The organism is Streptomyces sp. NPDC126503 (assembly GCF_040302405.1).
Taxonomy (GTDB): Bacteria; Actinomycetota; Actinomycetes; order Streptomycetales; family Streptomycetaceae; genus Streptomyces; species Streptomyces gulbargensis.
Window position 1 is genome coordinate 56,246 of record NZ_JBEORS010000008.1, and the last position, 53,574, is coordinate 109,819.

Sequence of the window (53,574 nt, forward strand, 5' to 3'; positions counted from 1 at the left end):
CGCAGCGGCAGGATGTCGAGGGTCGTGTCGGTGAACAGGTCGCAGAAGATGGCCCGGTAGGGCGTGTCGAGTGCCATGGTGGGCCCCCTTACAGGACGTAGGTGGCGGAGACGCGGAGGTGCCGGCCGGCCTGGAGGGCGGCGTTCGGCGTCCAGGTCCGCAGCGTGATCGTTCCGCCGGGGTAGAAGACCGCGCCACCGGAGGCGAAGCCGTCGGTGGCGGCCGCCTCGTACTCGAAGGGCGGCCGCCAGCCCGCCGGGAGGGTGACGAGCGGCTCGTCGTTGATGTTGCCGATGTTGGTGGCGGTGATGTCGGCGCCGTTGCGGGTGACGAGCACCGTCACCGTGGCGATGCCGCGCGACCGGCGGGCCGCGAAGGACAGCAGCGTCCAGCCCGTCAGCGCCGTCGCCCCGGAGGTGATGAACTCCGTCTCCACCGGAGGCTGGTAGTTCACCCAGGAGGTGCCGTTCCAGCGCTGGAGCACACCGTTGTGGTCGCGGAACTGGCCGGGGTAGCCGCCCGTGGAGAGCGCGCCGCTGGGCGCGATGCCGCCGATCTCCTTCGGGTACGCGACCCACGCGGTGCCGTTCCAGCGCTGGAGGTAGTGGGCGTTGTCGTTGTCCTGGTACTGGCCCGGGTAGGCGCCGGCCACGCCCGCGTTGTTGTACACGGGCAGGATGCCGCCGACCCCGACGACGGTGGTGCGCAGGTCGGTCATGGCACCGCCCGTCCAGTCGATGCCGCCGCTGCCCGCCGAGGCCCCGGCCTTCACGTACACCGAGAACAGCGGGAGGGACGCCGGCGGCACCTGCGGGGTCTGGGGCTGCGCCTTCGGCTCGCCCTTGATGACCTCCAGGACGGCCTCGTGCCGGGTCTGCTGGTCGAACTCGTCGTCGTACACGCGCAGGACCACGAGGTCGATGCGCGGGTTGAGCGGATCGCCGTCCCCGAAGGTGACGGTGGTGTCCGCGTCGAGGGTGACGGGGTAGGCGCCCTGGCCGTTCGTCCCCTGCACGACGGCCCGCCCCGCGTACACGGTCGCGCTCATCGGGCCGTTCGAGCTCATCCAGAGGCCGCCGACCCGGTACTTGCCGTCGACGGTGCCGGGCAGGATGCCGGACCGGGAGACGAGCGGGTTGGCCGGGGTGACGGCGCCGTGGGCGGTGAGGCGGGTCGCGGCCCTGGTCTGCCCGTTCGGCGTGAGCCAGCCACTGCGCAGTGCCATGGTTTTCTCCTGTCGGGTGGGGCCGGTCAGTACTGCGGGTGGACCGTGATGAACGTGTTGTCGAAGTTGGCCCTGATCTGGGCGGTGTTGGTGCCGGACTTGAACATGCCGGTGACGGTGTACGTCAGGCCGGGCGTCAGGCCGTAGAAGCGTGTGATGGAAGCCATCGAGGCGGGCGTGGTGCCGGTGTAGAAGACGGCGGTCTCGTCGCTCTCGGTGATCTTGGCGACACCCGCCTGGGAGAGCCGCAGACCCATCACGACGGTGTGGGGCGTGGTGGACGTGGCCCACATCCGGGCGCCGTAGTTGATCAGGATGGCGCCCGAGGGCGGCGCGATGAAGTCGATGTCGAGCGGGGTGCCGCCCGTCTCCAGCAGAGCCGGGGTGTACGTCGTCGAGGTCGTGTACCCGTGGTCGTTGGAGCCGGTGTAGTACGGCCCCGGGTACGCCGGCCGCCACGCCGCACCGTCCCAGCGCTGCAGCACCCCGTTGTGGTCCCGGTACTGGCCCGTGTACGTGGCCGGCGTGGTCCCCGACGCCGAGGACGGGATGATGCCGCCGATCGCCGAGGGGTACGAGACCCACGCGCCGCCGTCCCAGCGCTGGAGGGCGCCGCCCGCGTCCTGGTACTGGCCCGGGTAGGCACCCGGCAGCACCGGGCCCTCGACCGGGATGATGCCGCCGAGGGAGACGACCGGGGTGCGCAGGTCCTTCAGCGCCCGGTCCCAGGGGATGCCGCCGGTGCCCGCGCTGGCGCCGGCCGGGACGGTCACCTCGTACAGGGGCAGGCAGCGCGGCGGGACGGCCGGCGGCTGCGGGTCCTGGCGCGCCTCGCCCTGGATGATCTCGATCTTCGCCTCGTTCTGCTCGACGGTGTCGTAGAGCCGGTCGTAGATCTTGAGGACGAGCAGGTCCTTGCGGCTGTACTGGGCGTGGCCGGGCGCGAAGGTGACGACCTCGGAGGCCGGCAGGGTGACCGGGTAGGCGCCCTGCGAGATCTCGCCCTGGATGACGGCCCGGCCCTCGGACACGGTCGCGGACATGGCGGCGGAGCCGAAGGTCCAGAAGCCGGCGAGCCGGTACCGGCCGTCGTACGAGCCGGGGAAGATGCCGGAGCGGACCTGGACGGGGTTGGCCGGCGTGGTCGCGCCGGTCTGGGTGAGGCGGGTGTCCTCGCGGGTCTGGCCGGTCTCGGTGACCCAGCTGCTGCGCAGGTTCATGGGAGTTCTCCGTTCGACGGGAAGGGGAGGGACGGAAGGAAGGTCAGGACTTGATCCACTCGGCGGAGAGGTTGCAGGCGTAACCGGAGCCGCCGAGGGTGCGGACCGCCGCGGTGTGCGTCTGGTAGCCGGACAGCGTGACCGTGTTGCCGGCGGTGAGCTTGATCAGGGCCTGGCCGCCGACGACCACCGCGCCGTTGCCGGCGGGGGTGAGCCAGGTGGCGCGCGGGACGCCGACGCCGTTGACCGCGATGCGGGCCCCGCGCATGCCGGTCTGCGCGTCGTTGGCCCACACGGCGTGGCAGGAGACGCGCCACCAGCCGGTGCGCGGCACGGTGTACGTGGTGGAGCCGTTCCAGCCGGGGCCGTCGTCGATGTCGGCGCCCTGCAGGGTGAGGGTCGTCCACGCGTTGGCGGGGACGCTCTGCGACACGGTCTGCGAGGCGCTGAAGAGGATCTTCGACTTGCCTTCGGCGTACTGCCAGGCCGTACCGTCCCAGCGCTGGAGCGCGCCCGCGTTGTCGCGGTACTGCCCGGTGTACGAGCCGGTGGCCAGGGCGCCGCTGGGCGCGATGCCGCCGATGGCCTTCGGGTACGAGACCCAGGTCGTGCCGTCCCAGCGCTGGAGCAGGCTCGCCGCGTCCCGGTACTGGCCGGTGTAGGCGCCCTTGTAGCCGCTGGTCGGCATGATGCCGCCGAGCGCGACGGCCGGCCAGTGCTGGGTGGTGACGGCGCCGGTCTTCCACGCGATGCCGCCGGTGCCGGCCGAGATGCCCTTGGGGACCCGGATCGTGTAGAGCGGCAGCGTGCTGCCGGCCGGGCTCTGCGGGACGGTGGGGGTGGCGTCGGGGGCGCCCTTGACCAGGCGCACCACCGCCTCGGTCGTACCGGTGCGGTCGTAGGCGTCGTCGACGACCGCCAGCTCGATCAGGTCGATGCGGTCGTACTGCGGGTCGCCGTCCTCGATCGTGAACGTCTCCGGCGCGGTGACGGCGACGAGGTAGGCGCCCTGGGCGGTGTCCTTGCCCTGCACGATGGCGCGGCCGGTGCCGATCGTGCACTGCATGGGCGAGGTGTCGGTCAGGACGAAGCCGCCGGGCACGATGCCGGCGCGGGAGCGCAGCGGGGTCTCGTCCGGGCTCTGGCCGCTGGGGGTGAGGAGGGCGGCGAGGGTGAGGCGGGTGTCCTCGCGGGTCTGGCCGGTGGGCTGGAGCCAGGCGGCTCGTACGGTCATGGGATCACCTCTCCGAAACGGTTCGGGATGGTCGGTGGGACGCGGCGGCCCGGCGCCGCAAGGAGACTGACGGGCAGTCACCGAGCGGGCGCCGGGCCGGGGCACCGGGGCGGGGTGAGGGGGTGAGGGGTGCGGAGCGGCGCGCGGGCCGGGTCACGGGTGTGCGGCGCGCGCGGGAGGGCGCCGTTTCACCGGCGTACTCCAGGGGCCCGAGTCGTACGGGTCACCACTCGGCGCTGCGCCACCGCACGGTCATCAGTGCCTGCTCCGTCCCGTCCTCGGGCCGGAAGGACAGGTCGGTGCGGCCCGGCTCCAGGACGAACAGCTCCTCCGGGGTGGAGTCGGCCATGGCCGTGTGCAGCCGGGACGCGGAGTTGTTCAGCATGACCGTGCCCGCACGGGTGTCGACGGTCAGTTCGTCTCCGGCGGCCAGGTCGATCGCGTACCGCAGCCGGCGCCGGCTGATCCGCTCGGTGACGGACGGCATGGAGCACGGGCCGCGGAAGACGATCACCGGGTGGGTCGGGGCCGAACCGGTGTTCTCGACCGCCGCGTCACCGGTGCTCTTGGCCTCGCCCCACTTCAGCGGCCAGGTCAGCGGCCAGACCAGGCCCGACTCCGGCTGCGGGGGAGTGGTGCTGGAGATCTGCTCGTTCACCGCGTACCGGCGCGGGTCGGAGGCCAGCCACTGCACCGACATGCGCGAGCTGCCCTGGGTGGCGAAGCCCTGGTCGGCCGGGACCACGCGCTGCGCGATGCGGGCGCGGACGGTGAGCAGCTCGCCGTGCAGCCGGACGGTCAGCCAGCGCTCCTCGTCCAGCAGGGCGAGCGCCTGGCGCAGGGCGCGGACGGCCTCGGTCGTGCCGCCCTGCTCCGGCATGAGCACGATCGTGCCGCCGATCTTGCGCGGCTTGGCGAAGCGCGCGCCCGGCCAGGCGCCGTGCGAGGTCGGCCGGTCGGCGTCGGAGGAGTCGTACTCCGGCAGGTCCTCCCAGCCCGCCAGGCCGGACTTGTCGACGGTGAAGGGAGTGCCGGGCCCGATGAGGAGCCCGGCCCACTGCACCTGCCCGTCCTGGGTGATGAGCGAGCCGGGTGCGAGGTCGGCGGTGTAGGAGTTTCCGGCGTACGGGGTAGTGGTCTCGGCCATGGGGCCGTCACCTCACTTCGGATGGGGTCAGCGGTGGGCGGGTCGTTCCCCGTGGGGGGCGCGGCGGCGGGACGCTCAGGAGGCCCAGCGGAGGGCGGCGGCCCGCTCCCGGGTGTTCACCCGCTGGTGGGCGGTCATGAGGAACAGGAGGTCCTCGGCGGTCGCCCGCGGGCCGGCCCCCTCCACCTCGCGGAACTCCCGCACGCGGTGCGGTGGCGGCGGCGGCTCGGTGAGGGCCGGGACCCGCCGGTTCTCCAGCTGCGACAGGGAATCGATGCGGTAGTCGTCCGGGGTGCCGGGCGAGACGATGCCGCCCTCGGCCAGCATCGGCAGCTTGTCGAGCTCGACGCCGAACTTCTTGCCGGTGAGCGGGATTTCGAAGCTGAGCTCGTTGAGCCCGTCGATGATCCAGTTGGCGAAGGCGATCAGACCGTTGATCGGGCCCTTCACGACGCCGAGCACGGTGTTCATCGCGCCCTCGATCAGGTCACCGATCCCGGTCAGGGACCTGCTCACCGCGTCCTTGGCGGTGCGGAAGAACCCGGGGATCTTGTCGGTGATCCAGGAGACGACCGGCCTGACGGCGTTCTTGATGCCGTCGAACGCGCGGGAGGCGATCCCGCGCAGCGCGTTCGAGGCCGACCGGACGGCGGAGCCGATCCGGGAGATCCCGCCGATGGCCGAGCCGACGACCCTGAGCGCCCCCTTGAAGACCGTCTGGACGGCCTTGAAGTACGTGCTCACCGCCTTGCCGATGGCCTTGACGACCGGCTGCAGGAACGTCCAGACCGCCTGGAATCCCTTGAGCGCCTGCTGGAACACCTGCCGGATGATCCGCTGACCCGTCTCGGAGTTCACGGCCAGCTCGATCAGGTACGCCGCGACGGGCACGATCAGGCCGACGAGGAAGCCGAGCGGGTTGGCCCGCATGGCGACGTTGACGCCCGTCATGGCGACCGAGGCGACGGTCATCACGGTGCCGAAGGTGCCCATCATCCGACTGATGACGTCGGTGACGGGCAGCAGCGGCAGCAGGATGCCGGCGACGACCCCGGCCCCGGTCCCGATCCTGCGGGCCGCGGTCCGGGCCTTGCCGGCGGCGGTGCCGATCCGCTTGACGCCCGCGGGGGCGGTGGACCGGCGGATCTTCGTGACGGCGGTGGCGGCGCCGGCGGCGTTCCGGCCGAGGGTGCGGAGGGTGGAACCGGCGGTACGGGCGGCGGTGGCGAAGGCGCCGACACCGCCGGCGGCCCGCTGGACGTCCTGGGTGAAGCGGCGGAGTGAGTTGCCCGCGTCGGTGAGCCCCCGTTTGAGGGAGTTCATCGTCGGGGCCGCTCCCCGGAAGGGGTTCGGTATGCCGGGCCCCAGGGCTATGGCACTCATGCGCGTGCTCCACGCGCCTTCACGAGGTACATGAGCGCGGCGGCGGTGGTGTGCGGGTCACTGTTGCGGGCCGCGTGGTAGTGCTCGATGTGCAGACCGCCGCCGGCGCCGGCGGCCGCCTGGCCCTGGGCCGCGCGGGCCCGGCGGGCGGTGAGGGCGAGCAGCCGGTCCAGCTTGGAGAGCGGGAGGACGGCCTCGGCCTCGCCGGCCTCGGCGAGGATCGCCGGGACACCGCCGGTACGGGGCAGGACGACGCCACCGGTGGCGAGCATGGGGATGGTCGGCAGGTTGACGCCGAAGGTCTTGCCGCCGACGATCGGGACCCAGCCCGGGACGCTGACCTTGACGCGGTTCAGGGCGCCGATCATCCGGTTGATCAGGGAGATGACCGCGTTGATCGGTGTCTTGACGCCGCTCTTGATGCCGTTGAACGCCCGGGACGCGATGTCCTTGAGGCCGTTCCAGATGGACGACATCTTGTCCTTGACGGCGCTGAACGCCTTCGGGATCGCGCTCTTGATCCAGTTGACCACCGGAGTGATGACGCGCTTGATGCCGTTCCAGACGGTGCTGATGACGCTCTTGATCGCCTTCATGACCGTGGTGATGACGGTCTTCCAGACCTTCACGTAGGTCTTGATGACGGTCGCCACGGCCTTGACGACGGTGGAGACGGCCTTCTTGATGCCGTTCCACACCGACTTGATCAGCGATCCGGCCTTCTTCATGATCGGCCCGACGGCCTTCATGACCGAGCTGATCACGCTCTTGATGGCGCTGAACGCCTTCTTCAGGACCGTCTGCATCGTCTTCGAGCGCAGCGCCATGTCGACGATCGCCTCGATGAGCGGCATGAAGAGTTCGAGCAGACGGACCAGGAAGTTGCCCTTCATGGACCTGTTGAGCTTGTCCTGGCCCTTGGCCGCCTTGCCGGCACCGGACTCGTACCTGGCAAGCTTGCCGCCGGCCGTCTGAGCGGTGTTGCCGGCCTTCTTCATGGCGCGCTCGGCCTGGTCCGAGGCGGTCTTCAGGTTCTTGAGCTGGGTGCTGGAGCCCTGGGCGCTGCTCTTGAGGTTCTTGAGCTGCCCGTTGGCCGTACGGCCGGCGTCACCGACCTTCTTGACGGACGTACCGGCGCCGGACGCCTGCGTCTTGAGGGTGCGCAGGGAGTCGGACGCCTTCTTCATGGAACTGACGAGAGACATGGGTTACCTCCTTTCTGGGTGTGGGGGATCAGGTGGCCGCGATGACGCGCTCGGCCCCCTGGGCCGCGGCCTTGAGGTTGTCGAAGGCCAGCTTCACGGCGTCGCCCGCCTTCGCGAGCCGCTCGGCCTCGGTCGCCGCGTTCGCCAGGCCGCGGGCCTTGGGCAGCTTCCGCGGGTTGAAGTTCTCCTGGGACGAGGCGAGCTTGCCGATGGCCGTGGCGAGGGTCTCGATGTCCGTGGGCTTCGCGGCGTCGGTCGCCTTGGTCACCGCCTCGACGCCGGTCGCCAGCTTGTCGAGCTGCGCCTTGCTCTTCATCTTGGCGACGGCCTTGTTGAAGTTGATGATCCGGCGGTTGATGTCTCCGAGGGCCTGCTTGAGCGCGTCGAAGGTGGTCGGGTCCGGCGGGTTGGTGAGAGTCACGCCCGCTCCGACGGCTGCCTCCCGGTCCGTGACTTCCTGGGTCGGCTGGAGCTTGGGGAACCGGCTGTCGGGCTCCATCGCGAAGATCTTGTCGCGGAGGTAGGGGCCGAGCCTGGGGATCCAGCCGAGTATCCAGTTGAAGAGAACCTTCTGCAGAAAGCGCTGGAACAGCTTGAAGTTCGTCAGGAACATCAAGGCGAGCACGGCGCCCAGCATGGGAATGAAGATGCCGGTGATGGCTGAGAGGAGCCAGTCTTTCCAGGCGCTCTCTCCCTCCTGCTTCTTCTCGTACGCGGCGGCGAACCCGTCGAGACCCATGGCCTCCAGGTACTCCGTCCACGGTTCCTTCTGGAGCTCCTCGTACATGGTCTTGAACCGTTCGGTGAAGTTGAACGGCAGCATGTTCTCTGTGACGATCTTGGGGTCGACCGCGATGAGGGCCCTCTTCAGGTCGGACAGATGGGTCGTGACGCTTCTGCCCTTTTTTTCCGCGTCCGTCTTCCCCTCGTGATCACCCTGGTAGGTGAACGTTTCCTTTTTCTCCTCGGTGTTCTTCTCAAGGAGCGCCTTCTTCAGGGCGGCGATGTCCTTGATGAGGTCTTTGATCTCGTCGCTCATGGTTGCTCCGCTTCCGGCCCGTACGGGCCAAGCGCCGAAAAGCCCCCGCCGGTGAAACCTCGGCAGGGGCTCGTTCGTCTGGGGCAGCGCGGCGGCTACGCGTCCTCGTCCTGGCGGGCGCCGCGCCGCGCGGTCGTCGCGAGGGCGTCGTTCCAGCCGGCGGCGTACGCGAGGGTCTCGTAACGGGAGACCTCGGCGTACAGCGTGCCGAGCAACGCTCTCTTGTCGAGGGCGACGGGTCCGTCGAGGAGCTGGCGGAGGCGGTCCTGGAGCGGGATGTGCGGTCGCGATGCCCCTGCCTGAGTCATGGACGCCTGCCTTCCGTTGCTTGCCCGTGCGTGTGTGGCGGCGCCGCGGAGTGAGGAGCGGGGGCACCACGTGTTCGAACTACTGTGCGAACAGAGTGTGGAACACCTGTTCGGTGTTTGTCGAGCGGGAAACGTCTGACGGCGTGTCTTCTGGCTGGTTGTCCGCAGGTGTTGGCACCCGATCGGAGCTTCTGTTCGACGGGGTACCCTGGACGGCGCGTTCCCTTGACCTGACACAGTCAGGGGGCGAGGGGCGCGAGGGGCGCGTGGGGACCCCAGGGGGCTGGAAGGCAGCATCGACGCATGGACACGGAGCCGGGAGCGAACCGGCGGGAGCGAGTCATCGACTGGCTGGCGTCCCACCCCGACCTGCCCCACCTCTTCGCACGCCTCTCCGAGCTCGTGCACGTCCATGGATACGACCCCGAGGACCTCGTCGTCCTGCCCCGGTCCGAGATCGACCGGCGTGAGACCACCGCCTTCACCTCCGGCTGGGCCGAGGCCGTGTCCGACGAACTCCCGCGTATCCGAAGGGAGTACGAGAAACGCGTCGCCGACGCCTACGCGCAGGGTCAGGGTGACGCGCGTGGAATCCGCCGGCCGCCGCGCCGCGCCGGCGAGAGCGGACAGGACGGCGCCCGGATCATCGCGCTGCCCTTCGCCCGCCTCCTCGAACCGCCGGCCGCCGTCGTCGAGGCCGAGGAGCGCGTCCGCAGGGAGCGCGAGATGTTCGAACGGAGAAGCGAACGGATCGAGCCGTCGACGCCTTCCGAGCCGTCCGATCGAACGGAACCAGCAGATTGGCCGGAAAACGTCGGTCCGGCCGAGCAGGCCGATCAAGCCGATCAAGCCGGCCGAACGGACAGTTCCGAGCGCCCGGTCCGGCCCGACCGGAGGCCCGACCGGCCCGAGCCCGAACCCGAGCACGCCACCGGGCCCGAACACGACGCCGAACCGGACGTCCTGCTGACCGCCCAGGAGAGCCGGGCCCGCAGGAACGTTCAGCCGGTCCGCAGGGTCGCCCGCCGCAAGGGCGGCCGACCGATCGTCCCGCCGCTCGCCGGGGTGCCCGGACAGACGGGCTCCGCCGGCGAGCGCCGTGCTTCCGAGCCGGGTGACCCGGAGGGACGCGGCGGCAAGGGGCGGCGGCTGTCGGACCGGGCCAGGGCCCTGGAGGAGGACCTGGCCGCCGGGCGAGCACAGGAAGCGCCCCCGGAGTCCGCTCCCTGACGGGAACGGCCTCCGGGGGCCGTGGGGGGCTGTCAGCCGAAGAACCGGGCGAGCTGATGCGGCGAGACCTCGGGGGCCTCGCCCGACGACGCGTCGCCGTCCTGTCCTTCGGTTTCCTCGTCCTCGTCGTCGACGCCCGGACGGGGCACCGGTTTCGGGGGATCGGGCTGGTCGCCGTCCTCGGCGCCGTTGACGCACTGGAACATCCAGTTGGCGACGGCCAGGTGATCCACCGCCGCGGCGAGGAGGTGATCGGTGATCGACCACTCCGCCGACTCCCCGTGCAGCTCGCGGTGGAGCGCGCTCTCCCGCGGCAGGGCCTTGATCAGCACCAGGAGCCGGCGGCTCGAGAGCTCACCGCGGTGCCAGTCGAGGAGGTCGGTGGCGTAGTAGCGGAGGAGATCCGCCTCGAGGGCCTCGGCGTGTTCGTCGACGAACTCGACGAGGCTCAGTCTTCCCCCAGGCCGAGCCCGGTCTCCTTGCCGTAGGCCTCCAGGATGGCGGCGATGTCCTGCATCGTGACGTCGTGCTGCTCGAAGCGGTTGAACTGCTCCTCACCCATCAGGAGTGCGAGCAGGCCGTCCACGTCGTTGTCGTCGAGCTTGCGCAGCGCCTTCGCGGTGGCGCGGCTCAGCTCGGTGGGAAGGGTGTAGGTCTCGCCGTCCAGCTCGAAGGACCACTTGCGGCCGTGGGCCTCCTGGCGCTGGGCGCGGGCTGCGTTGACGTCGAAACGGGCCATGGTGATGCGTACTCCTTGTTCGCGTGGTTCGCGTGGATGAATGAGGAGAGGGGTGGGGCGGGACGGCGGGGTGCCGTCCCGCCCCGGTGGAGCCGGATCAGACGGCCGCGCCGTACTGGCTGTCCTTCATGAGGAAGGTGGCCAGCGGCTTGCCCGTGCCGGCGGACATGGCGGAGAAGGTGATGCCCAGGGTGGACGCCGCCTTCCGGGCCAGCTTGATGTCGTCCGAGGCGGTGACCTGGCCGCGCGGGATCACGAAGCGGTACGTGACCGCGGTGCCGCCGGCCTTGGTGTCGGTGAACTCCAGGCCGAGGGCGCGCACGTCCGCGAACGGACGCTCGGCGATCTCGTACTTGAAGACCTCCGTCGACGTGGCCGGCTCGGGCGCGACCTTGCCGCCGCCCATGAAGAACGGGAGCGTGTCCTCGTTGAACTGGAGCATGGCGAACTTCAGCGAGAGGTCACGGGCCGAGTAGATGTAGTGGACCGGGGAGACCGACTGCCAGGCGTCGATGGCCTCCAGCTTGTCCTTCTTGGAGAAGGTGACACCGTCACCGGTGGTGTAACCGAGGTCGGTCCAGTCCTTCCAGTCGGTCGCGGAGTCGGTGCCGAAGCTCGGGACGGCGGTGTCGGCCTTGGCGACGAAGAGCTTGCCGACGCCGGCGACGCGGATCTCGGCCGAGTTGTTTCCTGCCATGGTGGGTTTCTCCTTGGTGAGAGGGTGTGGGAGAGCACCGCCCCGGGCGTCCTGCCCGGGTACGGCAAAGGCCCCGCCGGACGGCGAGGCCTGGTCTGTGGGGGAGCGCCCGAGGGGCTAGAAGACGCTCACGGAGAGGCGGATCACGCAGAGGTAGCGGTTGGCGCCCCGGTAGACGTAGTCGGGCAGCCAGCGCGGCCCGTCCTGCTCCTCGACGTCGCTGATGAAGTTCACGCCGACCTTCTTGCCGATGGTGGCGAGCAGCGCCCGGCGGGCGGCGTTGGCGAGGACGTGGGCCGCGTTCTTGGTCGGCCCGTACACCTCGAACTCGATCAGTGGCATGTCGACGTGCTGGTCACCGATCCAGGCGCCGCCGCGGCGGTTCACCAGGACGGCGCTCTGCGTGCCGTCGAAGCCGGCCGGCGCCTGGACCGCGATGGTCGCGCCGGCCAGGGCCGGGTCGGCCTTGAGGACGTCGACGACCAGCTTCTCGACGTCTGGGAAAGCACTCGGGGGAGTGGTCATGACGGTTCTCCTCGGGAGGGGGAGGGCGGACGGGGTGAGGCGTGGTGCGCGGTGGTGCGAAGGGCCGTTCGCGCCCCGTCCCCCCGCACCCGGTGGGCGGGGCGGGGGAGGAGTGCGGTGCGGCGGCCGCCGTCCGGGGCGCTCCGGCGGGAAGGGGGAGGGCGCGGACGCGCTCCCGGACGGCCAGCGGCGGAGCCGCGGCCCGTCTCGCGGGCACAGCTCCGCCGCTGCACCAACTGTGACAGAGAGCGTGCGCGCACGCAACTAGTTCGGTGAGGGTCCGCGAACCCGCACGTCAGCGGCTCGATAGGTTGGCCGCCACTCGACCGAGGGAGCCCCCATGACCGCCGATCCGCCCCCTTCCGGCCCCGCACCGGCCCCCGCCGCACGGCCCGCTCCGGCCGGAAGGCCCGCGCCCGCGCCCGGCCCCACCTCCGCCTCCGGCGCGGGACCCGCCCCCGCGCCCGGCCCCACCTCCGCCTCCGGCGCGGGACCCGCCCCCGCACACCGCCTCCCCGCGGCCGCCCCCTCGCGCCGCCCCCGCCTCCTCTACGTCACGGACCTCGCCTATCCCGCCCGCGGCCGCCGCTACGGAGACGAGGACGTCGACCTCACCGCCCGCCTGCGCCGCGCCGGCTTCGACCTGGCCCTCTGCCACCCGCTCGACGCCGCCGCCCTCATGGACTCCTTCGACGCGGTCGTCGTCCGCAACAGCGGCCCCGTCCTCCCCTACCAGCGGGAGTACGAGGCCTTCCGCGAGCGCGCCGCCGCCCTCGGCACCCGCGTCTACAACCCGCTCCACGGCCGCGGCGACATGGCGGGCAAGCAGTACCTCCTGGACCTCACCGCCGCCGGGTACCCCGTCATCCCCACCGTCGACCGCCCCGAGGACCTGCACCTCCTCCCCGCCGCCGGGCAGTACGTGGTCAAGCCGAAGGCCGGCGCCGACTCCCTGGGGCTGCGCTTCGTCCCGCACGAGGAACTCCCCGCCCTCGCCGCCGCCGGGGACCTCCTCGTCCAGCCGCGCGTCGACTTCCGCCACGAGGTGTCCTTCTACTTCGTCGACGACCGGTTCCAGTACGCGCTGTACGCCCCGGACCCCGAGCACCGCTGGGTCCTGGAGCCGTACGAGCCCACCGCGGCCGACCTCGCCTTCGCCCGCCGCTTCATCGACTGGAACACCCTCCGCCACGGCGTCCAGCGGGTCGACGCCTGCCGCACCCGCGAGGGCGAACTGCTCCTGGTCGAGCTGGAGGACCTCAACCCCTACCTGTCCCTCGACCGCGTCACCGAGCCGGTCCGCGCCCGCTTCGCCGAGACCCTGGCCCGTTCGCTCCACGCCTTCCTCGCGGCATGACGAAGCGCCCCGTCCCTCCGGAAGGGAGGGACGGGGCGCGCCGGGGACAGCGGGGTGCGGGCGGTGGTCAGGCGGTACGGCTCCGGCGGCGGGCCGCCCGCTCCGCCGCGAACACGTCCTCCAGGCGGAACAGCTGCGCCCGGCCGGCCTTGCCCGCGGCCCGCAGGTGGCCCAGCTGCACCCACTTGCGGATCGTCGCGGGGGCGACCCCCGCCTCCTCGGCGGCGAGCGGGCCCGGGATCAGCGCGGGCAGGGCGGGCAGGTGGGGCGAGCTCAGCATGAGGTCTCCTTCGTGTCGTCCATCGCCGCCGCGATCTCCTCGGGGCGGGCGCCCGAGGCCTCGGCGAGCTCCTGCCACTGCTCCTCCGGCCACAGGTGCCGGTACGCCGGGTCGTCCTGGCAGCCGCAGGCCGCGTCCGTGCACACGCACGCCGGGTTGACGCACAGCACCGCCCGCCGGTCCGGGAAGGCCCGCAGCGAGACCGAGTCGCACCAGGGGCAGCGGCCCCGGACCCGGACGATCGTCTCCGCGTCGCCGAGCGTCCGGGCGCAGCGGCGGGCCATCCGCCGGATCTCGTCCCGGACGTGCCGGGCGAGCACCGGATGGGCGGCGATCTCGTCGAGCAGCCCCACGATCCGGCGCAGCCGTTCGATCACCCCGGCCCGGCGCGGGCGGGGGAGGGTGAGGCGGGCGCAGACCGCCTCCTCCAGCTCCACCACGCCGTCGGTGATGTCACGGATGGCGTCGGAGACGTGCAGGCGGATGGGGGCGGCGCCGTGGCCGGGGACGACGAGCCCGTGCCGCTGTTCGAGGAGCAGCGCCTCGCGCCGCTCCTCGCGGATCTGTTCGTCGCGCCCGGGGCGCGGCGCGTGCTGCGGCGCGCCGCCGGGGCCCGGGCGGCCGGGCGCGAGCTCCTCGGTGAGCTCGGGGAACTGCCGTACGAGCGAGGCGGTCCACAGCGTGATGTCCCGCAGGACACCCTCGGCGGCGGGCCCGTCCGCCGCGCCGGAACGGGGAGCGGGGGCCTCGCCGGAACGGGGAGCGGTGGCCGGGGCGGCGGGGTCGAAGCGGTCAGCCACGGCGGCCGCCCCCGGGGAGGGCGAGCGCGACCGCCTTCGCCACGCGGTGCGCGTCCGCCGGGCGCCCGTTGCGCCAGAGGCGGCCGGCGCAGACGCCGTCGAAGTAACTCTCGGCCGGGGCGACCGCGGCCTCGCACTCACGGCGGACGGGGCAGCCGGCACAGGCGCGCAGGGCGGGGGCCGCCTCCTTGGCGCGGCGGGCGAAGACGACGGACGGGGAGAGGCCGGCGCACGCGGCGGAGGCCTGCCAGGGGGTTGGGTCGGGCTGGAACAAGACGGTTCTCCACGGTCCGAGGCCCACCGGAGTGTCCAGCGGGCCGGGGCGGCCCCAGGTCTCGGGGGGCCGACAAGTGCGGCGGCGAGCCAGCGTGACATGTTGCGTGCGAGCTCGCAACTAGCTCTGTGGAGAGCCCTCCATCGAATTGCCACGATTGCGTGCCCGAAAGCACGTAATTCCGTGCGCGCAAGCACGCTAAAGTAAGGGGCCCGGAGGGTGGGGAGTGAGGGAGCGGTAAAACATGAGCACTCAAGGGCTCGACGAATTCGCAGGCTGGGTCGAAGGCCTGATGAGACAGCGCGGCTACGACATCGACAGCCCGCGCGGTGGCGGCAAGTCCCGGATCGCGGACGAGGCGGGGGTGCACCGCGCCGCCGTGACCCGTCTGCTGCAGCGCCAGAGCATGCCCGACCTGGAGACCATGCGGCGCATCGCGCCGCTGCTCGGCGTCTCCGTGCGCGACATGCTGATCCGGTCCGGGCGCGTCACGCCCGAGGAGCTGCCGCTCGCCGCGGACCTCCTGCCGCCGAACGACTGGCAGCCGACCATGGAGGACTTCGCCCGCTGGCTGGGCGTGCCCGACGAGCGCCTCGGCGTCTTCGTCAAGGTCGTCAACCAGTTCCTGGAACCCGAGCCCGACGACGCGGAGGAGACCGCCGCCACGGAAGCGCGGCGTACCGCACGCGACTGACTCCGGCCCGGACCGGCCCCGGGGCCGGTCCGCACGGACCACCCCCGGGGCCGTTCCCGCGCCTCCCGCATCCCGTCCGCCGGACCCGCGGCCCCGCGCCGCCGACGGGCAACTCCGCCCGCACGCCGCCGGGTTGGCCGAGCGGCCCGGCGGGGCGCCGGCGTACCCGGGCCCGCGGGCGGAGGAGGGCCCGGCCGGGCGCCGGTGGCCGCGCCGTACCGGGTGCCGGGGGACTCCTCCGTACGTGTGAGGGCGGAGGGGACGGTACGGCCGGGGGACCGGCCGCCGGCGGGGTGGGCCCGCGGGCGGCCGGGCCTGGTGCATTTGTTTTGACCGGAGTCCGTGCGATAGGTACGCTCATGCCTTGTGCCTGGGGTGTGCCTGGGCTCGTGTGCGTGTCCTCAGCCGCACGGCGAGTCCGCGACAGGGCCACCGCGATCCGCGCCTTTTCCGCCCCTGGCGGAGGTCCGCGCGATCCGACACACCCGACCGCGTGGGTCGGTGACTGTTCCAGGTTAGTTTTACTTACGGCACACAGAAACCGGAGAAGTAGTGCCTACGATCCAGCAGCTGGTCCGCAAGGGCCGGCAGGACAAGGTCGAGAAGAACAAGACGCCCGCACTCGAGGGTTCCCCTCAGCGCCGCGGCGTCTGCACGCGTGTGTTCACGACCACCCCGAAGAAGCCGAACTCGGCGCTGCGGAAGGTCGCGCGTGTGCGTCTGACCTCCGGCATCGAGGTCACGGCCTACATCCCGGGTGAGGGACACAACCTGCAGGAGCACTCGATCGTGCTCGTGCGTGGTGGCCGTGTGAAGGACCTGCCGGGTGTTCGCTACAAGATCATCCGCGGCTCCCTTGACACCCAGGGCGTCAAGAACCGCAAGCAGGCCCGCAGCCGCTACGGCGCCAAGAAGGAGAAGTAAGAATGCCTCGTAAGGGCCCCGCCCCGAAGCGCCCGGTCATCATCGACCCGGTCTACAGCTCTCCTCTTGTCACCTCCCTGATCAACAAGATCCTGCTGGACGGCAAGCGCTCCACCGCCGAGCGCATCGTCTACGGCGCCATGGAGGGCCTCCGCGAGAAGACCGGCCAGGACCCGGTCATCACGCTGAAGCGCGCTCTTGAGAACGTCAAGCCGGCTCTCGAGGTCAAGTCCCGCCGTGTCGGTGGTGCCACCTACCAGGTGCCGATCGAGGTCAAGCCCGGTCGCGCCTCCACGCTCGCGCTGCGCTGGCTCGTCGGGTACTCCCGCGCCCGCCGCGAGAAGACCATGACCGAGCGCCTCATGAACGAGCTGCTGGACGCCTCGAACGGCCTCGGCGCTTCGGTCAAGAAGCGTGAGGACACGCACAAGATGGCCGAGTCCAACAAGGCCTTCGCGCACTACCGCTGGTAGTCGCAACCCACATCGAGACCGAGAGAAGACTGAAGCCTTATGGCTACCACTTCGCTTGACCTGGCCAAGGTGCGCAACATCGGCATCATGGCCCACATCGACGCGGGCAAGACGACCACCACCGAGCGGATCCTGTTCTACACCGGCGTTTCGTACAAGATCGGTGAGGTCCACGACGGCGCTGCCACGATGGACTGGATGGAGCAGGAGCAGGAGCGTGGCATCACGATCACGTCCGCTGCCACCACCTGCCACTGGCCGCTCGAGAACGTCGACCACACGATCAACATCATCGACACGCCGGGCCACGTCGACTTCACCGTCGAGGTGGAGCGTTCGCTGCGCGTGCTCGACGGTGCGGTCACCGTGTTCGACGGTGTGGCCGGTGTCGAGCCCCAGTCCGAGACCGTCTGGCGTCAGGCGGACCGTTACGGCGTTCCGCGCATCTGCTTCGTCAACAAGCTCGACCGGACCGGTGCCGAGTTCTTCCGCTGCGTCGACATGATCGTGGACCGCCTCGGCGCGACCCCGATCGTCATGCAGCTCCCGATCGGTGCCGAGGCCGACTTCCAGGGCGTCGTCGACCTCGTCCGCATGAAGGCTCTTGTCTGGTCCGCCGAGGCCACCAAGGGTGAGATGTACGACGTCGTCGACATCCCGGCCACGCACACCGAGCTGGCCGAGGAGTGGCGCGGCAAGCTCGTCGAGGCCGTCGCCGAGAACGACGAAGAGGTCATGGAGCTCTTCCTCGAGGGCCAGGAGCCCACCGAGGAGCAGCTCTACGCCGCGATCCGTCGCATCACCATCGCCTCCGGCAAGGGCGGCGAGACCACGGTCACCCCGGTGTTCTGTGGCACCGCGTTCAAGAACAAGGGTGTCCAGCCCCTGCTCGACGCGGTCGTGCGCTACCTCCCCTCCCCCCTGGACGTCGAGGCCATCGAGGGCCACGACGTGAAGGACCCGGAGGAGGTCGTCCGCCGCAAGCCGTCCGACGAGGAGCCGCTGGCCGCCCTCGCGTTCAAGATCGCGAGCGACCCGCACCTCGGCAAGCTCACCTTCATCCGGGTCTACTCGGGTCGCCTGGACGCCGGCACCGCGGTGCTGAACTCCGTCAAGGGCAAGAAGGAGCGCATCGGCAAGATCTACCGCATGCACGCGAACAAGCGTGAGGAGATCGACTCGGTGGGCGCCGGTGACATCGTCGCCGTCATGGGCCTGAAGCAGACCACCACCGGTGAGACGCTGTGCGACGAGAAGGCCCCGGTCATCCTGGAGTCCATGGACTTCCCGGCCCCGGTCATCCAGGTCGCCATCGAGCCCAAGTCCAAGGGTGACCAGGAGAAGCTGGGTGTCGCCATCCAGCGTCTCGCGGAGGAGGACCCCTCCTTCCAGGTCCACTCGGACGAGGAGACCGGCCAGACCATCATCGGTGGTATGGGCGAGCTTCACCTCGACGTCCTCGTCGACCGCATGCGTCGCGAGTTCAAGGTCGAGGCGAACGTCGGTAAGCCGCAGGTCGCCTACCGTGAGACGATCCGCAAGGCCGTCGAGCGCGTCGACTTCACGCACAAGAAGCAGACCGGTGGTACGGGTCAGTTCGCCAAGGTCCAGATCGGCATCGAGCCGATCACCGAGGGCGACGCCTCGTACGAGTTCGTCAACAAGGTCACCGGTGGCCGCATCCCCAAGGAGTACATCCCCTCGGTGGACGCGGGTGCGCAGGAGGCCATGCAGTTCGGCATCCTCGCCGGTTACGAGATGACCGGTGTGCGTGTGATCCTGCACGACGGTGCGTACCACGAGGTCGACTCCTCCGAGCTCGCCTTCAAGATCGCCGGCTCGCAGGCCTTCAAGGAGGCCGCGCGCAAGGCTTCGCCCGTCATCCTTGAGCCGATGATGGCCGTCGAGGTCGTCACGCCCGAGGACTACATGGGCGAAGTCATCGGTGACATCAACTCCCGCCGTGGCCAGATCCAGGCCATGGAGGAGCGCAGCGGCGCTCGCGTCGTGAAGGGCCTCGTGCCCCTCTCGGAGATGTTCGGCTACGTCGGAGACCTCCGCAGCAAGACCTCGGGTCGCGCAAGCTACTCGATGCAGTTCGACTCCTACGCCGAGGTTCCCCGGAACGTCGCCGAGGAGATCATCGCGAAGGCCAAGGGCGAGTAACTCTCCCGAGTACACGCTTTAGGCTTGACCCAGTCGCCGGGGCTCCAACCCCGTAACCCGAGGAACCGGGCCCCGGCTACTGGCTTCCCAGCAAAGATCACCTGGCGCCGATGAAGCAAGGCGTTCAGAACCACTCCAGGAGGACCCCCGTGGCGAAGGCGAAGTTCGAGCGGACTAAGCCGCACGTCAACATCGGCACCATCGGTCACATCGACCACGGTAAGACGACCCTCACGGCCGCCATTACCAAGGTGCTGCACGACGCGTACCCGGACCTGAACGAGGCCTCGGCCTTCGACCAGATCGACAAGGCTCCCGAGGAGCGCCAGCGCGGTATCACGATCTCGATCGCGCACGTCGAGTACCAGACCGAGTCGCGTCACTACGCCCACGTCGACTGCCCCGGTCACGCGGACTACATCAAGAACATGATCACGGGTGCGGCGCAGATGGACGGCGCCATCCTCGTGGTCGCGGCCACCGACGGCCCGATGCCGCAGACCAAGGAGCACGTGCTCCTGGCCCGCCAGGTCGGCGTTCCGTACATCGTCGTCGCCCTGAACAAGGCCGACATGGTGGACGACGAGGAGATCCTGGAGCTCGTCGAGCTCGAGGTCCGTGAGCTCCTCACCGAGTACGAGTTCCCGGGCGACGACCTGCCGGTCGTCCGCGTCTCGGCGCTGAAGGCGCTCGAGGGCGACAAGGAGTGGGGCGAGAAGCTCCTCGGCCTCATGAAGGCCGTGGACGAGGCCATCCCGCAGCCCGAGCGTGACGTCGACAAGCCGTTCCTGATGCCGATCGAGGACGTCTTCACGATCACCGGTCGTGGCACCGTCGTCACCGGTCGTATCGAGCGTGGTGTCCTCAAGGTCAACGAGACCGTCGACATCATCGGCATCAAGACCGAGAAGACCACCACCACGGTCACCGGCATCGAGATGTTCCGCAAGCTGCTCGACGAGGGCCAGGCCGGTGAGAACGTCGGTCTGCTCCTCCGTGGCATCAAGCGCGAGGACGTCGAGCGCGGCCAGGTCATCATCAAGCCCGGTTCGGTCACGCCGCACACCGAGTTCGAGGCCCAGGCCTACATCCTGTCGAAGGACGAGGGTGGCCGTCACACCCCGTTCTTCAACAACTACCGCCCGCAGTTCTACTTCCGTACCACGGACGTGACCGGCGTCGTGACCCTCCCCGAGGGCACCGAGATGGTCATGCCGGGCGACAACACCTCCATGACCGTCGAGCTGATCCAGCCCGTCGCCATGGAGGAGGGCCTCAAGTTCGCCATCCGTGAGGGTGGCCGGACCGTCGGCGCCGGCCAGGTCACCAAGATCAACAAGTAATTGTCGATCTGACCTGGTAGCTCCCCGGAGCTGCTGAGCAGTGGAGAAGGCCCCGCACCGAAAGGTGCGGGGCCTTCTCGCATGTCCGGTCCGGCCCGGCCGGGGCCCGTACGGGCCGGGACCTCACACCCCCCAAGGAGTCCAGGACCAGGGACGGCCGTCCGCGCCCAGCCCCACCACTGTCAGTCCCCGCGCCCCGGCGTGCGCCGTCGCCGCCAGGGCCGCCGGCCGCTCCGTGCGCACCCCGTACCGGTCCCCGGCCCGTACGGCCGTCCGGCCCTCCAGGTCCGTGCCGAGCAGCACCGTCCCCAGCGCCGGTGACCGCACCGCCGCCACCGGCCCGTACCCGTCCAGACCCGCGTCGCCGCCCGGCCCGAGCAGCGTCCCCGACGCCGGCGGCCGGTGGAACAGCTCACCGGCCGCGCTCGCCACCGTCGCCCCGGACAACGGCAGCCGGCCCGCCGCCTCCCGGCCGTCCACCCAGTGACGTACGGACTCCCGCCCCGCCGCGTACACATGCGTCCGGCCCGCCGCGTCCACCGACACCGCGAAACCGTCCTGCACCTCCGCGCCGCCCGGCAGCACCCGCCACGGCCCCCAGGCCCCACCGGGCTCCCGCACGCGCGTGGAGACGCCCTTGTCCGCGTTCCGTACGAAGAGGTGGACCCGGCCGTCGGGGGCCGTCACCGCCACGGGGGCGCCGATCCGCCGGCCCCGGTCGTCCCCCCGCTCCGGATTGCCGAGCCCCCGCCACGCGAGGAACGGACCGCCGGGGGAGCGCTGCTCCAGGAGCACCACCTCACGCCGGTCCGGCCGGCCCCGGCCCTCCAGGGCGGCGAACCGCACCGCGAACAGCAGCAGCCGGCCGTCACCGAGCACGGCCGCCCCCGGGGCCGGAGCCAGCGGCCCGCCGCCCAGGTCCTCCGGGCCGCCCCACACCCCGGGCGCCGACTCCCGCCACCGGACCGCGCGCAGTCCGAGGACCCCGTACGCCTCCAGCCGGCCGCCCGGGCCCTCCGCGACCACCGGCCCGCGCAGCGGCCAGCGGTGGTGGGTGGAGCGCACCCAGCCCTTCCGGTTGGTCAGCGGACGGTCGCCGCCCACCCCATAGTCGCCGCAGCCCGACGGGTTCCCGCACCGCCAGGACGGGTCCCCGCCGTACGGCACGAGCCGCGCGGCCTTCTCCGCCAGCACCGAGGGCGGCAGGTTCTTCGGCCAGTGCCGGTTGTAGTAGCCGCGGAACGCGGTCACCGCGAACGCCGGGACCGGCTCCCCGTCCCGTACCGCCTCCGCCACCCACCGGCACAGCGCCGCCCAGGTGAAGCAGGCCACCGCCGTGTGGTCGCCGTGGTCCGAGTAGCCCGGCTGCTCGCTGTCCCGCTTCCGGGTCGCCTCGTCGCTGTGCTGCGTGTCCGGATCCGGGTCCAGGGTGTGCACCACCGTCGGCCGGTGGCGGCGCAGAAGGTCCACGAGCACGCCGGTCAGCTGCTCGTGGTCGTACGTGTCCACCCGGGTCACCGGCGACCCCGCCGACAGGTGCGTCCGCAGCTCCAGCGCCCGGTCCTCCCAGAGCGCGGGCACCGCCATGTACCGGCGGGAGGTGTGCATCGGCAGGTTCAGGAAGACCAGCTCCACCCGGCGTCCGCCGTGCGCCAGGACGTCCACCTCGGCCCGCCGCCCGCCGGCGAGCGTCAGCACCCGGCGCCGCCAGGGCGTGAAGCGGGGCAGACCGAGCGCCTCCGCGTACGCCTGCCGCAGTCCCTGGTGCCGGGACGAGGAGTAAGCGGCCCGGTCCGGAGGGGTCTCCGGCATGCCCGCGATCCGGTTCACGCCGGTGTGCTCGCCCGCCGTCACGTACACCGAAACCAGCGGCACGCCCGCGTCGAGCAGCCGCTGAGCGTCCGGATTCATGAAGTACAGGTCGTCGTCGGGATGCGCGGCGAACTGCATGAGCAGCGCCCGGCCCGGCCCGGCCCGGTCGACCGGCTTCCCCGGAGCCGGATCGGCGGTCGGCACGGTCCTGCGCGGCTGGGGGACGGAGCACCCGGCGAGCGTCGCCGCGGTCCCCGCGCCGGCCGCCAGGGCGGCGGCCAGAACCGTCCGCCGGCGGGCTGATATGTGCACTCCACGCCCCTTCGCTCGTCCGTTCCCCTGCAAGACGGCTGTGCGGGGGAGGGGGTTGTGCGACCGGGGCCGCTGCGCGCAGGATCACAGCACCAGGAAAAAGATCTTGAGAAAGTTTCCGGGAAACCCGCGAGCGGATGTCGAGACGCCGGAGCCGGCTCCGACCGAAGGGTGACAGCGCGCCACAGGGGCGGGCGGAACGGGGAGGATCCCACCATGAAGTACGTCGCGATGATCTACGGCAACCAGGCCAAGTGGGACGCGTTCCCGGCCGAGGCCTGGCCCGAGGCGATCGCCCGCCAGGAGGCCTTCAACCGGAAGTACCGCGAGAGCGGCGAACTGATCGGCGCCTACGGGCTCGCCGACGCCGCGGCCGCGCAGCTCGTCCGCCGCGAGGGCGGGGCCCCGGCCGTCACCGACGGGCCCTACCTGGAGACCAAGGAGTACCTGGCCAGCTTCTACCTGCTGGACTGCGACAGCCTGGAGCGGGCGCAGCAGATCGCCGCGGACATGCCCTTCGCGGACGTCGACCCGGTCGAGCTGTGGCCCGTCCTGCACGAGTCGTCGGCGGACGTGTGACCGGGGGCCCGCTCCACGTCGAGGACCTGCTGCGCGATCTCGCGCCGCAGGTCCTCGGCCGGCTCGTCCGCCGGTACGGCACCTTCGACACCTGCGAGGACGCCGTCCAGGAGGCCCTGGTCGCCGCCGCCCTGCAGTGGCCCGCCGAGGGGGTGCCGGACAACCCGCGCGGCTGGCTCGTGACCGTGGCCTCCCGCAAGCTCGTCGACCAGGTACGCAGCGAGGCGGCCCGGCGCCGGCGCGAGGACGCCCTGGCGCTGGCCACCCCGGCCGCCGAACTCCTCGCGCCCGCGGCCGACGACGATCCGGTCGCGGACCGGGACGACTCCCTGGCCCTGCTGTTCCTCTGCTGTCACCGCGACCTGTCGCCGCCCAGCAGGATCGCGCTCACCCTGCGCGCGGTCGGCGGCCTCACGACGGCGCAGATCGCCGCCGCGTTCCTGGTGCCCGAGGCGACCATGGCGCAGCGGATCAGCCGTGCCAAGCAGACGATCAGGGCCGCGGGGAACCCGTTCGCCCTGCCGGAGGGCGAGGACCGCACGGAGCGGCTCGCCGAGGTCCGGCACGTGCTGTACCTCGTCTTCAACGAGGGGTACACGAGCAGCGGCGGCGAGGAGCTGACCGCGCCCGGGCTGTCCACGGAGGCGATCCGGCTCACCCGGCTGCTGCACCGGCTGGTGCCCGACGACGCGGAGACGGCCGGCCTGCTGGCCCTGATGCTCCTCACGGACGCGCGCCGGCCGGCCCGGACGGGCCCGCACGGCGAACTGGTGCCGCTCGCGGAACAGGACCGGGGCGCGTGGGACGCGGGGCTCGTCGCCGAGGGCGTGGAGCTGATCAGCCGCACGCTGCCGCAGGGCCGGGTCGGCCCGTACCAGCTCCAGGCGGCGATCGCGGCCGTCCACGACGAGGCGCCCACCGCCGAGGAGACGGACTGGCCGCAGATCCTCGCCCTCTACGAGCTCCTGGAGCGGACCGGCCAGGGCCCCGTGGTCACGCTCAACCGGGCGGTCGCGGTCGCCATGGTCGACGGCCCCGAGGCGGGCCTCGCCCTCCTGGACACCCTCGCCGCGGACAAGCGCCTGGCCCACCACCACCGCCTGCAGGCCACCCGCGCCCACCTGCTGGAACTCCTCGGCGACCGGGAAGCCGCGGCCACCGCCTACCGCGAGGCCGCCCGCCACACCCTCAGCGCCCCGGAACGCCGCCACCTCACGCAGAGGGCGCGGCGGCTGGCGTGAGTGCCCCCTCGCGCGACCCTGCGTGTAGCCGTACGTGACGTGGGGTACAGTCTTGGGCCCCGATTGGCGGCGGGACGGCCGCGTGTGGCAGACTGTCGGGGTTGCTCGGTTGAGTGCCGATGCTGCGCGCCTCCCGCCGGGAGGACCGGAAGCGAGTCCCACAGTACTCGTCGTCCCTTGTCAGGGGCGGACGTACGGGAATCTTCCGGGAAGCGTCAGCGGGGCGCCGACCAGGCACCCGGTGGGTGTTCCGCCCCCGGCTTCGCGGGTTTTTGGGCCCGCACCCCCTTGGTTGGGAAATCCTTCGGGACTTCTTCGTAGAGGGAGTGCGACACGCCCGACCGCGTGGGTCGGAGGAGGGGTCTTCAGATCCCCCGGGTTCCAGAGCGTTACGAGACAAAGGACTACTGAGTAGCCATGGCGGGACAGAAGATCCGCATCCGGCTCAAGGCCTACGACCACGAGGTCATCGACTCCTCGGCGAAGAAGATCGTCGAGACGGTGACGCGCACTGGTGCGTCGGTCGCGGGCCCGGTGCCGCTGCCCACTGAGAAGAACGTGTACTGCGTCATCAAGTCGCCGCACAAGTACAAGGACTCGCGCGAGCACTTCGAGATGCGCACGCACAAGCGCCTCATCGACATCCTCGACCCCACGCCGAAGACCGTCGACTCGCTCATGCGTCTCGACCTGCCGGCTGGCGTCGACATCGAGATCAAGCTCTGAGGTGACGCGCGAGATGGCTAAGAACATCAAGGGCATCCTGGGCGAGAAGCTCGGCATGACGCAGGTCTGGGACGAGAACAACCGGGTCGTCCCGGTGACCGTCGTCAAGGCCGGCCCGAATGTCGTGACCCAGGTGCGTACGAACGACACCGACGGCTACGAGTCGGTCCAGATCGCCTTCGGCGAGATCGACCCGCGCAAGGTGAACAAGCCCCTCAAGGGCCACTTCGCCAAGGCGGACGTCACCCCGCGCCGTCACCTCGTCGAGATCCGTACCGCTGACGCCAGCGAGTACACCCTCGGCCAGGAGATCACCGCCGAGGTCTTCGAGGCGGGCATCAAGGTCGACGTGACCGGCAAGAGCAAGGGCAAGGGCTTCGCCGGTGCCATGAAGCGGCACAACTTCCGCGGTGGCAAGGCCTCCCACGGTGCCCACCGAGTGCACCGCAAGCCCGGTTCGATCGGTGGCTGCGCCACCCCGGGCCGTGTCTTCAAGGGCATGCGCATGGCCGGCCGCATGGGCAACGAGCGCGTGACCACCCAGAACCTGACCGTTCACGCCGTTGACGCGGAGAAGGGCCTGCTGCTCATCAAGGGCGCGGTTCCTGGTCCGAACGGCGGCCTCGTCCTGGTCCGCACCGCGGCCAAGGGGGCCTGAGGATATGAGCACCATTGACATTCTGTCGCCCTCCGGCGACAAGACCGGGACCGTCGAGCTCCCGGCCGAGATCTTCGAGGCCAAGGTCAGCATCCCGCTGATCCACCAGGTCGTCGTCGCGCAGCTGGCCGCCGCCCGTCAGGGCACGCACAAGGTCAAGACGCGTGGCGAGGTCCGTGGTGGTGGCAAGAAGCCGTACCGCCAGAAGGGCACCGGCCGCGCCCGTCAGGGTTCGACCCGCGCCCCGCAGTTCGCCGGTGGTGGCGTCGTGCACGGGCCCGTGCCGCGTGACTACTCGCAGCGGACCCCCAAGAAGATGAAGGCCGCCGCCCTCCGCGGTGCCCTCTCCGACCGGGCGAACCACTCCCGCATCCACGTCGTCTCCGGCGTGGTCGAGGGTGACGTCTCCACCAAGGCCGCCAAGACGCTGTTCGGCAAGATCTCGGAGCGCAAGAACCTGCTCCTGGTCGCCGAGCGCTCCGACGAGGCCGCGTGGCTGTCCGCCCGCAACCTGCCCCAGGTCCACATCCTGGAGCCGGGCCAGCTGAACACGTACGACGTGATGCGATCCGACGACGTGGTCTTCACCCAGGCCGCCCTCGAGTCCTTCGTGTCTGGCGCCCCGAAGTCGCAGGCTGCTGACACCGAAGGGAGCGAGGCCTGATGTCCGAGGCCACGATCACCAGCAAGACCTTCACGGACCCGCGTGACGTCCTCGTCAAGCCGGTTGTCTCCGAGAAGAGCTACGCGCTGCTCGACGAGAACAAGTACACGTTCATCGTCGCGCCCGGCGCCAACAAGACCCAGATCAAGCAGGCCGTCGAGGCGGTCTTCTCGGTCAAGGTCACCTCGGTCAACACGATCAACCGTCAGGGCAAGCGCAAGCGCACCCGCACCGGTTTCGGCAAGCGCGCCAACACCAAGCGCGCCATCGTGACCCTTGCCGAGGGCAACCGTATCGACATCTTCGGCGGCCCGACCGCCTGACGGCGGTCGAGTCGTCCGGAATCGGACGAGGACTGAGAAATGGGAATCCGCAAGTACAAGCCGACTACGCCGGGCCGCCGTGGCTCCTCCGTAGCCGACTTCGTCGAGATCACGCGGTCCACGCCGGAGAAGTCGCTGGTCCGCCCCCTGCACAGCAAGGGCGGCCGTAACAACACCGGTCGTGTGACCGTCCGTCACCAGGGCGGTGGCCACAAGCGCGCCTACCGCGTGATCGACTTCCGTCGTCACGACAAGGACGGCGTGCCGGCCAAGGTCGCTCACATCGAGTACGACCCCAACCGCACCGCGCGCATCGCTCTGCTGCACTACGCGGACGGCGAGAAGCGCTACATCATCGCCCCGCGTGGCCTCGCGCAGGGTGACCGGGTGGAGAACGGCCCTGGCGCCGACATCAAGCCCGGCAACAACCTGGCCCTCCGTAACATCCCGGTCGGTACCACGATCCACGCGATCGAGCTCCGTCCCGGCGGTGGCGCCAAGTTCGCCCGCTCCGCGGGTGCCTCCGTGCAGCTGCTGGCGAAGGAGGGCACCATGGCCCACCTCCGCATGCCCTCCGGTGAGATCCGTCTCGTCGACGCCCGCTGCCGCGCCACCATCGGCGAGGTCGGCAACGCCGAGCAGTCGAACATCAACTGGGGCAAGGCCGGCCGCAAGCGCTGGCTGGGCGTTCGCCCGACCGTTCGCGGTGTGGCGATGAACCCGGTCGACCACCCGCACGGTGGTGGTGAGGGCAAGACCTCCGGTGGTCGCCACCCGGTCTCCCCGTGGGGTCAGAAGGAGGGTCGTACTCGTTCGCCGAAGAAGGCTTCGAACAAGTACATCGTCCGCCGCCGCAAGACGAACAAGAAGCGCTAGGAGCGGGTTTAGATGCCGCGCAGTCTCAAGAAGGGACCCTTCGTCGACGACCACCTCATCAAGAAGGTGGACGCTCAGAACGAAGCCGGAACCAAGAACGTCATCAAGACCTGGTCCCGTCGCTCCATGATCGTGCCGGCCATGCTGGGCCACACGCTCGCGGTGCACAACGGCAAGACCCACATCCCGGTGTTCGTCACCGAGTCGATGGTCGGCCACAAGCTCGGCGAGTTCTCGCCGACGCGCACCTTCCGGGGCCACGTCAAGGAAGACCGGAAGTCGAAGCGCCGCTAGTAGCGGATCGCATTCAGACACGTAAGTAACTGAAGGGACAACCATGGAAGCCAGGGCCCAGGCGCGGTACATCCGCGTCACGCCCATGAAGGCCCGCCGCGTGGTGGACCTCATCCGTGGCATGGACGCCACGGAGGCCCAGGCGGTCCTGCGATTCGCTCCGCAGGCCGCCTCCGTGCCGGTCGGCAAGGTGCTCGACAGCGCCATTGCCAACGCCGCGCACAACTACGACCACACGGACGCCTCTTCGCTGTTCATCAGCGAGGCGTACGTCGACGAGGGCCCGACCCTGAAGCGGTTCCGTCCGCGTGCTCAGGGCCGTGCCTACCGGATCCGCAAGCGGACCAGCCACATCACCGTGGTCGTCAGCAGCAAGGAAGGAACCCGGTAATGGGCCAGAAGGTTAACCCGCATGGGTTCCGGCTCGGCATCACCACGGACTTCAAGTCCCGCTGGTACGCCGACAAGCTGTACAAGGACTACGTCAAGGAAGACGTCGCCATCCGTCGGATGATGACGTCCGGCATGGAGCGCGCCGGCATCTCGAAGGTGGAGATCGAGCGCACCCGTGACCGCGTCCGCGTGGACATCCACACCGCCCGTCCGGGCATCGTGATCGGCCGCCGTGGCGCCGAGGCCGACCGCATCCGCGGTGACCTCGAGAAGCTCACGGGCAAGCAGGTCCAGCTGAACATCCTCGAGGTCAAGAACCCCGAGGTCGACGCTCAGCTCGTGGCCCAGGCCGTGGCCGAGCAGCTGTCCTCCCGCGTCTCCTTCCGTCGGGCCATGCGCAAGAGCATGCAGTCCGCCATGAAGGCCGGCGCCAAGGGCATCAAGATCCAGTGCGGTGGCCGTCTCGGCGGCGCCGAGATGTCCCGCTCGGAGTTCTACCGCGAGGGCCGTGTGCCGCTGCACACGCTCCGCGCGAACGTCGAGTACGGCTTCTTCGAGGCCAAGACGACCTTCGGCCGCATCGGCGTGAAGGTCTGGATCTACAAGGGCGACGTCAAGAACATCGCCGAGGTCCGCGCCGAGAACGCCGCTGCCCGCGCCGGCAACCGCCCGGCCCGTGGTGGCGCTGACCGCCCGGCCGGCCGTGGTGGCCGCGGTGGCGAGCGTGGCGGTCGCGGTCGCAAGCCGCAGCAGGCTGCTGCTGCCGAGGCCCCCAAGGCCGAGGCCGCCGCCGCCGCTCCGGCTGAGAGCACCGGAACGGAGGCCTGACCGAAATGCTGATCCCCCGTAGGGTCAAGCACCGCAAGCAGCACCACCCGAAGCGCAGCGGTATGTCCAAGGGTGGTACGCAGGTTGCGTTCGGCGAGTACGGCATTCAGGCCCTCACTCCGGCGTACGTGACCAACCGCCAGATCGAGGCGGCTCGTATCGCGATGACCCGCCACATCAAGCGTGGCGGCAAGGTCTGGATCAACATCTACCCGGACCGCCCGCTCACGAAGAAGCCTGCCGAGACCCGCATGGGTTCCGGTAAGGGTTCGCCGGAGTGGTGGATCGCGAACGTCAAGCCCGGTCGGGTGATGTTCGAGCTGTCGTACCCGAACGAGAAGATCGCGCGCGAGGCCCTGACCCGTGCGGCCCACAAGCTGCCGATGAAGTGCAAGATCGTTAAGCGCGAGGCAGGTGAGCTGTGATGTCGGCCGGTACCAAGGCGTCCGAGCTGCGCGAGCTGGGCAACGAGGAGCTTGTTGCCAAGCTTCGCGAGGCCAAGGAAGAGCTGTTCAACCTCCGCTTCCAGGCGGCGACCGGGCAGCTCGAGAACCACGGTCGGCTCAAGTCCGTCCGTAAGGACATCGCCCGGATCTACACCCTGATGCGCGAGCGCGAGCTGGGCATCGAGACGGTGGAGAACGCCTGATGAGCGAGAACAACGTGACTGAGACTGACAACAAGAGCGGCTCGCGCAACGCCCGCAAGGTGCGTGAGGGCCTCGTCGTCAGCGACAAGATGGACAAGACCGTCGTCGTCGCTGTCGAGGACCGCGTCAAGCACGCGCTGTACGGCAAGGTCATCCGCCGTACGAACAAGCTCAAGGCTCACGACGAGCAGAACCAGGCCGGCATCGGCGACCGCGTCCTCCTCATGGAGACCCGGAAGCTGTCTGCCACGAAGCACTGGCGCGTCGTCGAGATCCTCGAGAAGGCCAAGTAATCCCTCCTAGGGGGATTCCCTAGGAATCGTTCCGCCAGGCTCGGCAGGGGCACGACCTCCCCGGAGGCTGCCCCTGCCGGGAACCGGCAGACAATCAGGAGATAGACGTGATCCAGCAGGAGTCGCGACTTCGCGTCGCCGACAACACTGGTGCCAAGGAGATCCTTTGCATCCGTGTTCTCGGTGGCTCGGGTCGCCGCTACGCGGGCATCGGTGACGTCATTGTCGCCACCGTCAAGGACGCGATCCCCGGTGGCAACGTGAAGAAGGGTGACGTCGTCAAGGCGGTCATCGTTCGCACCGTCAAGGAGCGCCGCCGCCAGGACGGCTCGTACATCCGCTTCGACGAGAACGCCGCCGTCATTCTGAAGAACGACGGCGACCCTCGCGGCACCCGTATCTTCGGCCCCGTCGGCCGTGAGCTGCGCGAGAAGAAGTTCATGAAGATCATCTCGCTCGCGCCGGAGGTGCTGTAAGCATGAAGATCAAGAAGGGCGACCTGGTCCAGGTCATCACCGGTAAGGACAAGGGCAAGCAGGGCAAGGTCATCGCGGCCTTCCCCGCCGAGTCCCGCGTCCTCGTCGAGGGTGTCAACCGGGTCAAGAAGCACACCAAGGCCGGCCCGAACCAGGCCGGCGGCATCGTGACGACCGAGGCTCCGGTCCACGTCTCCAACGTCCAGCTGGTCGTGGAGAAGGACGGCAAGAAGGTCGTCACGCGTGTCGGTTACCGCTTCGACGACGAGGGCAACAAGATCCGCGTTGCCAAGCGGACGGGTGAGGACATCTGATGGCTACCACCACTCCGCGTCTCAAGACGAAGTACCGCGAGGAGATCGCGGGCAAGCTGCGTGAGGAGTTCTCGTACGAGAACGTCATGCAGATTCCCGGCCTCGTGAAGATCGTGGTCAACATGGGTGTCGGCGACGCCGCCCGTGACTCGAAGCTGATCGAGGGCGCCATCCGCGACCTCACCACGATCACCGGTCAGAAGCCGGCCGTCACCAAGGCCCGCAAGTCCATCGCGCAGTTCAAGCTGCGCGAGGGTCAGCCGATCGGTGCGCACGTCACCCTCCGTGGCGACCGCATGTGGGAGTTCCTGGACCGCACCCTGTCGCTCGCGCTTCCGCGCATCCGCGACTTCCGTGGTCTGTCCCCCAAGCAGTTCGACGGCCGGGGCAACTACACCTTCGGTCTCACGGAGCAGGTCATGTTCCACGAGATCGACCAGGACAAGATCGACCGTGTCCGGGGTATGGACATCACCGTGGTCACCACGGCGACCAATGACGACGAGGGCCGTGCCCTTCTGCGTCACCTCGGCTTCCCGTTCAAGGAGGCGTAAGCGAGATGGCGAAGAAGGCTCTCATCGCGAAGGCTGCCCGCAAGCCCAAGTTCGGTGTGCGTGCGTACACCCGCTGCCAGCGCTGCGGTCGTCCCCACTCCGTGTACCGCAAGTTCGGCCTGTGCCGCGTCTGCCTTCGTGAGATGGCTCACCGTGGCGAGCTGCCGGGCGTGACCAAGAGCTCCTGGTAATCCCCTACTTGGGATAACCGGAGTCTCTCGGTAAGGATTGGGTCGGCGGAGGCCCACCCCCTGATGGCTTAGGCTTGTGGGGTTGGGCGTCCGCCGCCCGTACGACTTACTACGCCGTAGGTCCCCGCGCCGCACCCGTCCCGCCCCTGTGTGGGGAGAGGGATGGCGCACTGGAAACCCCGGCGAGAGAGGCCGAAGGCCAATTCATGACCATGACTGATCCGATCGCAGACATGCTCACGCGTCTGCGTAACGCGAACTCGGCGTACCACGACTCCGTGACGATGCCGCACAGCAAGATCAAGTCTCACATCGCGGAAATCCTCCAGCAGGAGGGCTTCATCACGGGCTGGAAGGTCGAGGACGCCGAGGTCGGCAAGAACCTCGTTCTCGAGCTCAAGTTCGGTCCGAACCGTGAGCGCTCCATCGCGGGCATCAAGCGGATCTCGAAGCCGGGCCTCCGGGTTTACGCGAAGTCCACCAACCTGCCGAAGGTCCTCGGCGGCCTGGGCGTGGCGATCATCTCCACGTCCCACGGTCTCCTGACCGGCCAGCAGGCTCAGAAGAAGGGCGTGGGTGGGGAAGTCCTCGCCTACGTCTGGTAGTCGGGAACGGAGGAAAAGCCAATGTCGCGTATCGGCAAGCTCCCCATCACGGTTCCCGCCGGCGTGGACGTCACCATCGAGGGCCGCACGGTCACGGTCAAGGGTTCCAAGGGCACCCTGACCCACACCGTCGCCGCGCCGATCGAGATCGTGAAGGGTGAGGACGGCGTTCTCAACGTCACCCGCCCCAACGACGAGCGTCAGAACAAGGCCCTGCACGGCCTGTCCCGCACGCTGGTGGCCAACATGATCACCGGTGTGACCCAGGGGTACACGAAGGCGCTCGAGATCAGCGGTGTCGGTTACCGCGTCGCCGCGAAGGGCTCCAACCTGGAGTTCCAGCTCGGTTACAGCCACCCGATCCTGGTGGAGGCCCCCGAGGGCATCTCCTTCAAGGTCGAGTCGCCGACCAAGTTCTCGGTCGAGGGCATCGACAAGCAGAAGGTCGGCGAGGTCGCCGCGAACATCCGCAAGCTTCGTAAGCCCGACCCGTACAAGGCCAAGGGCGTGAAGTACGCGGGCGAGGTCATCCGCCGCAAGGTCGGAAAGGCTGGTAAGTAAGCCATGGCATACGGCGTGAAGATTGCCAAGGGCAAGGCCTACAAGGGCGCTGCTCTGAAGCGTCGCCACATCCGCATCCGCAAGAAGGTCTCGGGAACGGCAGAGCGTCCGCGCCTCGTCGTCACCCGGTCCAACCGCGGCATCACCGCTCAGGTCATCGACGACCTCAAGGGTCACACCCTGGCGTCGGCGTCCACCCTGGACGCGTCCATCCGCGGCGGCGAAGGCGACAAGTCGGCGAAGGCGAAGCAGGTCGGCCAGCTCGTGGCCGAGCGTGCCAAGGCCGCCGGCGTCGAGGCTGTCGTGTTCGACCGTGGCGGCAACCAGTACGCCGGGCGCATCGCCGCCCTGGCGGACGCCGCCCGCGAAGCCGGCCTGAAGTTCTGAGCCGGTTCCGTAGCTCAGCGGAAAACGAAGAGAGGTAATTCCAATGGCTGGACCCCAGCGCCGCGGAAGCGGTGCCGGTGGCGGCGAGCGGCGGGACCGGAAGGGCCGTGACGGCGGCGCAGCTGCCGCCGAGAAGACCGCTTATGTTGAGCGCGTTGTCGCGATCAACCGTGTCGCCAAGGTTGTGAAGGGTGGTCGTCGCTTCAGCTTCACCGCGCTGGTCGTGGTGGGCGACGGTGACGGCACCGTGGGTGTCGGTTACGGCAAGGCCAAGGAGGTGCCGGCCGCCATCGCCAAGGGTGTGGAGGAGGCCAAGAAGCACTTCTTCAAGGTCCCCCGTATCCAGGGCACCATCCCGCACCCCATCCAGGGTGAGAAGGCCGCGGGCGTCGTCCTGCTGAAGCCTGCTTCCCCCGGTACCGGTGTGATCGCCGGTGGCCCGGTGCGCGCCGTCCTGGAGTGCGCCGGCGTTCACGACATCCTGTCGAAGTCGCTCGGCTCCGACAACGCGATCAACATCGTGCACGCGACCGTGGCGGCCCTGAAGGGCCTGCAGCGCCCCGAGGAGATCGCGGCCCGCCGTGGTCTGCCGCTCGAGGACGTCGCCCCCGCGGCTCTGCTTCGTGCGCGTGCTGGGGCGGGTGCGTAATGGCCCGCCTCAAGATCACGCAGACGAAGTCGTACATCGGCAGCAAGCAGAACCACCGCGACACCCTGCGTTCCCTTGGTCTCAAGGGCATCAACACGCAGGTCGTCAAGGAGGACCGCCCCGAGTTCCGCGGAATGGTGCACACCGTCCGCCACCTCGTGACGGTCGAGGAGGTCGACTGACATGGCGGAGAACAACCCGCTGAAGGTCCACAACCTCCGTCCCGCCCCGGGCGCCAAGACCGCCAAGACCCGTGTGGGTCGTGGTGAGGCGTCGAAGGGTAAGACGGCCGGTCGTGGTACGAAGGGCACGAAGGCCCGCTACCAGGTTCCGGAGCGCTTCGAGGGTGGCCAGATGCCCCTCCACATGCGTCTCCCGAAGCTGAAGGGCTTCAAGAACCCCTTCCGCACCGAGTACCAGGTCGTGAACCTGGACAAGCTGGCTTCGCTCTACCCGCAGGGTGGCGAGGTCACGGTGGCCGACCTGGTCGCCAAGGGTGCCGTGCGCAAGAACCAGCTCGTCAAGGTCCTGGGCCAGGGCGAGGTCTCCGTGGCGCTGCAGGTGACGGTTGACGCCGTCTCCGGCTCCGCCAAGGAGAAGATCACCGCCGCCGGCGGCACCGTCACCGAGCTCGTCTGAGACGACTCGATGGCCTGATCGAACAAAAGCCTGGCCGCTACCCCTCCGGGGGTGGCGGCCAGGCTTTTTGTTTCCCGGGCCCGGTGCGAATCAGGCGGCGGAGGAGACGGGCCCCGCGCCACGAGGGACCCTCCCACCGGGGTGGAGCCGCCTCCGCCGGTGTACGCCGGTGGTGCTCGGGCCAGGGAGACGCCAAGGGGGGCCGCTCACGCGGACGTGGGCGGCGCCTGCCCGCAGCGGGAAGCGGCCGGCGCGGCGGGGTCCCTCGCGTCAGCAGGCGCCGCTGGTCCGACGGTCTTCCCGGGCCGATGAGGGAGGTCGTCCCGTCCGCTCACCGGCCGCGCACCGGACGAAAGTGGGGACCGCCCCGGTACGCAGCACACCCCGGCGGGGCTCTGCGACCTGATGGAGACATTTCCGCTGGCCTCGGCAGCCGGGTATGGTATCCGCTGTTAGCGTTCCGGGCAGTCTGTGGTAGGTGCACAGAACTGCCTTCTTGTGTACCTGCTCATCATCCATAACTGACCGTTGCCCTCACGCGCGCTACGCGGGGGTCGCAGGAGGCACCGTGCTCACCGCGTTCGCCCGGGCGTTCAAGACGCCCGACCTGCGCAAGAAGCTGCTCTTCACGCTCGGCATCATCGTCCTGTACCGCCTCGGGGCCCACATTCCGGTGCCCGGCGTCAGCTACGAGGCCGTCCAGCAGTGCGTCAAGCAGGCCAGCGAGGGCGACAGCAGCCTGTTCGGCCTGATGCAGATGTTCAGCGGCGGCGCGCTGCTGCAGATCACCATCTTCGCGCTCGGCATCATGCCGTACATCACGGCGAGCATCATTCTGCAGCTGCTGACCGTCGTCATCCCGCGGCTCGAGGCCCTCAAGAAGGAGGGGCAGTCCGGCACGGCCAAGATCACGCAGTACACGCGGTACCTGACGATCGCCCTGGCCGTCCTTCAGGGCACCGGCCTCGTCGCCACCGCCAAGAGCGGTGCGCTGTTCAGCGGCTGCGCCGTGGCCGACCAGGTCGTGCCGAACCCCTCGATCTTCACCATCACCACCATGGTCATCACCATGACCGCCGGTACCGCTCTCGTCATGTGGCTCGGTGAGCTGATCACCGACCGGGGCGTCGGCAACGGCATGTCGATCCTGATGTTCATCTCGATCGCCGCCGGCTTCCCCGGGGCCCTGTGGGCCATCAAGGAGAGCGGCGACATGGCCAACGGCTGGATCGAGTTCGGCATCGTGATCCTCGTGGGCTTCGTGATGGTGGCCCTCGTGGTCTTCGTCGAGCAGGCCCAGCGGCGCATCCCGGTCCAGTACGCGAAGCGCATGATCGGCCGGCGCTCCTACGGCGGTACGTCCACGTACATCCCGCTGAAGGTGAACCAGGCCGGTGTGATTCCTGTCATCTTCGCTTCGTCGCTGCTCTACATCCCGGCCTTGATCGCGCAGTTCTCCAACTCCACCGCGGGCTGGAAGACCTGGATCGAAGCCCACTTCGTCAAGGGTGACCACCCCTACTACATCGCCACGTACTTCCTCCTGATCGTGTTCTTCGCCTTCTTCTACGTGGCGATCTCGTTCAACCCCGAGGAAGTCGCCGACAACATGAAGAAGTATGGTGGCTTCATCCCGGGTATCCGGGCTGGTCGACCTACTGCCGAGTACCTGAGCTACGTGCTCAACCGGATCACTTGGCCGGGCTCGCTGTACTTGGGTCTGATCGCTCTTGTGCCGACGATGGCGTTGGCAGGCTTCGGTGGCGCCAATGCCAACTTCCCCTTCGGCGGGACGAGCATCCTCATCATCGTGGGTGTGGGGCTGGAGACCGTGAAGCAGATCGAGAGCCAGCTCCAGCAGCGCAATTACGAAGGGTTCCTCCGCTGATGCGAATCGTCCTCGTCGGACCGCCCGGGGCCGGCAAGGGTACGCAGGCCGCGTTCCTTGCCAGGAACCTGGACATCCCGCACATCTCCACGGGTGACCTGTTCCGAGCCAACATCTCTCAGGGCACGGAGCTGGGTCTGAAGGCCAAGGCGTTCATGGACGCCGGCGACCTGGTGCCCGACGAGGTGACCATCGGGATGGCCAAGGACCGCATGGAGCAGGCCGACGCCGCCAACGGCTTCCTGCTCGACGGCTTCCCCCGGAACGTGGCCCAGGCCGAGGCTCTGGACGCGGTCCTCAAGGCCGAGGACATGCAGCTGGACGCGGTCCTGGACCTGGAGGTCCCCGAGGACGAGGTCGTGAAGCGGATCGCGGGCCGCCGCATCTGCCGCAACGACTCCTCGCACGTCTTCCACGTGACGTACAACGCCCCGAAGACCGAGGGTGTCTGCGACGTCTGTGGTGGCGAGCTGTTCCAGCGCGACGACGACTCCGAGGAGACCGTCCGCCGGCGCCTGGAGGTCTACCACACGCAGACCGAGCCGATCATCGACTACTACCGGGCGCAGAACCTGGTCGTGACGATCTCGGCGCTCGGCAAGGTGGACGAGGTCACGGCGCGTGCGATGGGCGCGCTGAAGAAGTAACCCACGGTTCGTCCGGTACGGCCGCGGTGCCCCTCGGGGGCGCCGCGGCCGTATCGTTGTTCTGTTACCCCTCAATCGACGGAAAGGCCGCGGCCACGATGGTGCAGATCAAGACCCCCGAGCAGATCGCGAAGATGCGCGAGGCGGGGCTGGTCGTCGCGGCCATCCACGCGGCGACGCGCGAGGCGGCCGTGCCCGGCGCCACCACCCGGGACCTGGACGAGGTCGCGCGGAAGGTGATCGCCGACCACGGGGCGAAGTCGAACTTCCTCGGGTACGGCGGGTTCCCCGCGACGATCTGCACCTCGGTGAACGAGGTCGTCGTCCACGGCATCCCCGACGAGAAGACCGTCCTGAAGGACGGCGACATCATCTCCATCGACTGCGGCGCCATCGTCGACGGCTGGCACGGCGACGCGGCGTACACCGCCTTCGTCGGCACCGGCCACGCCCCGGAGCTGATCGAGCTGTCGCGGGTGACGGAGGAGTCGATGTGGGCCGGCATCGCGGCCATGAAGCCCGGCAACCGGCTGGTCGACATCTCGAAGGCGATCGAGACGTACATCAAGCGCCAGCCGCGCCCCGCGGTCGGTGACCACAGCCTCGGCCGGTACGGGATCATCGAGGACTACGGCGGCCACGGCATCGGCACCGAGATGCACATGGATCCGCACCTGCTGAACTACGTCTCGCGCAAGCGCGGCAAGGGCCCGAAGCTGGTCCCCGGCTTCTGCCTGGCGATCGAGCCGATGGTCTCCCTGGGCACCCCGCGCACGGAGGTCCTGGAGGACGACTGGACGGTCATCACGACCGACGGCACCTGGTCCTCGCACTGGGAGCACAGCGTCGCCCTCACCGAGGAGGGCCCCCTGGTCCTCACCGCGGTCGACGGCGGCAAGGCCAAGCTGGCCGAGCTCGGCGTGACGGCGGCGCCGGACCCCCTCGGATAGCCGTCCCGGATCCGGCGCGGCTTCTTGCGTAAGGATCTTCCGGGGTGGGCAAACTTCCCGGATTCGTCTTTTCCGAAGCGCTGACGTAGACTGATGCGTCGGCTCTCGTGTACCCGTGTGTCCGCACCGGGGATCGGGAGTCGATCAAGGTAGCCGATTCGAAAGGCGAAGCGTGGCCAAGAAGCAAGGTGCCATCGAGATCGAGGGCACCGTGATCGAGTCCCTGCCGAACGCGATGTTCAAGGTGGAGCTCCAGAACGGTCACAAGGTCCTCGCGCACATCTCCGGCAAGATGCGTATGCACTACATCCGTATCCTGCCGGACGACCGGGTCGTCGTGGAGCTGTCTCCCTACGACCTGACGCGTGGCCGGATCGTCTACCGCTACAAGTAGATCTTGCCCGCACCCCGCCTCCGGCGCGGGTGGTGGCACTGACCCGGAGAACCTCACATCCCATGAAGGTCAAGCCGAGCGTCAAGAAGATCTGCGACAAGTGCAAGGTGATCCGCCGTCACGGCCGGGTCATGGTCATCTGCGACAACCTGCGCCACAAGCAGCGCCAGGGCTGACGCACGCCGACCGACCTGCCTTCCGCAGTTCTTCGCGCGACGCGAGCAATACGTACATACGCAGAGCCCGTCCGGCCGTGCACCACGGCTGACGGCACCTCCGGCGGGGGCCGGGGACCCGACCTGTACCTCATACGGCAGTCGGGACCGGTTCTGCGGCAGACCCCCGAGAACACAGGAGCCATTGAATGGCACGCGTTTCCGGTGTTGACATCCCGCGCGAAAAGCGTGTGGTGGTCGCACTCACCTACGTCTTCGGTATCGGGCGCACCCGGTCCGAGGAGATCCTCGCCGCCACTGGCGTGAACCCGTCCACCCGTGTCCGCGACCTTGCCGAGGAAGACCTCGTCAAGATCCGCGAGTACGTGGACGCCAACCTCCAGACCGAGGGTGACCTCCGCCGCGAGATCGCGGCCGACATCCGCCGCAAGGTCGAGATCGGCTGCTACCAGGGTCTGCGCCACCGTCGTGGCCTGCCCGTCCGCGGTCAGCGCACCAGCACGAACGCTCGTACCCGCAAGGGCCCGCGTCGCGCCATCGCCGGCAAGAAGAAGCCGGGCAAGAAGTAGTCCTCAGCGGACTTGACCACGGTCTTCGCTGTAGGACCGACCACCTCCCGTAGGAGTTATAGATGCCCCCCAAGGGTCGTCAGGGCGCTGCCAAGAAGGTGCGCCGCAAGGAAAAGAAGAACGTCGCTCACGGCCACGCGCACATCAAGAGCACGTTCAACAACACGATCGTCTCCATCACGGACCCCTCGGGCAACGTGATCTCCTGGGCCTCCGCCGGCCACGTCGGCTTCAAGGGCTCGCGCAAGTCCACCCCCTTCGCCGCGCAGATGGCCGCCGAGTCGGCCGCCCGCCGCGCGCAGGAGCACGGCATGCGCAAGGTCGACGTCTTCGTCAAGGGTCCCGGCTCCGGCCGTGAGACCGCGATCCGCTCCCTCCAGGCCACCGGCCTCGAGGTCGGCTCGATCCAGGACGTCACCCCCACGCCGCACAACGGCTGCCGTCCCCCCAAGCGCCGCCGCGTCTGACGCGCCGCCTGCTTGACCTGGGTTTTCCGGGCGGTGCGCCCCCTCGCGGGGCGTGCCGCCCGTACCCTTGCAGTACGCAGTACGCAGCGCCGCGGCAGTACCTGCCGCACCCCGTCGGGCGTCAAATAGTGGGCGTCCACGACTGAAGGAACACACATGCTTATCGCTCAGCGTCCGTCGCTGACCGAAGAGGTCGTCGACGAGTTCCGCTCCCGGTTCGTGATCGAGCCGCTGGAGCCGGGCTTCGGATACACCCTCGGCAACAGCCTCCGCCGTACCCTCCTCTCCTCGATCCCGGGTGCCGCTGTCACCAGCATCCGCATCGACGGTGTCCTGCACGAGTTCACCACCGTGCCGGGCGTCAAGGAGGACGTCACCGACCTCATCCTCAACATCAAGCAGCTGGTCGTCTCCTCGGAGCACGACGAGCCGGTCGTGATGTACCTGCGCAAGCAGGGCCCGGGCCTGGTCACCGCCGCCGACATCGCGCCCCCGGCCGGTGTCGAGGTGCACAACCCCGACCTCGTCCTCGCCACGCTCAACGGCAAGGGCAAGCTGGAGATGGAGCTGACCGTCGAGCGCGGTCGCGGCTACGTCTCCGCCGTCCAGAACAAGCAGGTGGGCCAGGAGATCGGCCGTATCCCGGTCGACTCCATCTACTCGCCCGTCCTCAAGGTCACCTACAAGGTCGAGGCGACCCGAGTCGAGCAGCGCACCGACTTCGACAAGCTCATCGTCGACGTCGAGACCAAGCAGGCCATGCGCCCGCGCGACGCCATGGCGTCCGCCGGCAAGACCCTGGTCGAGCTGTTCGGTCTCGCCCGCGAGCTGAACATCGACGCCGAGGGCATCGACATGGGCCCGTCCCCGACGGACGCCGCCCTCGCCGCCGACCTGGCGCTGCCGATCGAGGAGCTGGAGCTCACGGTCCGCTCCTACAACTGCCTCAAGCGTGAGGGCATCCACTCCGTGGGTGAGCTCGTGGCGCGCTCCGAGGCCGACCTGCTCGACATCCGCAACTTCGGTGCGAAGTCGATCGACGAGGTCAAGGCGAAGCTGGCCGGCATGGGCCTGGCCCTCAAGGACAGCCCGCCCGGATTCGACCCGACCGCCGCCGCCGACGCCTTCGGCGCCGACGACGACGCGGACGCGGGCTTCGTCGAGACCGAGCAGTACTAAGGGCTCGGGCCTTCGGGTCCGTACTCGGGTGCGGGCGGGTTGTGCTCGACCGCGCAGTTCCCCGCACCCTTCCCGGGGCGCACGCCCCGGTCTCCGACAGGTAACCGCCTGCTCGGATACTGACACCGGTACCTCATACGGCCGGTGCAGATCACAAGGAGAAACACCATGCCGCGTCCCGCCAAGGGTGCCCGTCTCGGCGGCTCCGCCGCGCACGAGAAGCTGCTCCTCGCCAACCTGGCGAAGTCGCTCTTCGAGCACGGCCGCATCACGACGACCGAGGCCAAGGCCCGCCGCCTGCGTCCGGTCGCCGAGCGCCTGATCACCAAGGCGAAGAAGGGCGACATCCACAACCGTCGCCTGGTGCTGCAGACGATCACCGACAAGGGCATCGTCCACACCCTCTTCACCGAGATCGCGCCGCGCTACGCGGAGCGTCCGGGTGGCTACACCCGCATCACCAAGATCGGCAACCGTCGTGGCGACAACGCCCCGATGGCCGTGATCGAGCTGGTCGAGGGCGAGATCGCCAAGAAGGCCACCGTCGCCGAGGCCGAGGCCGCCACCAAGCGCGCCGTCAAGGAGGCCGACGAGGCCCCCAAGGCCGAGGAGACCAAGGCCGACGACGCCGCCGAGGCGCCGGCCGAGGAGTCGAAGGACGCCTGAGCGTTCTGAGAGCCTTCGCGAGCGGGCCCGTACCCCTGAGGGGTGCGGGCCCGCTCCGTCGCGTCTGAGAGGATTCACGACGTGAGTGATGACGTGCAGCCCGGGTTCGTACGGGTACGGCTGGACCTTTCGTACGACGGTCGGGAGTTCTCCGGCTGGGCCAAGCAGGCCCGCGGGCAGCGGACCGTGCAGGGCGAGATCGAGGACGCCCTGCGGACGGTGACCCGGGCCAAGGAGACGTACGAGCTGACGGTGGCCGGCCGGACCGACGCGGGGGTGCACGCCCGTGGGCAGGTCGCCCACGTCGACCTCCCCGTCGAGCTGTGGGAGGAGCACCGGGAGAAGCTGCTGCGGCGGCTCGCCGGGCGCCTCTCGCACGATGTGCGGATCTGGTCCGTGGCCGAGGCCCCGGAGGGCTTCAACGCCCGGTTCTCCGCGATCTGGCGCCGCTACGCCTACCGCGTCACCGACAACCCCGGCGGCGTCGACCCGCTGCTGCGCGGACACGTCCTGTGGCACGACTGGGCCCTCGACATGGACGCCATGAACGAGGCGGCCACCGCCCTCGTCGGCGAGCACGACTTCGCCGCGTACTGCAAGAAGCGCGAGGGCGCCACCACCATCCGCACCCTGCAGGAGCTGCGCTGGGAGCGGCGCCCCGACGGCATCCTCGAAGCGACCGTGAAGGCCGACGCCTTCTGCCACAACATGGTCCGCTCGCTCGTCGGCGCGCTCCTCTTCGTCGGCGACGGGCACCGGCCGGTGGAATGGCCCGGCAAGGTGCTGGCCGCCGGCGTGCGGGACTCGGCCGTGCACGTCGTCCGGCCGCACGGCCTCACCCTCGAAGAGGTCGGCTATCCGGCGGACGACCAGCTCGCCGCCCGGAACCGGGAGGCCCGCAACAAGCGGTCACTCCCCGGGGGCGCCGGCTGCTGCTGAGGCCTGCGCCCGGCCGCGGGCGTAGATCTGGTTGAAGGCGAAGGTGCCCAGGTCGGTGCTGACCCGGTAGATCGGCTGGTCGGCCGTGGTGACCTTCTTGCCGTTCGTGAAGCCGGCCTGGGTGAAGTACGCGTAGCGGCCCAAGGAGTTCGAGCGGCGCAGGCACACCGTGGCGCGGCAGAACTCCTTCACGCCCGCGCCCGCCAGCGGGGCGACGCCGCCCTTGGCCTGCTTCACCTTGAGGGCCGCGGCCTCCGAGGGGAGGACGGCCACGCCGACGGTGACCGCCACGCCGTCCTGGACGTAGGTGGCGCGCAGGACGCGCAGGCAGCCGTTGTCCTTGAGGACGGCGGCGAGCGCGCCCTGGGCGACCGCCGCGCAGTTCGTGGTCGAGGAGGTCGCGCCCTTGGTGTACGGGCGGCCGTTCATGGTGAGCTTCTTGCCCGGGAAGAGGCCTTCGGCGCTGATCGGGGCCGTGTCCTTCTTCGGGTCGGTGATGTAGTCCTTCGGGTTCGGCGGGGGCGGCGGCGCCACGGAGGAGAAGGTCGGCTCGGGCGTCGGGGAGCCGGTGGGGGGCACGGAGACGGTCGGGACCCCGCCGTTCTTGGCCTCGTCGTTCTTCTTGTTCGTGGTGACGACGGCGGTGGCGACGATCGCTCCGACCGCCAGCGTGGCCACGATCCCGCCGCCGATCATCAGCCGCCGCCTGCGCCGGCCACGGGCGGCCGAGGCCTCGGCGAGCGCGCTCCAGTCGGGGGCGTCACCGCCCTGCGCGCCCAGGGGGTTCGGCGGCTGCTGCCGCTGTTCCCAGGGCGGCGGCTGCTGCCCGTAACCGCCCTGCTGCCCGTACCCCTGCGCCGGCGGCTGCCCGTACCCCTGCTGACCCGGTTGCGGCGGCTGCTGACCCGGCTGCTGCGGCTCGTGCGGCCACTGCGGTCCCCCAAAGCTCATGCCGCGCATCCTAAACCGGTTGGGGAAGGCGGCGGCGGGCGGCGACAATGCACCTCATGGGACATGTCGAGGCCGCACATCTTGAGTACTACCTTCCGGACGGGAGGGTGCTGCTCGGGGACGCCTCCTTCCGCGTCGGCGAGGGCGCCGTCGTCGCCCTCGTCGGGGCCAACGGCGCCGGCAAGACGACCCTGCTCCGGATGATCTCCGGGGAGCTGAAGCCGCACGGCGGCACCGTCACCGTGAGCGGCGGCCTCGGCGTGATGCCGCAGTTCGTCGGCTCCGTCCGGGACGAGACCACCGTCCGTGACCTGCTGGTCTCCGTGGCGGACCCGCGCATCCGGGAGGCCGCGAAGGCCGTGGACGAGGCCGAGCACCTGATCATGACCGTCGACGACGAGGCCGCGCAGATGCGGTACGCGCAGGCGCTCAGCGACTGGGCCGAGGTCCAGGGGTACGAGGCGGAGACCCACTGGGACGTCTGCACCATGGCGGCGCTCGGCGTGCCGTACGAGAAGGCGCAGTTCCGGCAGGTACGGACGCTCAGCGGCGGCGAGCAGAAGCGGCTGGTCCTGGAGTCGCTGCTGCGCGGCCCCGACGAGGTGCTGCTCCTGGACGAGCCGGACAACTACCTGGACGTCCCCGGCAAGCGGTGGCTGGAGGAGCGCCTGCGGGAGACCCGCAAGACCGTGCTGTTCATCTCTCACGACCGGGAGCTGCTGTCCCGGGCCGCGCAGAAGATCGTCGCGGTCGAGCCCGGCCCGGCCGGTTCGGACGTGTGGGTGCACGGCGGCGGTTTCGACACCTTCCACGAGGCGCGCCGCGAGCGGTTCGCGCGCTTCGAGGAGCTGAAGCGGCGCTGGGAGGAGAAGCACGCCCAGCTGAAGAAGCTGGTCGTCACCCTGCGGCAGGCGGCGGCCGTCAGCCACGAGATGGCCTCCCGGTACGCGGCGGCGCAGACCCGGCTGCGGAAGTTCGAGGAGGCCGGCCCGCCGCCGGAGCCGCCGCGCGAGCAGGACATCCGGATGCGCCTGCGCGGCGGCCGGACCGGGGTACGCGCCGTGACCTGCGAGAACCTTGAGCTGACCGGGCTGATGAAGCCGTTCTCGCTGGAGGTGTTCTACGGGGAGCGGGTCGCCGTCCTCGGCTCGAACGGCTCGGGCAAGTCGCACTTCCTGCGGCTGCTCGCGGGAGACCCGACGGTGGCGCACACGGGTACGTGGAAGCTGGGCGCCCGGGTGGTGCCGGGGCACTTCGCGCAGACCCACGCCCACCCGGAGCTGGAGGGCCGCTCGCTGGTCGACATCCTGTGGACGGAGCACGCCAAGGACCGGGGCGGCGCGATGTCGGTGCTGCGCCGGTACGAGCTGGAGCGGCAGGGCGACCAGCCCTTCGACAAGCTCTCCGGCGGGCAGCAGGCCCGGTTCCAGATCCTGCTCCTGGAGCTGGCCGGCACCACGGCGCTGCTCCTGGACGAGCCGACGGACAACCTGGACCTGGAGTCGGCCGAGGCCCTCCAGGACGGCCTGGAGGCGTACGAGGGGACGGTCCTCGCCGTCACCCACGACCGCTGGTTCGCGCGCTCCTTCGACCGCTACCTGGTCTTCGGCTCGGACGGGGTCGTCCGGGAGACGCCGGAGCCCGTGTGGGACGAGCGGCGGGTGCAGCGGGCGCGGTGACGGTGCCCCGGCGGCGCCCCGGGCATTTTGACCCGCCGGGGGTGGCGCGGGTACCGTAGCGGTTTGTTATGCGTATCGGCTTCGTCGTTCTCACGCGAAGGGGCCCTACGCAGGTTCCCTGGAGCAGTTACCAGTGGCTCGCATACGGGCGGTGTCCCGGCAGTGTGGGCCCCAGCTGCATGATCGCTTCAGGTGTGTCTGGACTCCATCCACTGAAGAAGCGAAGGCTACGAAGTGCGTACGTACAGCCCCAAGCCTGGCGATGTGTCTCGCCAGTGGCACATCATCGACGCGCAGGACGTCGTCCTGGGCCGTCTGGCCACGACGGCTGCGAACCTCCTGCGAGGCAAGCACAAGCCCGTCTACGCGCCGCACATGGACATGGGCGACTTCGTCATCATCATCAACGCTGACAAGGTCCACCTGTCCGGCAACAAGAAGACCCAGAAGATGGCCTACCGTCACTCCGGCTACCCGGGTGGTCTGCGCTCCGTCCGTTACGACGAGCTGCTGGCCAAGAACCCCGAGAAGGCCGTCGAGAAGGCCATCAAGGGCATGATCCCCAAGAACACCCTGGGCCGTCAGATGCTCTCGAAGCTGAAGGTCTACGCGGGCGAGAACCACCCGCACGCTGCTCAGCAGCCGGTCCCGTTCGAGATCACCCAGGTCGCGCAGTAGTTCCGGCCACCCCCTAAGAACGAAAGAAATCTGAGGAGCATCGTGGCCGAGACCACCCCCGAGACCCCCGTCGACGAGTTCGAGGGCGTCGAGGAGTACACCACCGAGACCGAGAACGTCGAGGGCGACTACACGTCCGAGTCCCTCGCGTCGCGCTTCGGCGACCCGCAGCCGGCCGCCGGCCTGGGCCGTCGCAAGAACGCCATCGCCCGCGTCCGGATCGTTCCGGGCACCGGCAAGTGGAAGATCAACGGTCGCACCCTTGAGGACTACTTCCCCAACAAGGTGCACCAGCAGGAAGTCAACGAGCCCTTCAAGGTGCTCGAGCTCGACAACCGCTACGACGTGGTCGCCCGCATCGCGGGTGGCGGCGTCTCCGGCCAGGCCGGCGCCCTGCGCCTCGGCGTGGCCCGCGCCCTCAACGAGGCCGACGTCGAGAACAACCGCCCGGCGCTGAAGAAGGCCGGCTTCCTCTCCCGTGACGACCGTGCGGTCGAGCGGAAGAAGGCCGGTCTCAAGAAGGCCCGTAAGGCTCCGCAGTACAGCAAGCGTTAATCGCCTGCTCGGTCTGCTCGTAAGGTACGCCCCGGCGGCACATTCTGTGCCGCCGGGGCGCGCCCCTTTCAGGGGCCAGTTCCGGGCGTCGCTGGGGACGTCCGTGGATCGCAATGGAGGACAGCTGTGGGACGACTCTTCGGCACGGACGGCGTGCGCGGTGTCGCCAACGCCGATCTGACGGCGGAGCTGGCGCTCGGCCTGTCGGTCGCCGCCGCGCACGTGCTCGCCGAGGCGGGGACCTTCGAGGGCCATCGGCCGACCGCCGTGGTCGGACGGGACCCGCGCGCGTCGGGAGAGTTCCTGGAGGCGGCCGTCGTGGCCGGCCTCGCCAGTGCCGGAGTCGACGTGCTGCGCGTCGGTGTGCTGCCGACCCCGGCCGTGGCGTACCTGACCGGCGTCCTCGGCGCCGACCTCGGCGTGATGCTGTCCGCCTCCCACAACGCCATGCCCGACAACGGCATCAAGTTCTTCGCCCGTGGCGGCCACAAGCTCGCCGACGAGCTGGAGGACCGCATCGAGGCCGTGTACGAGGAGCACCGCACCGGCGCCCCCTGGGACCGCCCGACCGGTGCCGGCGTCGGCCGCGTCCGCGACTACGACGAGGGCTTCGACAAGTACGTCGCCCACCTGATCGGCGTCCTGCCCAACCGCCTCGACGGGCTGAAGATCGTCCTGGACGAGGCCCACGGCGCCGCCTCCCGCGTGTCGCCCGAGGCCTTCTCCCGGGCCGGCGCCGAGGTGATCACCATCGGTGCCGAGCCGGACGGCCTCAACATCAACGACGGCTGCGGCTCCACGCACCTGGAGATGCTCAAGGCCGCCGTCGTCGAGCACGGCGCCGACCTCGGCATCGCCCACGACGGCGACGCCGACCGCTGCCTCGCGGTCGACCACACGGGCGCCGAGGTCGACGGCGACCAGATCCTCGCCGTCCTCGCCCTCGCCATGCGCGAGGCGGGCACCCTGCGCGGCGAGACCGTCGTCGCCACCGTCATGTCCAACCTGGGCTTCAAGCTCGCCATGGAGCGCGAGGGCCTGACCCTCGTCCAGACCGCGGTCGGCGACCGCTACGTCCTGGAGTCCATGAAGGAGAACGGCTTCGCGCTCGGCGGCGAGCAGTCCGGGCACGTCATCGTGCTCGACCACGCCACCACCGGCGACGGCACCCTCACCGGCCTGATGCTCGCCGCCCGGGTCGCGGCCACCGGCAAGTCCCTCGCCGAGCTGGCCGCCGTCATGGAGCGGCTCCCGCAGATCCTCATCAACGTCAAGGACGTCGACAAGTCCCGGGTCTCCACCTCCGGCGAGCTGGCCGCCGCCGTCACCGACGCCGAGCGCGAGCTGGGCTCCACCGGCCGCGTCCTGCTGCGCTCCTCCGGTACGGAGCCGCTGGTCCGCGTCATGGTCGAGGCCGCCGACATCGAGCAGGCCCGGTCGGTCGCGCAGCGCCTGGCGGACGTCGTGAAGTCGGCGCTGGGCTAGGAGTCCGAGCCCGGTACCGCGCGTACGCGGAGGGCCCCGTCGCACAGAGTGCGGCGGGGCCCTCGCGCGTACGGCGCCGGGGTGTCAGGGGCGGGCCTTCGGGCCGACTTTCGCGCCCGGCCGCCCGCGCCGGGTCCACCGGCCGCGCTGCGTCCGCCACAGCAGCTTCTGCGCGTACAGGGTCAGCGTCCCGGCCAGCATGATGCCGAGGAGGTTGAGCAGCAGCTGCTCCACCGAGCCCCACATCTGGCCGAGCTCGCCGTAGCCGAGGGCCACCGCCGCGTTCGCCGCCGCCGGGACGGTCGTCACCGAGATCGCCACGCCCACCAGGGCGCCCGACTTCGCCGAGGTCAGCGACAGGGTGCCGGCCGCGCCCGCGAGCAGCGCCACCACGAAGGAGAACGGGTCCGGCTGCCAGATGAAGCTGGTGTTGGGCCGGGTCCCGTCCAGCTGCTCCCTGCTGAACAGACCGGCCGCGTCCATGCCCAGGCTGAACAGGGTCGTCACCGCGATCGCCGCCGCGAAACCGGCCAGCAGCGCGATCAGCGAACGCGCCGCGAGCCTCGGGGCGCGCCGTACCACCGCCGTACAGACCCCCGCCAGCGGGCCGAACTCGGGGCCGACCGCCATCGCGCCCACGATCAGGATCGCGTTGTCGAGGACGACACCGCAGGCGGCGATCATCGTCGCCAGGATCATGAACGCGGCGTACGTGACGGAGAGCGTCGACTCCTCGTGGGTCGCGTCGGTGAGCTGTTCCCAGATCACCGCGTCGGCGGACTCGCCGGGGGCTTCCTCCTCGGCCGCGTCCGCCCGCTTCGACAGCGACAGGCCGACGTCGTCGACGGAGATCGCCCCGTCCTCGTCGATCCGCAGCCCCCGCAGCCCGGTGAGCAGCTCGTCGCAGGCTTCCCGGGCCACGTCGCACATCACCACGTCCCCGGAGGGGTCGCGCGCGGCGCCCGGCAGCACCACCAGATGGGTGGTGCCGACGGTCGACTCGATCAGCTTGACGGCGTCCGGCGTCCGGCCGGGCGGCACGATCATCCGCAGGTGCAGCATGGGCCGAGCTTACGGACGTCACAGCTTGCGCAGGCTCAGACGCTGCACCTTGTGGTCCGCCCCCTTGCGGACGACGAGGGTCGCCCGGCCGCGCGTCGGGGCCACGTTCTCCAGGAGGTTGACCTTGTTGATGGTCCGCCACATCGTGCGCGCGTAGTCCAGGGCCTCCTCCTCGGAGACCTGCGTGTAGCGCTGGAAGTACGAGTCCGGGTTCTGGAAGGCCGTCTCGCGCAGTTTGCGGAAACGATTCAGGTACCAGCCCTCGATGTCCTCGGCCCGCGCGTCCACGTACACCGAGAAGTCGAAGTAGTCCGCCAGGCCCACCCGGGTCCGGCCGTCCTTGCCGGGCAGCGCCGGCTGGAGGACGTTCAGCCCCTCCACGATCAGGATGTCCGGCCGGCGCACCACCAGCCGCTCGCCCGGCACGATGTCGTAGATCAGGTGCGAGTAGACCGGGGCGGTGACCTCCTCCTTGCCCGCCTTCACGTCCGCCACGAACCGGGTGAGGGCCCGCCGGTCGTACGACTCGGGGAAACCCTTCCGGGACATCAGGCCGCGCGCCCGGAGCTCCGCCATCGGGTAGAGGAAGCCGTCGGTGGTGATCCGCTCCACCCGCGGGTGCTCCGGCCAGCGGGCCAGCAAAGCCTCCAGGAGCCGGGCGACGGTCGACTTGCCGACCGCGACGGAGCCGGCGACCCCTATGACGAACGGGGTGCCGCGCTGCTCCGCGTTCTCCCCGAGAAACGTGTTCAGCGCCCCCCGCAGCCCGCTCGTGGCCTGCACGTACAGGTTGAGCAGCCGGGAGAGCGGCAGATAGATGTCGCGCACCTCGTCCAGGTCGATGACGTCCCCGAGCCCGCGCAGCCGCTCGACCTCCTCGGCGGTGAGCGGCAGCGGCGTCTTGTCCCGCAGGGCACTCCACTCGGCCCGGGTGAGGTCGACGTACGGGGTCGGCTCGGAGGACCGGCGGGGGGAGGCGCCGTTGCCGTGGGGGCTTCGTGGCGGCGAAGTGATCACCCCGCCATTGTCCCGGCTCCCGCCGGACCGTGGGTGGTGGGGTCGGTCACGTGGCGGAAGGGATTGCCCCGGGCCCCGGCCGGGGCGATCATGTGGGGCCGCGTGCGCCGGAGCCGTACGCGGGGGAGCCGTCGTCCGGCGGCGTGGAGAGAAGCAGAGAGTCACCGCACATGCGTACGCCCGTCAGAGCCGTCACCGCCGTCTCCCTCGCCCTCCTCGTCACCGCGTGCGGTGGCGGCCAGCAGGCCGGCGGCCGGGGCGAGGGGCCCGCCGGGGGGACCGCCCCCAGCACCTCCGCCGCCCCCGCCACGCCGTCCGCGCCCCCGCGGAAGGTGCTCACCCAGGCCGAGCTGGAGGAGGCGATCGTCGGCCAGGGGGACCTCCCGGGCTACGCGGTGGGGGAGAGGAAGGGACCCGGGATCGGTTCGCCTTCCGTGACGGTCGACAAGGAGGCGTGCAAGCCCCTCGCCGACGCGCTGTACTCCATTCCGCACCATCTCGCCTTCGCCACCGCGGAGACGACGATGACGGAGATGCCGAAGGCGGGTGGCGCCACGGCTCCGGGAAACGCCGCCACCGACCTGTCGCTCTCCTCGTACGAGGCGGACGGAGCGCAGGAGGCACTGGCGGCGGTGCGGACCTCGGCATCGGCGTGCCGAGACGGTTTCACCTTCACGGTCATCGACGAGACGACGAAGGTGCGCTCGGTCGCTCCCCTCCCGGTGGCCGTCGGCGACGAGGCGCTGGCCTGGACGATCACTCTGGACCGGAGCAGCGGTCCGCACCTCACCAACGTCGTCCTGTTCCGCAAGGGCGGCACGGTGGCGGTCGCCTCCACCACGAGCGGCGCCCCCGGCGGCATCGCGACCCCGCCGCAGGCCCTGCTCGACGCGCAGGCCGCCAAGCTGTCCTGAGTCCACGACCGGGGGCGGCATCCGCCGTAGGCTGCCGCCATGTGCGGAATCGTGGGATACGTCGGCGGTCAGTCGGCGCTTGATGTAGTGGTCGCGGGCCTCAAGCGGCTCGAATACCGGGGCTACGACTCGGCCGGTGTCGCCGTGCTCTCCGACGGCGGGCTCGCCGCGGCGAAGAAGGCCGGGAAGCTCGTCAATCTGGAGAAGGAGCTGGTCGACCGGCCGCTGCCCGGCGGGTCCGTGGGGATCGGGCACACCCGCTGGGCCACGCACGGCGGGCCGACCGACGCCAACGCGCACCCGCACCTCGACAACGCGGGGCGGGTGGCCGTCGTGCACAACGGCATCATCGAGAACTTCGCGGCCCTGCGCGAGGAGCTGGCCGAGCGCGGGCACGACCTGCTGTCCGAGACGGACACCGAGGTCGTCGCGCACCTCCTCGCCGAGGAGTTCTCCTCCGCCGGTGACCTGGCGGAGTCCATGCGGCTGGTGTGCCGGCGGCTCGACGGCGCCTTCACCCTGGTCGCCGTCCACGCCGACCAGCCCGACGTGGTCGTCGGCGCCCGCCGCAACTCGCCCCTGGTCGTCGGGGTCGGCGAGGGCGAGAACTTCCTCGCCTCCGACGTGTCGGCCTTCATCGCCCACACCCGCTCCGCCATCGAACTCGGCCAGGACCAGGTCGTGGAGCTGACCCGCGAGGGCGTCACCGTCACGGACTTCGACGGCGCCCCCGCCGACGTCCGCGCCTACCACGTCGACTGGGACGCCTCCGCCGCCGAGAAGGGCGGCTACGCCTCCTTCATGCTCAAGGAGATCGCCGAGCAGCCCAAGGCCGTCGCCGACACCCTCCTCGGCCGGATCGACACGGCCGGCCGGCTCACCCTGGACGAGGTGCGCATCCCGGCGGCCGTCCTGCGGGAGGCCGACAAGGTCGTCGTCATCGCCTGCGGCACGGCCTTCCACGCCGGGCTCATCGCCAAGTACGCCATCGAGCACTGGACCCGCATCCCCTGCGAGGTCGAGCTGGCCAGTGAGTTCCGCTACCGGGACCCCATCCTCGACCGGCGCACCCTCGTCATCGCGATCTCCCAGTCCGGCGAGACCATGGACACGCTCATGGCGCTGCGGCACGCCCGCGAGCAGGGCGCCAAGGTCCTCGCCATCTGCAACACCAACGGGTCCACGATCCCCCGCGAGTCGGACGCCGTCCTCTACACCCACGCCGGGCCCGAGGTCGCCGTCGCGTCCACCAAGGCCTTCCTCACCCAGCTCGTCGCCTGCTACCTCCTCGCCCTCTACCTGGGCCAGGTGCGCGGCACCAAGTGGGGCGACGAGATCCACGCCGTCGTCCGGGAGCTCGCCCGCATCGGTGACGAGGTCGACCGGGTCCTGGAGACCATGGAGCCCGTCCGGGCCCTCGCCCGTTCGCTCGCGCACAAGGACACCGTGCTCTTCCTCGGCAGGCACGTCGGCTACCCGGTGGCCCTGGAAGGCGCGCTGAAGCTCAAGGAACTCGCGTACATGCACGCCGAGGGCTTCGCGGCGGGCGAGCTGAAGCACGGGCCGATCGCGCTCATCGAGGACGACCTGCCGGTCGTCGTCGTGGTGCCCTCGCCGCGCGGCCGGTCCGTCCTCCACGACAAGATCGTCTCCAACATCCAGGAGATCCGGGCGCGCGGCGCACGCACCATCGTCATCGCCGAGGAGGGCGACGACAGCGTCGCCCCCTACGCCGACCACCTCATCCGCGTCCCGGCCACCCCCACGCTGCTCCAGCCGCTCGTCGCCACGGTGCCGCTCCAGGTCTTCGCCTGCGAACTGGCCACCGCCCGGGGCAACGAGGTGGACCAGCCGCGGAACCTGGCCAAGTCCGTGACGGTGGAGTGAGGAACGACAACGCATGATCATCGGGGTGGGGATCGACGTGGCCGAGATCGACCGGTTCGCCGCGTCGGTCGAGCGCACACCGGGGCTGCTCCAGCGCCTCTTCGTCGAGAGGGAACTGCTGCTGCCGAGCGGCGACCGGCGGGGCATCGCCTCGCTGGCCGTCCGGTTCGCGGCGAAGGAGGCCGTGGCGAAGGCGCTCGGGGCGCCGGCCGGGCTGCACTGGACGGACGCCGAGGTGTACGTCGAGGACACCGGGCAGCCGCGCCTGCGGGTCCGGGGCACGGTCGCGGCACGGGCGGCCGAGCTGGGCGTGAAGCACTGGCACGTGTCGCTCAGCCACGACGCGGGGGTGGCGTCGGCGGTGGTGATCGCGGAGGGGTGAGGGTGCGGGCGGAGAGCGCGTTCCGGGTGAGCCCGGAGGCCCTGGGGCAGACTGCTGACCATGCGCACCGCTTACCGTGTGGAGACCGTCCGGGCCGCAGAGGCCGACCTCATGGCGCGGCTGCCCGAAGGGGCGCTCATGCAGAGGGCCGCCGCCGGGCTCGCCGCCGCCTGCTGCTCGCTGCTCGGAAGGGGGCGGGTGTACGGGGCCCGGGTCGTCCTCCTCGTCGGCAGCGGCGACAACGGCGGTGACGCCCTGTACGCCGGGGCCCGGCTCGCCCGGCGCGGGGCGGGCGTGAGCGCCGTCCTGCTCGGCACGCGGGCCCACGAGGGCGGCCTCGCGGCGCTCCGGGCGGCGGGCGGGCGGGTGATCGGCGGCCCCGGGCGCGGCCCGCACGACTCGAACGACCGGGACGATCCGTACGAGGTGCTCGCCGCCGCCGACCTCGTCCTCGACGGCATCACCGGCATCGGCGGGCGGGGCGGACTCCGCCCGGACGCCGTCCCGCTCGCGCGGGCCGCGCGCGGTTCCGGCGCCGTCGTCGTCGCCGTCGACCTGCCCAGCGGCGTCGACGCCGACACGGGCGAGGTCCAGGGGGAGGCGCTGCGGGCCGACGCGACCGTCACCTTCGGCGCGTACAAGCCGGGTCTGCTCGTCGACCCGGCCCGCGAGTACGCCGGGGCCGTACGGCTCGTCGGCATCGGCCTCGACCTGCCGTCCGTGCCCGACCTGGAGGCGCTCCAGCACCAGGACGTGGCCCGGCTGCTGCCCCGGCCGGGCGCCGAGAGCGACAAGTACCGGC

Annotated in this window: 68 protein-coding genes (2 of these 68 only partly in view); 48 read left to right on the forward strand and 20 right to left on the reverse strand. The window is 70.1% G+C overall.

Going from position 1 to position 53,574, the window contains the following annotated elements:
• The 9 genes from ABTY40_RS13050 to ABTY40_RS13090 all read right to left on the reverse strand — a co-directional run.
• On the reverse strand, positions 1-77 hold the 5' end (the start) of the coding sequence (locus tag ABTY40_RS13050; protein WP_352059593.1) for a hypothetical protein. Its footprint begins 1,030 nt before the window's first position; 77 of the gene's 1,107 nt are visible here — the first part of the coding sequence; the start codon lies at positions 75-77; its stop codon lies off the left edge, out of view.
• Between the two features lie 11 nt (positions 78-88).
• Positions 89-1,225 (reverse strand): hypothetical protein, encoded by a 1,137-nt coding sequence (locus ABTY40_RS13055; RefSeq protein WP_352059594.1) that lies wholly within the window; start codon positions 1,223-1,225, stop codon positions 89-91.
• A 26-nt stretch (positions 1,226-1,251) separates the two neighbouring features.
• Positions 1,252-2,445 (reverse strand): hypothetical protein, encoded by a 1,194-nt coding sequence (locus ABTY40_RS13060; RefSeq protein ID WP_352059595.1) that lies wholly within the window; start codon positions 2,443-2,445, stop codon positions 1,252-1,254.
• A 43-nt stretch (positions 2,446-2,488) separates the two neighbouring features.
• Positions 2,489-3,679, reverse strand: coding sequence for a hypothetical protein (locus tag ABTY40_RS13065; RefSeq protein WP_352059596.1), 1,191 nt, complete (start codon positions 3,677-3,679; stop codon positions 2,489-2,491).
• 223 nt (positions 3,680-3,902) lie between these two features.
• Positions 3,903-4,826 (reverse strand): phage distal tail protein, encoded by a 924-nt coding sequence (locus ABTY40_RS13070; protein WP_352059597.1) that lies wholly within the window; start codon positions 4,824-4,826, stop codon positions 3,903-3,905.
• Between the two features lie 75 nt (positions 4,827-4,901).
• Positions 4,902-6,209 (reverse strand): phage tail tape measure protein, encoded by a 1,308-nt coding sequence (locus ABTY40_RS13075; protein WP_352059598.1) that lies wholly within the window; start codon positions 6,207-6,209, stop codon positions 4,902-4,904.
• The gene (locus ABTY40_RS13080; protein WP_352059599.1) at positions 6,206-7,414 is read right to left on the reverse strand and encodes a phage tail protein; all 1,209 of its coding nucleotides are present in this window, start codon (positions 7,412-7,414) and stop codon (positions 6,206-6,208) included. The genes ABTY40_RS13075 and ABTY40_RS13080 overlap by 4 nt, the downstream gene beginning before the upstream one ends.
• A gap of 28 nt (positions 7,415-7,442) precedes the next feature.
• The gene (locus ABTY40_RS13085) at positions 7,443-8,453 is read right to left on the reverse strand and encodes a hypothetical protein (RefSeq protein ID WP_352059600.1); all 1,011 of its coding nucleotides are present in this window, start codon (positions 8,451-8,453) and stop codon (positions 7,443-7,445) included.
• Positions 8,454-8,548: 95 nt separating this feature from the next.
• Positions 8,549-8,761 (reverse strand): hypothetical protein, encoded by a 213-nt coding sequence (locus tag ABTY40_RS13090; RefSeq protein ID WP_352059601.1) that lies wholly within the window; start codon positions 8,759-8,761, stop codon positions 8,549-8,551.
• 303 nt (positions 8,762-9,064) lie between these two features.
• On the opposite strand from ABTY40_RS13090, the gene ABTY40_RS13095 reads away from it, so the two are divergent.
• On the forward strand, positions 9,065-9,991 hold the full coding sequence (locus ABTY40_RS13095; RefSeq protein ID WP_352059602.1) for a hypothetical protein: 927 nt from the start codon (positions 9,065-9,067) through the stop codon (positions 9,989-9,991).
• Positions 9,992-10,023: 32 nt separating this feature from the next.
• Here ABTY40_RS13095 and ABTY40_RS13100 read toward each other — a convergent pair whose 3' ends face one another.
• From ABTY40_RS13100 to ABTY40_RS13115, 4 genes are all read right to left on the reverse strand, one after another.
• The gene (locus ABTY40_RS13100; RefSeq protein WP_502990562.1) at positions 10,024-10,323 is read right to left on the reverse strand and encodes a hypothetical protein; all 300 of its coding nucleotides are present in this window, start codon (positions 10,321-10,323) and stop codon (positions 10,024-10,026) included.
• Positions 10,324-10,439: 116 nt separating this feature from the next.
• Positions 10,440-10,730: a hypothetical protein gene (locus ABTY40_RS13105; RefSeq protein WP_352059603.1), complete on the reverse strand. Its 291-nt coding sequence runs from the start codon at positions 10,728-10,730 to the stop codon at positions 10,440-10,442.
• A 97-nt stretch (positions 10,731-10,827) separates the two neighbouring features.
• Positions 10,828-11,427, reverse strand: a complete 600-nt coding sequence (locus ABTY40_RS13110; protein ID WP_352059604.1) for a phage tail tube protein — start codon at positions 11,425-11,427, stop codon at positions 10,828-10,830.
• Between the two features lie 117 nt (positions 11,428-11,544).
• A complete protein-coding gene (locus ABTY40_RS13115) occupies positions 11,545-11,952 on the reverse strand; it encodes a phage tail termination protein (RefSeq protein ID WP_345278554.1) in 408 nt (135 codons plus the stop codon).
• Positions 11,953-12,292: 340 nt separating this feature from the next.
• Here ABTY40_RS13115 and ABTY40_RS13120 point away from each other — a divergent pair, with 340 nt between their 5' ends.
• Positions 12,293-13,309, forward strand: a complete 1,017-nt coding sequence (locus ABTY40_RS13120; RefSeq protein ID WP_352059605.1) for an ATP-grasp domain-containing protein — start codon at positions 12,293-12,295, stop codon at positions 13,307-13,309.
• A 67-nt stretch (positions 13,310-13,376) separates the two neighbouring features.
• On the opposite strand, the gene ABTY40_RS13125 is transcribed toward ABTY40_RS13120, so the two are convergent.
• The 3 genes from ABTY40_RS13125 to ABTY40_RS13135 all read right to left on the reverse strand — a co-directional run bounded on the left by ABTY40_RS13125 (position 13,377) and on the right by ABTY40_RS13135 (position 14,663).
• Positions 13,377-13,589 carry a MerR family transcriptional regulator gene (locus ABTY40_RS13125; RefSeq protein ID WP_309055025.1) on the reverse strand — a complete coding sequence of 71 codons (213 nt, stop codon included), beginning with the start codon at positions 13,587-13,589 and terminating at the stop codon, positions 13,377-13,379.
• Complete coding sequence (locus ABTY40_RS13130; protein ID WP_352059750.1) at positions 13,583-14,284, reverse strand: hypothetical protein; 702 nt, start codon at positions 14,282-14,284, stop codon at positions 13,583-13,585. The genes ABTY40_RS13125 and ABTY40_RS13130 overlap by 7 nt, the downstream gene beginning before the upstream one ends.
• Positions 14,285-14,381: 97 nt before the next feature.
• Complete coding sequence (locus tag ABTY40_RS13135; RefSeq protein WP_345278552.1) at positions 14,382-14,663, reverse strand: WhiB family transcriptional regulator; 282 nt, start codon at positions 14,661-14,663, stop codon at positions 14,382-14,384.
• A gap of 244 nt (positions 14,664-14,907) precedes the next feature.
• Between ABTY40_RS13135 and ABTY40_RS13140 the strand changes: the two genes are divergently transcribed.
• The 5 genes from ABTY40_RS13140 (at position 14,908) to tuf (ending at position 20,263) form a co-directional block, all read left to right on the forward strand.
• Positions 14,908-15,357, forward strand: coding sequence for a helix-turn-helix domain-containing protein (locus tag ABTY40_RS13140; RefSeq protein ID WP_352059606.1), 450 nt, complete (start codon positions 14,908-14,910; stop codon positions 15,355-15,357).
• A gap of 552 nt (positions 15,358-15,909) precedes the next feature.
• Complete coding sequence (gene rpsL / locus ABTY40_RS13145; RefSeq protein ID WP_003948652.1) at positions 15,910-16,281, forward strand: 30S ribosomal protein S12; 372 nt, start codon at positions 15,910-15,912, stop codon at positions 16,279-16,281.
• Between the two features lie 2 nt (positions 16,282-16,283).
• Positions 16,284-16,754 carry a 30S ribosomal protein S7 gene (gene rpsG / locus ABTY40_RS13150; protein ID WP_309056232.1) on the forward strand — a complete coding sequence of 157 codons (471 nt, stop codon included), beginning with the start codon at positions 16,284-16,286 and terminating at the stop codon, positions 16,752-16,754.
• Positions 16,755-16,793: 39 nt separating this feature from the next.
• Positions 16,794-18,920, forward strand: coding sequence for an elongation factor G (fusA, locus tag ABTY40_RS13155; protein WP_345278550.1), 2,127 nt, complete (start codon positions 16,794-16,796; stop codon positions 18,918-18,920).
• A 149-nt stretch (positions 18,921-19,069) separates the two neighbouring features.
• Positions 19,070-20,263 carry an elongation factor Tu gene (tuf, locus tag ABTY40_RS13160; protein WP_345278549.1) on the forward strand — a complete coding sequence of 398 codons (1,194 nt, stop codon included), beginning with the start codon at positions 19,070-19,072 and terminating at the stop codon, positions 20,261-20,263.
• A gap of 123 nt (positions 20,264-20,386) precedes the next feature.
• Here the strand turns inward: tuf and ABTY40_RS13165 are convergent, their stop codons facing one another.
• Entirely contained in the window at positions 20,387-22,387 is a 2,001-nt protein-coding gene (locus ABTY40_RS13165; RefSeq protein WP_352059607.1) for a PIG-L family deacetylase, read from the reverse strand.
• 216 nt (positions 22,388-22,603) lie between these two features.
• Here ABTY40_RS13165 and ABTY40_RS13170 point away from each other — a divergent pair, with 216 nt between their 5' ends.
• From ABTY40_RS13170 to truA, 33 genes are all read left to right on the forward strand, one after another.
• Positions 22,604-22,966 (forward strand): YciI family protein, encoded by a 363-nt coding sequence (locus ABTY40_RS13170; protein WP_345278547.1) that lies wholly within the window; start codon positions 22,604-22,606, stop codon positions 22,964-22,966.
• On the forward strand, positions 22,963-24,207 hold the full coding sequence (locus ABTY40_RS13175) for an RNA polymerase sigma factor (protein ID WP_352059608.1): 1,245 nt from the start codon (positions 22,963-22,965) through the stop codon (positions 24,205-24,207). Before ABTY40_RS13170 ends, ABTY40_RS13175 begins: the two co-directional genes overlap by 4 nt.
• Before the next feature lie 417 nt (positions 24,208-24,624).
• On the forward strand, positions 24,625-24,933 hold the full coding sequence (rpsJ, locus tag ABTY40_RS13180; RefSeq protein ID WP_003948644.1) for a 30S ribosomal protein S10: 309 nt from the start codon (positions 24,625-24,627) through the stop codon (positions 24,931-24,933).
• A gap of 13 nt (positions 24,934-24,946) precedes the next feature.
• The gene (rplC, locus tag ABTY40_RS13185; RefSeq protein WP_309056773.1) at positions 24,947-25,591 is read left to right on the forward strand and encodes a 50S ribosomal protein L3; all 645 of its coding nucleotides are present in this window, start codon (positions 24,947-24,949) and stop codon (positions 25,589-25,591) included.
• Between the two features lie 4 nt (positions 25,592-25,595).
• Positions 25,596-26,255 carry a 50S ribosomal protein L4 gene (rplD, locus tag ABTY40_RS13190; RefSeq protein WP_352059609.1) on the forward strand — a complete coding sequence of 220 codons (660 nt, stop codon included), beginning with the start codon at positions 25,596-25,598 and terminating at the stop codon, positions 26,253-26,255.
• Positions 26,255-26,578 (forward strand): 50S ribosomal protein L23, encoded by a 324-nt coding sequence (gene rplW / locus ABTY40_RS13195; RefSeq protein ID WP_309056775.1) that lies wholly within the window; start codon positions 26,255-26,257, stop codon positions 26,576-26,578. Before rplD ends, rplW begins: the two co-directional genes overlap by 1 nt.
• Before the next feature lie 39 nt (positions 26,579-26,617).
• Positions 26,618-27,454, forward strand: a complete 837-nt coding sequence (rplB, locus tag ABTY40_RS13200; RefSeq protein WP_137993935.1) for a 50S ribosomal protein L2 — start codon at positions 26,618-26,620, stop codon at positions 27,452-27,454.
• A gap of 12 nt (positions 27,455-27,466) precedes the next feature.
• Positions 27,467-27,748 (forward strand): 30S ribosomal protein S19, encoded by a 282-nt coding sequence (gene rpsS / locus ABTY40_RS13205; RefSeq protein WP_023547380.1) that lies wholly within the window; start codon positions 27,467-27,469, stop codon positions 27,746-27,748.
• Between the two features lie 43 nt (positions 27,749-27,791).
• Positions 27,792-28,139 (forward strand): 50S ribosomal protein L22, encoded by a 348-nt coding sequence (rplV, locus tag ABTY40_RS13210; protein WP_009327087.1) that lies wholly within the window; start codon positions 27,792-27,794, stop codon positions 28,137-28,139.
• Positions 28,139-28,969: a 30S ribosomal protein S3 gene (gene rpsC, locus ABTY40_RS13215; protein WP_019888753.1), complete on the forward strand. Its 831-nt coding sequence runs from the start codon at positions 28,139-28,141 to the stop codon at positions 28,967-28,969. Before rplV ends, rpsC begins: the two co-directional genes overlap by 1 nt.
• Before the next feature lie 5 nt (positions 28,970-28,974).
• Positions 28,975-29,394, forward strand: coding sequence for a 50S ribosomal protein L16 (rplP, locus tag ABTY40_RS13220; protein WP_015035580.1), 420 nt, complete (start codon positions 28,975-28,977; stop codon positions 29,392-29,394).
• Complete coding sequence (rpmC, locus tag ABTY40_RS13225) at positions 29,394-29,618, forward strand: 50S ribosomal protein L29 (protein ID WP_128985131.1); 225 nt, start codon at positions 29,394-29,396, stop codon at positions 29,616-29,618. Before rplP ends, rpmC begins: the two co-directional genes overlap by 1 nt.
• Positions 29,618-29,911 (forward strand): 30S ribosomal protein S17, encoded by a 294-nt coding sequence (rpsQ, locus tag ABTY40_RS13230; RefSeq protein ID WP_345278544.1) that lies wholly within the window; start codon positions 29,618-29,620, stop codon positions 29,909-29,911. Before rpmC ends, rpsQ begins: the two co-directional genes overlap by 1 nt.
• A 107-nt stretch (positions 29,912-30,018) precedes the next feature.
• Entirely contained in the window at positions 30,019-30,387 is a 369-nt protein-coding gene (gene rplN / locus ABTY40_RS13235) for a 50S ribosomal protein L14 (RefSeq protein WP_003956455.1), read from the forward strand.
• A 2-nt stretch (positions 30,388-30,389) separates the two neighbouring features.
• The gene (gene rplX, locus ABTY40_RS13240; RefSeq protein WP_128985129.1) at positions 30,390-30,701 is read left to right on the forward strand and encodes a 50S ribosomal protein L24; all 312 of its coding nucleotides are present in this window, start codon (positions 30,390-30,392) and stop codon (positions 30,699-30,701) included.
• Positions 30,698-31,255, forward strand: a complete 558-nt coding sequence (rplE, locus tag ABTY40_RS13245; RefSeq protein ID WP_345279013.1) for a 50S ribosomal protein L5 — start codon at positions 30,698-30,700, stop codon at positions 31,253-31,255. The genes rplX and rplE overlap by 4 nt, the downstream gene beginning before the upstream one ends.
• Positions 31,256-31,260: 5 nt before the next feature.
• Positions 31,261-31,446 carry a type Z 30S ribosomal protein S14 gene (locus ABTY40_RS13250; protein ID WP_003956452.1) on the forward strand — a complete coding sequence of 62 codons (186 nt, stop codon included), beginning with the start codon at positions 31,261-31,263 and terminating at the stop codon, positions 31,444-31,446.
• A gap of 206 nt (positions 31,447-31,652) precedes the next feature.
• Positions 31,653-32,051: a 30S ribosomal protein S8 gene (gene rpsH, locus ABTY40_RS13255; RefSeq protein WP_006347222.1), complete on the forward strand. Its 399-nt coding sequence runs from the start codon at positions 31,653-31,655 to the stop codon at positions 32,049-32,051.
• A 21-nt stretch (positions 32,052-32,072) separates the two neighbouring features.
• Complete coding sequence (rplF, locus tag ABTY40_RS13260; protein ID WP_031076678.1) at positions 32,073-32,612, forward strand: 50S ribosomal protein L6; 540 nt, start codon at positions 32,073-32,075, stop codon at positions 32,610-32,612.
• Between the two features lie 3 nt (positions 32,613-32,615).
• The gene (gene rplR / locus ABTY40_RS13265) at positions 32,616-32,999 is read left to right on the forward strand and encodes a 50S ribosomal protein L18 (RefSeq protein ID WP_352059610.1); all 384 of its coding nucleotides are present in this window, start codon (positions 32,616-32,618) and stop codon (positions 32,997-32,999) included.
• 43 nt (positions 33,000-33,042) lie between these two features.
• Complete coding sequence (gene rpsE / locus ABTY40_RS13270) at positions 33,043-33,648, forward strand: 30S ribosomal protein S5 (protein WP_005313527.1); 606 nt, start codon at positions 33,043-33,045, stop codon at positions 33,646-33,648.
• Positions 33,648-33,830, forward strand: coding sequence for a 50S ribosomal protein L30 (rpmD, locus tag ABTY40_RS13275; protein ID WP_010473936.1), 183 nt, complete (start codon positions 33,648-33,650; stop codon positions 33,828-33,830). The genes rpsE and rpmD overlap by 1 nt, the downstream gene beginning before the upstream one ends.
• Position 33,831: 1 nt before the next feature.
• Positions 33,832-34,287 (forward strand): 50S ribosomal protein L15, encoded by a 456-nt coding sequence (gene rplO / locus ABTY40_RS13280; RefSeq protein WP_352059611.1) that lies wholly within the window; start codon positions 33,832-33,834, stop codon positions 34,285-34,287.
• A gap of 568 nt (positions 34,288-34,855) precedes the next feature.
• A complete protein-coding gene (secY, locus tag ABTY40_RS13285; protein WP_345278541.1) occupies positions 34,856-36,175 on the forward strand; it encodes a preprotein translocase subunit SecY in 1,320 nt (439 codons plus the stop codon).
• Complete coding sequence (locus ABTY40_RS13290) at positions 36,175-36,822, forward strand: adenylate kinase (protein WP_345278540.1); 648 nt, start codon at positions 36,175-36,177, stop codon at positions 36,820-36,822. Before secY ends, ABTY40_RS13290 begins: the two co-directional genes overlap by 1 nt.
• 98 nt (positions 36,823-36,920) lie before the next feature.
• On the forward strand, positions 36,921-37,772 hold the full coding sequence (gene map / locus ABTY40_RS13295) for a type I methionyl aminopeptidase (protein WP_345278539.1): 852 nt from the start codon (positions 36,921-36,923) through the stop codon (positions 37,770-37,772).
• 172 nt (positions 37,773-37,944) lie between these two features.
• Positions 37,945-38,166, forward strand: coding sequence for a translation initiation factor IF-1 (gene infA / locus ABTY40_RS13300; protein ID WP_003956442.1), 222 nt, complete (start codon positions 37,945-37,947; stop codon positions 38,164-38,166).
• Between the two features lie 62 nt (positions 38,167-38,228).
• Positions 38,229-38,342 carry a 50S ribosomal protein L36 gene (rpmJ, locus tag ABTY40_RS13305; RefSeq protein ID WP_003956441.1) on the forward strand — a complete coding sequence of 38 codons (114 nt, stop codon included), beginning with the start codon at positions 38,229-38,231 and terminating at the stop codon, positions 38,340-38,342.
• Positions 38,343-38,530: 188 nt separating this feature from the next.
• Complete coding sequence (rpsM, locus tag ABTY40_RS13310; RefSeq protein WP_015035595.1) at positions 38,531-38,911, forward strand: 30S ribosomal protein S13; 381 nt, start codon at positions 38,531-38,533, stop codon at positions 38,909-38,911.
• 62 nt (positions 38,912-38,973) lie between these two features.
• Positions 38,974-39,378: a 30S ribosomal protein S11 gene (gene rpsK, locus ABTY40_RS13315; protein WP_003956432.1), complete on the forward strand. Its 405-nt coding sequence runs from the start codon at positions 38,974-38,976 to the stop codon at positions 39,376-39,378.
• 156 nt (positions 39,379-39,534) lie between these two features.
• On the forward strand, positions 39,535-40,557 hold the full coding sequence (locus ABTY40_RS13320; RefSeq protein ID WP_003966937.1) for a DNA-directed RNA polymerase subunit alpha: 1,023 nt from the start codon (positions 39,535-39,537) through the stop codon (positions 40,555-40,557).
• A gap of 168 nt (positions 40,558-40,725) precedes the next feature.
• A complete protein-coding gene (gene rplQ, locus ABTY40_RS13325; protein WP_309053760.1) occupies positions 40,726-41,223 on the forward strand; it encodes a 50S ribosomal protein L17 in 498 nt (165 codons plus the stop codon).
• Between the two features lie 81 nt (positions 41,224-41,304).
• Positions 41,305-42,162 (forward strand): tRNA pseudouridine(38-40) synthase TruA, encoded by an 858-nt coding sequence (gene truA / locus ABTY40_RS13330; RefSeq protein ID WP_352059612.1) that lies wholly within the window; start codon positions 41,305-41,307, stop codon positions 42,160-42,162.
• On the opposite strand, the gene ABTY40_RS13335 is transcribed toward truA, so the two are convergent.
• A complete protein-coding gene (locus ABTY40_RS13335; RefSeq protein ID WP_352059613.1) occupies positions 42,133-43,113 on the reverse strand; it encodes a hypothetical protein in 981 nt (326 codons plus the stop codon). The genes truA and ABTY40_RS13335 overlap by 30 nt on opposite strands.
• Before the next feature lie 56 nt (positions 43,114-43,169).
• Here ABTY40_RS13335 and ABTY40_RS13340 point away from each other — a divergent pair, with 56 nt between their 5' ends.
• The 4 genes from ABTY40_RS13340 to glmM all read left to right on the forward strand — a co-directional run bounded on the left by ABTY40_RS13340 (position 43,170) and on the right by glmM (position 47,510).
• The gene (locus tag ABTY40_RS13340) at positions 43,170-44,792 is read left to right on the forward strand and encodes an ABC-F family ATP-binding cassette domain-containing protein (protein ID WP_345278536.1); all 1,623 of its coding nucleotides are present in this window, start codon (positions 43,170-43,172) and stop codon (positions 44,790-44,792) included.
• A 234-nt stretch (positions 44,793-45,026) separates the two neighbouring features.
• Positions 45,027-45,470: a 50S ribosomal protein L13 gene (gene rplM, locus ABTY40_RS13345; protein ID WP_352059614.1), complete on the forward strand. Its 444-nt coding sequence runs from the start codon at positions 45,027-45,029 to the stop codon at positions 45,468-45,470.
• 42 nt (positions 45,471-45,512) lie between these two features.
• A complete protein-coding gene (gene rpsI, locus ABTY40_RS13350; RefSeq protein ID WP_345278534.1) occupies positions 45,513-46,025 on the forward strand; it encodes a 30S ribosomal protein S9 in 513 nt (170 codons plus the stop codon).
• A gap of 126 nt (positions 46,026-46,151) precedes the next feature.
• Positions 46,152-47,510: a phosphoglucosamine mutase gene (gene glmM, locus ABTY40_RS13355; RefSeq protein ID WP_352059615.1), complete on the forward strand. Its 1,359-nt coding sequence runs from the start codon at positions 46,152-46,154 to the stop codon at positions 47,508-47,510.
• An 84-nt stretch (positions 47,511-47,594) separates the two neighbouring features.
• On the opposite strand, the gene ABTY40_RS13360 is transcribed toward glmM, so the two are convergent.
• Both ABTY40_RS13360 and coaA read right to left on the reverse strand, forming a co-directional pair.
• Complete coding sequence (locus ABTY40_RS13360) at positions 47,595-48,572, reverse strand: DUF389 domain-containing protein (protein ID WP_352059616.1); 978 nt, start codon at positions 48,570-48,572, stop codon at positions 47,595-47,597.
• Positions 48,573-48,590: 18 nt separating this feature from the next.
• Positions 48,591-49,589, reverse strand: a complete 999-nt coding sequence (gene coaA / locus ABTY40_RS13365) for a type I pantothenate kinase (RefSeq protein ID WP_502990564.1) — start codon at positions 49,587-49,589, stop codon at positions 48,591-48,593.
• 170 nt (positions 49,590-49,759) lie between these two features.
• On the opposite strand from coaA, the gene ABTY40_RS13370 reads away from it, so the two are divergent.
• The 4 genes in view from ABTY40_RS13370 to ABTY40_RS13385 are tightly spaced (at most 60 nt apart) and all read left to right on the forward strand, a layout consistent with a single transcriptional unit that may run on beyond the window.
• Positions 49,760-50,503 (forward strand): hypothetical protein, encoded by a 744-nt coding sequence (locus ABTY40_RS13370; protein ID WP_352059617.1) that lies wholly within the window; start codon positions 49,760-49,762, stop codon positions 50,501-50,503.
• Positions 50,504-50,542: 39 nt separating this feature from the next.
• Entirely contained in the window at positions 50,543-52,390 is a 1,848-nt protein-coding gene (gene glmS, locus ABTY40_RS13375; RefSeq protein WP_352059618.1) for a glutamine--fructose-6-phosphate transaminase (isomerizing), read from the forward strand.
• 13 nt (positions 52,391-52,403) lie between these two features.
• Entirely contained in the window at positions 52,404-52,772 is a 369-nt protein-coding gene (locus ABTY40_RS13380) for a holo-ACP synthase (protein WP_345278529.1), read from the forward strand.
• 60 nt (positions 52,773-52,832) lie between these two features.
• Positions 52,833-53,574 carry the 5' portion of an NAD(P)H-hydrate dehydratase gene (locus ABTY40_RS13385; RefSeq protein ID WP_352059619.1) on the forward strand. 740 nt of this gene lie beyond the right edge of the window, so the window shows 742 of its 1,482 coding nt (coding positions 1-742); it begins with the start codon at positions 52,833-52,835; its stop codon lies off the right edge, out of view.

Coding starts and splice junctions, on each gene's coding strand:
- ABTY40_RS13055 (WP_352059594.1), bottom strand. CDS start 1,225: ATGGCACTGCGCAGTGGCTGGCTCACGCCGAACGGGCAGACCAGGGCC.
- ABTY40_RS13060 (WP_352059595.1), bottom strand. CDS start 2,445: ATGAACCTGCGCAGCAGCTGGGTCACCGAGACCGGCCAGACCCGCGAG.
- ABTY40_RS13065 (WP_352059596.1), bottom strand. CDS start 3,679: ATGACCGTACGAGCCGCCTGGCTCCAGCCCACCGGCCAGACCCGCGAG.
- ABTY40_RS13070 (WP_352059597.1), bottom strand. CDS start 4,826: ATGGCCGAGACCACTACCCCGTACGCCGGAAACTCCTACACCGCCGAC.
- ABTY40_RS13075 (WP_352059598.1), bottom strand. CDS start 6,209: ATGAGTGCCATAGCCCTGGGGCCCGGCATACCGAACCCCTTCCGGGGA.
- ABTY40_RS13080 (WP_352059599.1), bottom strand. CDS start 7,414: ATGTCTCTCGTCAGTTCCATGAAGAAGGCGTCCGACTCCCTGCGCACC.
- ABTY40_RS13085 (WP_352059600.1), bottom strand. CDS start 8,453: ATGAGCGACGAGATCAAAGACCTCATCAAGGACATCGCCGCCCTGAAG.
- ABTY40_RS13090 (WP_352059601.1), bottom strand. CDS start 8,761: ATGACTCAGGCAGGGGCATCGCGACCGCACATCCCGCTCCAGGACCGC.
- ABTY40_RS13095 (WP_352059602.1), top strand. CDS start 9,065: ATGGACACGGAGCCGGGAGCGAACCGGCGGGAGCGAGTCATCGACTGG.
- ABTY40_RS13105 (WP_352059603.1), bottom strand. CDS start 10,730: ATGGCCCGTTTCGACGTCAACGCAGCCCGCGCCCAGCGCCAGGAGGCC.
- ABTY40_RS13110 (WP_352059604.1), bottom strand. CDS start 11,427: ATGGCAGGAAACAACTCGGCCGAGATCCGCGTCGCCGGCGTCGGCAAG.
- ABTY40_RS13115 (WP_345278554.1), bottom strand. CDS start 11,952: ATGACCACTCCCCCGAGTGCTTTCCCAGACGTCGAGAAGCTGGTCGTC.
- ABTY40_RS13120 (WP_352059605.1), top strand. CDS start 12,293: ATGACCGCCGATCCGCCCCCTTCCGGCCCCGCACCGGCCCCCGCCGCA.
- ABTY40_RS13125 (WP_309055025.1), bottom strand. CDS start 13,589: ATGCTGAGCTCGCCCCACCTGCCCGCCCTGCCCGCGCTGATCCCGGGC.
- ABTY40_RS13140 (WP_352059606.1), top strand. CDS start 14,908: ATGAGCACTCAAGGGCTCGACGAATTCGCAGGCTGGGTCGAAGGCCTG.
- rpsG (WP_309056232.1), top strand. CDS start 16,284: ATGCCTCGTAAGGGCCCCGCCCCGAAGCGCCCGGTCATCATCGACCCG.
- fusA (WP_345278550.1), top strand. CDS start 16,794: ATGGCTACCACTTCGCTTGACCTGGCCAAGGTGCGCAACATCGGCATC.
- ABTY40_RS13170 (WP_345278547.1), top strand. CDS start 22,604: ATGAAGTACGTCGCGATGATCTACGGCAACCAGGCCAAGTGGGACGCG.
- rpsJ (WP_003948644.1), top strand. CDS start 24,625: ATGGCGGGACAGAAGATCCGCATCCGGCTCAAGGCCTACGACCACGAG.
- rplC (WP_309056773.1), top strand. CDS start 24,947: ATGGCTAAGAACATCAAGGGCATCCTGGGCGAGAAGCTCGGCATGACG.
- rplD (WP_352059609.1), top strand. CDS start 25,596: ATGAGCACCATTGACATTCTGTCGCCCTCCGGCGACAAGACCGGGACC.
- rplW (WP_309056775.1), top strand. CDS start 26,255: ATGTCCGAGGCCACGATCACCAGCAAGACCTTCACGGACCCGCGTGAC.
- rplB (WP_137993935.1), top strand. CDS start 26,618: ATGGGAATCCGCAAGTACAAGCCGACTACGCCGGGCCGCCGTGGCTCC.
- rpsS (WP_023547380.1), top strand. CDS start 27,467: ATGCCGCGCAGTCTCAAGAAGGGACCCTTCGTCGACGACCACCTCATC.
- rplV (WP_009327087.1), top strand. CDS start 27,792: ATGGAAGCCAGGGCCCAGGCGCGGTACATCCGCGTCACGCCCATGAAG.
- rpsC (WP_019888753.1), top strand. CDS start 28,139: ATGGGCCAGAAGGTTAACCCGCATGGGTTCCGGCTCGGCATCACCACG.
- rplP (WP_015035580.1), top strand. CDS start 28,975: ATGCTGATCCCCCGTAGGGTCAAGCACCGCAAGCAGCACCACCCGAAG.
- rpmC (WP_128985131.1), top strand. CDS start 29,394: ATGTCGGCCGGTACCAAGGCGTCCGAGCTGCGCGAGCTGGGCAACGAG.
- rpsQ (WP_345278544.1), top strand. CDS start 29,618: ATGAGCGAGAACAACGTGACTGAGACTGACAACAAGAGCGGCTCGCGC.
- rplX (WP_128985129.1), top strand. CDS start 30,390: ATGAAGATCAAGAAGGGCGACCTGGTCCAGGTCATCACCGGTAAGGAC.
- ABTY40_RS13250 (WP_003956452.1), top strand. CDS start 31,261: ATGGCGAAGAAGGCTCTCATCGCGAAGGCTGCCCGCAAGCCCAAGTTC.
- rpsH (WP_006347222.1), top strand. CDS start 31,653: ATGACCATGACTGATCCGATCGCAGACATGCTCACGCGTCTGCGTAAC.
- rplF (WP_031076678.1), top strand. CDS start 32,073: ATGTCGCGTATCGGCAAGCTCCCCATCACGGTTCCCGCCGGCGTGGAC.
- rplR (WP_352059610.1), top strand. CDS start 32,616: ATGGCATACGGCGTGAAGATTGCCAAGGGCAAGGCCTACAAGGGCGCT.
- rpsE (WP_005313527.1), top strand. CDS start 33,043: ATGGCTGGACCCCAGCGCCGCGGAAGCGGTGCCGGTGGCGGCGAGCGG.
- rpmD (WP_010473936.1), top strand. CDS start 33,648: ATGGCCCGCCTCAAGATCACGCAGACGAAGTCGTACATCGGCAGCAAG.
- rplO (WP_352059611.1), top strand. CDS start 33,832: ATGGCGGAGAACAACCCGCTGAAGGTCCACAACCTCCGTCCCGCCCCG.
- ABTY40_RS13290 (WP_345278540.1), top strand. CDS start 36,175: ATGCGAATCGTCCTCGTCGGACCGCCCGGGGCCGGCAAGGGTACGCAG.
- map (WP_345278539.1), top strand. CDS start 36,921: ATGGTGCAGATCAAGACCCCCGAGCAGATCGCGAAGATGCGCGAGGCG.
- rpmJ (WP_003956441.1), top strand. CDS start 38,229: ATGAAGGTCAAGCCGAGCGTCAAGAAGATCTGCGACAAGTGCAAGGTG.
- rpsM (WP_015035595.1), top strand. CDS start 38,531: ATGGCACGCGTTTCCGGTGTTGACATCCCGCGCGAAAAGCGTGTGGTG.
- rpsK (WP_003956432.1), top strand. CDS start 38,974: ATGCCCCCCAAGGGTCGTCAGGGCGCTGCCAAGAAGGTGCGCCGCAAG.
- ABTY40_RS13320 (WP_003966937.1), top strand. CDS start 39,535: ATGCTTATCGCTCAGCGTCCGTCGCTGACCGAAGAGGTCGTCGACGAG.
- rplQ (WP_309053760.1), top strand. CDS start 40,726: ATGCCGCGTCCCGCCAAGGGTGCCCGTCTCGGCGGCTCCGCCGCGCAC.
- ABTY40_RS13335 (WP_352059613.1), bottom strand. CDS start 43,113: ATGAGCTTTGGGGGACCGCAGTGGCCGCACGAGCCGCAGCAGCCGGGT.
- ABTY40_RS13340 (WP_345278536.1), top strand. CDS start 43,170: ATGGGACATGTCGAGGCCGCACATCTTGAGTACTACCTTCCGGACGGG.
- ABTY40_RS13360 (WP_352059616.1), bottom strand. CDS start 48,572: ATGCTGCACCTGCGGATGATCGTGCCGCCCGGCCGGACGCCGGACGCC.
- ABTY40_RS13370 (WP_352059617.1), top strand. CDS start 49,760: ATGCGTACGCCCGTCAGAGCCGTCACCGCCGTCTCCCTCGCCCTCCTC.
- glmS (WP_352059618.1), top strand. CDS start 50,543: ATGTGCGGAATCGTGGGATACGTCGGCGGTCAGTCGGCGCTTGATGTA.
- ABTY40_RS13380 (WP_345278529.1), top strand. CDS start 52,404: ATGATCATCGGGGTGGGGATCGACGTGGCCGAGATCGACCGGTTCGCC.